The sequence below is a fragment of the Alteromonas halophila genome (genome assembly GCF_014651815.1).
Taxonomy (GTDB): Bacteria; Pseudomonadota; Gammaproteobacteria; order Enterobacterales; family Alteromonadaceae; genus Alteromonas; species Alteromonas halophila.
Window position 1 is genome coordinate 1 of sequence record NZ_BMXP01000002.1, and the last position, 57671, is coordinate 57671.

The 57671-nt window shown below is 52.4% G+C and carries 51 protein-coding genes and 3 pseudogenes (1 of these 54 running past the window's edge); 26 read left to right on the forward strand and 28 right to left on the reverse strand.

The genetic code is table 11. The features are described 5' to 3' along the window. Together IE054_RS04015 and IE054_RS04020 are read right to left on the reverse strand one after the other, a co-directional pair. Window positions 1-114, reverse strand: a 114-nt coding sequence (locus tag IE054_RS04015) for a transposase (RefSeq protein ID WP_189403804.1), incomplete at its 3' end; no start/stop codon positions are given. Window positions 115-577: 463 nt separating this feature from the next. Continuing rightward, window positions 578-832: pseudogene (locus IE054_RS04020) on the reverse strand (DDE-type integrase/transposase/recombinase); the annotation flags it as partial. Between the two features lie 145 nt (window positions 833-977). On the opposite strand from IE054_RS04020, the gene IE054_RS04025 reads away from it, so the two are divergent. From IE054_RS04025 to IE054_RS04040, 4 genes are all read left to right on the forward strand, one after another. Next, window positions 978-1307 carry a type II toxin-antitoxin system PrlF family antitoxin gene (locus tag IE054_RS04025; protein ID WP_189403805.1) on the forward strand — a complete coding sequence of 110 codons (330 nt, stop codon included), beginning with the start codon at window positions 978-980 and terminating at the stop codon, window positions 1305-1307. Between the two features lie 2 nt (window positions 1308-1309). After that, entirely contained in the window at window positions 1310-1777 is a 468-nt protein-coding gene (locus IE054_RS04030) for a type II toxin-antitoxin system YhaV family toxin (protein WP_189403806.1), read from the forward strand. 657 nt (window positions 1778-2434) lie between these two features. Continuing rightward, window positions 2435-2623 carry a hypothetical protein gene (locus IE054_RS04035; RefSeq protein ID WP_189403807.1) on the forward strand — a complete coding sequence of 63 codons (189 nt, stop codon included), beginning with the start codon at window positions 2435-2437 and terminating at the stop codon, window positions 2621-2623. Window positions 2624-2648: 25 nt separating this feature from the next. Beyond that, window positions 2649-3401, forward strand: coding sequence for a hypothetical protein (locus tag IE054_RS04040; protein ID WP_189403808.1), 753 nt, complete (start codon window positions 2649-2651; stop codon window positions 3399-3401). Between the two features lie 57 nt (window positions 3402-3458). Here IE054_RS04040 and IE054_RS04045 read toward each other — a convergent pair. Next, window positions 3459-3992 (reverse strand): annotated as a pseudogene (locus IE054_RS04045) (transposase); the annotation flags it as partial. A gap of 104 nt (window positions 3993-4096) precedes the next feature. Next, window positions 4097-4999, reverse strand: a complete 903-nt coding sequence (locus IE054_RS04050) for a LysR substrate-binding domain-containing protein (protein WP_189403809.1) — start codon at window positions 4997-4999, stop codon at window positions 4097-4099. Between the two features lie 99 nt (window positions 5000-5098). Between IE054_RS04050 and IE054_RS04055 the strand changes: the two genes are divergently transcribed. Both IE054_RS04055 and IE054_RS04060 read left to right on the forward strand, forming a co-directional pair. Continuing rightward, a complete protein-coding gene (locus IE054_RS04055; RefSeq protein WP_229805000.1) occupies window positions 5099-6223 on the forward strand; it encodes a TauD/TfdA family dioxygenase in 1125 nt (374 codons plus the stop codon). A gap of 11 nt (window positions 6224-6234) precedes the next feature. Next, a complete protein-coding gene (locus IE054_RS04060) occupies window positions 6235-6858 on the forward strand; it encodes an HD domain-containing protein (RefSeq protein WP_189403810.1) in 624 nt (207 codons plus the stop codon). 119 nt (window positions 6859-6977) lie between these two features. Here the strand turns inward: IE054_RS04060 and IE054_RS04065 are convergent, their stop codons facing one another. The 9 genes from IE054_RS04065 to IE054_RS04105 all read right to left on the reverse strand — a co-directional run bounded on the left by IE054_RS04065 (window position 6978) and on the right by IE054_RS04105 (window position 18085). Beyond that, the gene (locus IE054_RS04065; protein WP_189404721.1) at window positions 6978-7685 is read right to left on the reverse strand and encodes a DUF1499 domain-containing protein; all 708 of its coding nucleotides are present in this window, start codon (window positions 7683-7685) and stop codon (window positions 6978-6980) included. A 70-nt stretch (window positions 7686-7755) separates the two neighbouring features. Then, complete coding sequence (locus IE054_RS04070) at window positions 7756-8562, reverse strand: sterol desaturase family protein (protein ID WP_189403811.1); 807 nt, start codon at window positions 8560-8562, stop codon at window positions 7756-7758. Next, window positions 8555-9181: a CDP-alcohol phosphatidyltransferase family protein gene (locus tag IE054_RS04075; RefSeq protein WP_189403812.1), complete on the reverse strand. Its 627-nt coding sequence runs from the start codon at window positions 9179-9181 to the stop codon at window positions 8555-8557. The genes IE054_RS04070 and IE054_RS04075 overlap by 8 nt, the downstream gene beginning before the upstream one ends. A 1-nt stretch (window position 9182) precedes the next feature. Next, a complete protein-coding gene (locus IE054_RS04080) occupies window positions 9183-9818 on the reverse strand; it encodes an ATP-binding cassette domain-containing protein (protein WP_189403813.1) in 636 nt (211 codons plus the stop codon). Beyond that, the gene (locus IE054_RS04085) at window positions 9815-11560 is read right to left on the reverse strand and encodes an ABC transporter permease (protein WP_229805001.1); all 1746 of its coding nucleotides are present in this window, start codon (window positions 11558-11560) and stop codon (window positions 9815-9817) included. Before IE054_RS04085 ends, IE054_RS04080 begins: the two co-directional genes overlap by 4 nt. After that, window positions 11557-12696, reverse strand: coding sequence for an ABC transporter substrate-binding protein (locus IE054_RS04090; RefSeq protein ID WP_229805029.1), 1140 nt, complete (start codon window positions 12694-12696; stop codon window positions 11557-11559). The genes IE054_RS04085 and IE054_RS04090 overlap by 4 nt, the downstream gene beginning before the upstream one ends. Window positions 12697-12763: 67 nt before the next feature. After that, window positions 12764-13588 carry a DUF547 domain-containing protein gene (locus tag IE054_RS04095; protein WP_189403815.1) on the reverse strand — a complete coding sequence of 275 codons (825 nt, stop codon included), beginning with the start codon at window positions 13586-13588 and terminating at the stop codon, window positions 12764-12766. Further along, complete coding sequence (locus IE054_RS04100) at window positions 13572-15722, reverse strand: dihydrolipoyl dehydrogenase family protein (RefSeq protein ID WP_189403816.1); 2151 nt, start codon at window positions 15720-15722, stop codon at window positions 13572-13574. Before IE054_RS04100 ends, IE054_RS04095 begins: the two co-directional genes overlap by 17 nt. A 23-nt stretch (window positions 15723-15745) precedes the next feature. Continuing rightward, window positions 15746-18085, reverse strand: a complete 2340-nt coding sequence (locus IE054_RS04105) for a TonB-dependent receptor (protein WP_189403817.1) — start codon at window positions 18083-18085, stop codon at window positions 15746-15748. 167 nt (window positions 18086-18252) lie between these two features. Here IE054_RS04105 and IE054_RS04110 point away from each other — a divergent pair, with 167 nt between their 5' ends. Next, a complete protein-coding gene (locus IE054_RS04110) occupies window positions 18253-18678 on the forward strand; it encodes a hypothetical protein (protein ID WP_189403818.1) in 426 nt (141 codons plus the stop codon). A 106-nt stretch (window positions 18679-18784) separates the two neighbouring features. Here IE054_RS04110 and soxR read toward each other — a convergent pair whose 3' ends face one another. Continuing rightward, on the reverse strand, window positions 18785-19246 hold the full coding sequence (gene soxR, locus IE054_RS04115) for a redox-sensitive transcriptional activator SoxR (RefSeq protein ID WP_189403819.1): 462 nt from the start codon (window positions 19244-19246) through the stop codon (window positions 18785-18787). Between the two features lie 198 nt (window positions 19247-19444). Between soxR and IE054_RS04120 the strand changes: the two genes are divergently transcribed. Together IE054_RS04120 and IE054_RS04125 are read left to right on the forward strand one after the other, a co-directional pair. Next, window positions 19445-19864 (forward strand): VOC family protein, encoded by a 420-nt coding sequence (locus tag IE054_RS04120; protein ID WP_189403820.1) that lies wholly within the window; start codon window positions 19445-19447, stop codon window positions 19862-19864. Window positions 19865-20056: 192 nt separating this feature from the next. Then, complete coding sequence (locus IE054_RS04125; RefSeq protein ID WP_189403821.1) at window positions 20057-21064, forward strand: TauD/TfdA dioxygenase family protein; 1008 nt, start codon at window positions 20057-20059, stop codon at window positions 21062-21064. 295 nt (window positions 21065-21359) lie between these two features. Here IE054_RS04125 and IE054_RS04130 read toward each other — a convergent pair whose 3' ends face one another. Next, on the reverse strand, window positions 21360-22775 hold the full coding sequence (locus tag IE054_RS04130; RefSeq protein WP_189403822.1) for a 5-methyltetrahydrofolate--homocysteine methyltransferase: 1416 nt from the start codon (window positions 22773-22775) through the stop codon (window positions 21360-21362). Window positions 22776-22819: 44 nt separating this feature from the next. Then, a complete protein-coding gene (locus IE054_RS04135) occupies window positions 22820-25294 on the reverse strand; it encodes a TonB-dependent receptor (protein WP_189403823.1) in 2475 nt (824 codons plus the stop codon). Window positions 25295-25484: 190 nt separating this feature from the next. On the opposite strand from IE054_RS04135, the gene IE054_RS04140 reads away from it, so the two are divergent. Further along, complete coding sequence (locus tag IE054_RS04140; protein WP_189403824.1) at window positions 25485-26102, forward strand: ZrgA family zinc uptake protein; 618 nt, start codon at window positions 25485-25487, stop codon at window positions 26100-26102. Window positions 26103-26341: 239 nt separating this feature from the next. Continuing rightward, window positions 26342-26629 (forward strand): annotated as a pseudogene (locus IE054_RS04145) (alkaline phosphatase PhoX); the annotation flags it as partial. A gap of 64 nt (window positions 26630-26693) precedes the next feature. Here the strand turns inward: IE054_RS04145 and IE054_RS04150 are convergent. Both IE054_RS04150 and IE054_RS04155 read right to left on the reverse strand, forming a co-directional pair. Beyond that, a complete protein-coding gene (locus IE054_RS04150; protein WP_189403826.1) occupies window positions 26694-27794 on the reverse strand; it encodes a threonine aldolase family protein in 1101 nt (366 codons plus the stop codon). 5 nt (window positions 27795-27799) lie between these two features. Further along, entirely contained in the window at window positions 27800-28051 is a 252-nt protein-coding gene (locus IE054_RS04155) for a hypothetical protein (protein ID WP_189403827.1), read from the reverse strand. A 179-nt stretch (window positions 28052-28230) separates the two neighbouring features. On the opposite strand from IE054_RS04155, the gene IE054_RS04160 reads away from it, so the two are divergent. Continuing rightward, entirely contained in the window at window positions 28231-29886 is a 1656-nt protein-coding gene (locus tag IE054_RS04160) for an acyl-CoA dehydrogenase family protein (RefSeq protein WP_189403828.1), read from the forward strand. A 127-nt stretch (window positions 29887-30013) separates the two neighbouring features. On the opposite strand, the gene IE054_RS04165 is transcribed toward IE054_RS04160, so the two are convergent. Beyond that, complete coding sequence (locus IE054_RS04165) at window positions 30014-30595, reverse strand: flavodoxin family protein (RefSeq protein WP_189403829.1); 582 nt, start codon at window positions 30593-30595, stop codon at window positions 30014-30016. 161 nt (window positions 30596-30756) lie between these two features. On the opposite strand from IE054_RS04165, the gene IE054_RS04170 reads away from it, so the two are divergent. The 3 genes from IE054_RS04170 to IE054_RS04180 all read left to right on the forward strand — a co-directional run bounded on the left by IE054_RS04170 (window position 30757) and on the right by IE054_RS04180 (window position 34818). Continuing rightward, window positions 30757-31860, forward strand: coding sequence for a GGDEF domain-containing protein (locus IE054_RS04170; RefSeq protein WP_189403830.1), 1104 nt, complete (start codon window positions 30757-30759; stop codon window positions 31858-31860). 234 nt (window positions 31861-32094) lie between these two features. Then, entirely contained in the window at window positions 32095-33378 is a 1284-nt protein-coding gene (locus IE054_RS04175) for an OmpP1/FadL family transporter (RefSeq protein ID WP_189403831.1), read from the forward strand. Window positions 33379-33738: 360 nt separating this feature from the next. After that, entirely contained in the window at window positions 33739-34818 is a 1080-nt protein-coding gene (locus tag IE054_RS04180; RefSeq protein WP_189403832.1) for a Gfo/Idh/MocA family protein, read from the forward strand. A 95-nt stretch (window positions 34819-34913) separates the two neighbouring features. Here the strand turns inward: IE054_RS04180 and IE054_RS04185 are convergent, their stop codons facing one another. Further along, window positions 34914-35798, reverse strand: coding sequence for a LysR family transcriptional regulator (locus IE054_RS04185; protein WP_189403833.1), 885 nt, complete (start codon window positions 35796-35798; stop codon window positions 34914-34916). 149 nt (window positions 35799-35947) lie between these two features. After that, on the reverse strand, window positions 35948-36391 hold the full coding sequence (locus IE054_RS04190) for a DUF2721 domain-containing protein (protein WP_189403834.1): 444 nt from the start codon (window positions 36389-36391) through the stop codon (window positions 35948-35950). 122 nt (window positions 36392-36513) lie between these two features. On the opposite strand from IE054_RS04190, the gene IE054_RS04195 reads away from it, so the two are divergent. Then, a complete protein-coding gene (locus IE054_RS04195; protein WP_189403835.1) occupies window positions 36514-38589 on the forward strand; it encodes a TonB-dependent receptor in 2076 nt (691 codons plus the stop codon). Window positions 38590-38697: 108 nt separating this feature from the next. After that, window positions 38698-39990, forward strand: a complete 1293-nt coding sequence (locus IE054_RS04200; protein WP_189403836.1) for an NAD(P)/FAD-dependent oxidoreductase — start codon at window positions 38698-38700, stop codon at window positions 39988-39990. Window positions 39991-40062: 72 nt separating this feature from the next. On the opposite strand, the gene IE054_RS04205 is transcribed toward IE054_RS04200, so the two are convergent. Both IE054_RS04205 and IE054_RS04210 read right to left on the reverse strand, forming a co-directional pair. Then, window positions 40063-40629 carry a YceI family protein gene (locus IE054_RS04205; protein ID WP_189403837.1) on the reverse strand — a complete coding sequence of 189 codons (567 nt, stop codon included), beginning with the start codon at window positions 40627-40629 and terminating at the stop codon, window positions 40063-40065. Between the two features lie 9 nt (window positions 40630-40638). Then, entirely contained in the window at window positions 40639-41184 is a 546-nt protein-coding gene (locus IE054_RS04210) for a cytochrome b (protein WP_189403838.1), read from the reverse strand. Between the two features lie 242 nt (window positions 41185-41426). On the opposite strand from IE054_RS04210, the gene IE054_RS04215 reads away from it, so the two are divergent. The 3 genes from IE054_RS04215 to IE054_RS04225 all read left to right on the forward strand — a co-directional run bounded on the left by IE054_RS04215 (window position 41427) and on the right by IE054_RS04225 (window position 42957). Then, window positions 41427-41717 carry a hypothetical protein gene (locus IE054_RS04215; protein WP_189403839.1) on the forward strand — a complete coding sequence of 97 codons (291 nt, stop codon included), beginning with the start codon at window positions 41427-41429 and terminating at the stop codon, window positions 41715-41717. A 61-nt stretch (window positions 41718-41778) separates the two neighbouring features. Beyond that, complete coding sequence (locus IE054_RS04220; RefSeq protein WP_189403840.1) at window positions 41779-42339, forward strand: CBS domain-containing protein; 561 nt, start codon at window positions 41779-41781, stop codon at window positions 42337-42339. 210 nt (window positions 42340-42549) lie between these two features. Further along, window positions 42550-42957 carry a hypothetical protein gene (locus IE054_RS04225; protein ID WP_189403841.1) on the forward strand — a complete coding sequence of 136 codons (408 nt, stop codon included), beginning with the start codon at window positions 42550-42552 and terminating at the stop codon, window positions 42955-42957. Between the two features lie 28 nt (window positions 42958-42985). On the opposite strand, the gene IE054_RS04230 is transcribed toward IE054_RS04225, so the two are convergent. Further along, window positions 42986-43948, reverse strand: coding sequence for an alpha/beta fold hydrolase (locus IE054_RS04230; protein ID WP_189403842.1), 963 nt, complete (start codon window positions 43946-43948; stop codon window positions 42986-42988). 113 nt (window positions 43949-44061) lie between these two features. On the opposite strand from IE054_RS04230, the gene arfB reads away from it, so the two are divergent. Continuing rightward, on the forward strand, window positions 44062-44475 hold the full coding sequence (arfB, locus tag IE054_RS04235) for an alternative ribosome rescue aminoacyl-tRNA hydrolase ArfB (RefSeq protein ID WP_189403843.1): 414 nt from the start codon (window positions 44062-44064) through the stop codon (window positions 44473-44475). 354 nt (window positions 44476-44829) lie between these two features. Here the strand turns inward: arfB and IE054_RS04240 are convergent, their stop codons facing one another. After that, the gene (locus tag IE054_RS04240; RefSeq protein WP_189403844.1) at window positions 44830-46041 is read right to left on the reverse strand and encodes an MFS transporter; all 1212 of its coding nucleotides are present in this window, start codon (window positions 46039-46041) and stop codon (window positions 44830-44832) included. Window positions 46042-46637: 596 nt separating this feature from the next. Between IE054_RS04240 and IE054_RS04245 the strand changes: the two genes are divergently transcribed. The 3 genes from IE054_RS04245 (at window position 46638) to IE054_RS04255 (ending at window position 48762) form a co-directional block, all read left to right on the forward strand. Next, window positions 46638-46817 carry a hypothetical protein gene (locus IE054_RS04245; RefSeq protein WP_189403845.1) on the forward strand — a complete coding sequence of 60 codons (180 nt, stop codon included), beginning with the start codon at window positions 46638-46640 and terminating at the stop codon, window positions 46815-46817. A 155-nt stretch (window positions 46818-46972) separates the two neighbouring features. After that, entirely contained in the window at window positions 46973-47743 is a 771-nt protein-coding gene (locus tag IE054_RS04250; protein ID WP_189404725.1) for a TSUP family transporter, read from the forward strand. Between the two features lie 86 nt (window positions 47744-47829). Next, window positions 47830-48762, forward strand: a complete 933-nt coding sequence (locus tag IE054_RS04255) for a cation diffusion facilitator family transporter (protein ID WP_189403846.1) — start codon at window positions 47830-47832, stop codon at window positions 48760-48762. Here the strand turns inward: IE054_RS04255 and IE054_RS04260 are convergent. From IE054_RS04260 to IE054_RS04270, 3 genes are all read right to left on the reverse strand, one after another. After that, window positions 48737-49483, reverse strand: a complete 747-nt coding sequence (locus IE054_RS04260) for a sulfite exporter TauE/SafE family protein (protein WP_189403847.1) — start codon at window positions 49481-49483, stop codon at window positions 48737-48739. The two genes, IE054_RS04255 and IE054_RS04260, sit on opposite strands and share 26 nt — an antisense overlap. A gap of 139 nt (window positions 49484-49622) precedes the next feature. Beyond that, window positions 49623-52154, reverse strand: a complete 2532-nt coding sequence (locus IE054_RS04265; protein ID WP_189403848.1) for a glycoside hydrolase family 3 protein — start codon at window positions 52152-52154, stop codon at window positions 49623-49625. Next, window positions 52151-53398: a sugar MFS transporter gene (locus IE054_RS04270; protein WP_189403849.1), complete on the reverse strand. Its 1248-nt coding sequence runs from the start codon at window positions 53396-53398 to the stop codon at window positions 52151-52153. The genes IE054_RS04265 and IE054_RS04270 overlap by 4 nt, the downstream gene beginning before the upstream one ends. 624 nt (window positions 53399-54022) lie before the next feature. Here IE054_RS04270 and IE054_RS04275 point away from each other — a divergent pair. Next, a complete protein-coding gene (locus IE054_RS04275) occupies window positions 54023-57001 on the forward strand; it encodes a TonB-dependent receptor (protein ID WP_189403850.1) in 2979 nt (992 codons plus the stop codon). A gap of 213 nt (window positions 57002-57214) precedes the next feature. Next, window positions 57215-57671: the start of a tryptophan halogenase family protein gene (locus IE054_RS04280; protein WP_189403851.1), read on the forward strand. It continues 1118 nt past the right edge of the window; the window shows 457 of its 1575 coding nt (coding positions 1-457); it begins with the start codon at window positions 57215-57217; its stop codon lies off the right edge, out of view.

The window sequence follows — 57671 nt, forward strand, 5'->3', positions numbered from 1 at the left end:
GCTGTGCGTCGTGACATCGAGACGTTTGGCAACATCTGCGACAGAATGACCACGGTCAACAACCTGCTTAACTGCTTCTTGCTTAAATTCTTCGGGGTAGCGTTTTCCGCTCATGAGCACCTCTCTGTTTGAAGTTAGTTTATCTAACTAAGAGGTGTCTAGGAAATCAGTGGCAATTCAGACATGCTCTGAATGGATATGAAACTTCCCCCATTTTTATTGCGTAGATGAGTTTTTGCAAATGGGCGCAGTGAAGGAGACGAAGTTGTTTTTATAGGAGACATTGGTTTACCTACTGCGTGCGTGTTAGATCCAGAACTCTGGATTTGGGAGTCTAAAACAATTAGTAATGAGGAGAAGTTTTACTTTAACTACAGCGAGGACAACCAAGGAGGGCCATGGCTATATATTTCAATGGACTCAGGCTTTGAAGGTGTAACGGAAGTTTACTACACAGGACTACGAGTAATTTTCAAAAAATTATAGTGAAACTGCACGAGCCGCGCTCCCATGACGAATATGGATTGGCGAAGTAAATATCCGTTTTCAACTTCTCTGCAACAAGATCATGATCACAGAATTCACTGCCATTATCCATGCGTAGTTTGGCGGGGTAACCCCGCCACGCGACAACGCGTTCCAGCACACGTAGACCCGCTGCGACGGCAGGTTTAAATCAATCTCAATGGCTAACGCTTCACGGTTGAAGTCATCCACCAGATTAAACGTTCTGACGCGCCTGCCGTATTGCAGGCTTTCACACATAAAGTCCATCGACCAGCCGGTAATGGTTGACCTGAGCCGGAACCGCCAGAGGCTTCGGGGTTCGTGATGTGTACAACAAGACACAGCCGTCAGCGTTGAGCGATAAAAGACTGTTTTGATAAAGGTAATGCATTTGCATTGTCATGCATGTCGTATTATATTTATGCATAACGCGTAGTGAAATTACTATCCTTATTATTCGGAGGTAGCTTATGGCTAATCTGGCATTAGAGACTGAATCAACGCTAACAAATCGTTTTCAAACAACGGTGCCAAGCCCTGTGCGCAAAGCTTTGCACCTTGGAAAAAAAGATAAAATAAAGTATTCAATTCAAGCTGATGGTAGTGTCTTACTTTCTAAACTCACCGAAGATGAAGCTGATCCTGTATTAGGTGACTTTTTGGCTTTTTTGGAAAATGATATGAAGAAAAATCCAGCAAAATTGCAGCCATTGGGTGAAGAGCTTAGAAGTAGCGTAAGCAACCTAATAGCTGGTGTTGAATTTGACTTGGATGCGCCTTTGTCAGACGAGGATGAATAAATTTGCCAGGAAGTATTCCTATTGTAGTCAATGGATGGACGTTGTACACACATCCGTTGTTTGCCGAGCAGGTCCGGTCTCTTAGCGAGAAAGTAGAGGCACTTAAAGCAAAAGACCCACAAGGATATAAGACTAAGAATGTGACAAAGCGGTTGGCAGCGATTTACAAGCTCACATTTGAAACTATACCGCAAGATCCAACAATTCCTGAGTATAGGCAGGGTAAGACGTTAGGCGCGCATAACAAGCACTGGTTCAGGGCGAAATTTTTTCAGCAGTACCGACTGTTTTTTAGGTATCACGCTAAATCCAAAGTGATTGTTTATGCTTGGGTGAATGATGAAAAAAGTAAACGCGCATATGAAAGCAAAAGTGATGCTTATAAGATCTTCGCTCAAATGATTGAAACAGGTAATCCTCCTAATGATTGGAATGCCATGCTCAACGAGGCGAAAAAGACTGAGATGTAGCGTAAAAGCTAGTTGATAGTTTTACGTTAACTGCTTTGATATCCCCTTATCGCCCCCGAGGATCGCGTACAGGGACCGATATAGCCGAATGAATAACACCTGTATCTCATGCTCTTTGCTGCTTGCACTAAAGCCTTGAGAACGTACCAGCGTTGCACGAGCCTTACTAATAATCGCCGCAGCCTCAGCATCGATGAATCCGAAATATTTGTAGGCATTTTTTATAGGCCTTGGAAACTACCATCTGCCTGTCTACGCATTTTGTATATTTTTATACATCCTGATCGGTTTTCAACGGTTGAACATTTGATCACGCCATGCCAAATCAGGTCATTCTGACTCAGCGCCGGCGATGGTTTCCTTGTGTCGCAATCTCCATAGTGTGCCATTATCCCGCACAACAAAGTGCATTTAGGCCAACGGCACACCATAAAGATTGACGCCTTTTTTACCACGGATGTTGACGCTGTAGCCCTCATTTTAATTTTACTTTGCTACGTAACCAGTCGTTTAGTTCCTTTGGCAAACGAAGACAGTGAAGATTTCTATTTTACTTCTCTGTTTGAAAAACTGATCTCATAGCCGGTATCTCTTGCCGACCAAAAGCCTGAAAATGCGTGGGTGCAACATCGCACAGCACAAATAGGATGGGTACAAATGGATATGTTAACCGAACTGACAGATAAGGATATTGAAGATGTAACAGGCGCAGCGCTGACACTCAGTTGTTGTTCGTTTGATATTGGTATGATGACGCTAAGCTGGGATGCCTTTAATATCGAAATCGGCGGCGCATTTAATGCGGATTACGGCATGGTTCGCAGTTCAGCCTACAATCGCCTGTAGCCCACACTCTACAATGACTGCGCTAATGGCAATGCTAGTATTGTTGACAGTATGGCTGTTGAATTTTGTCCTTTGCCTAAGCGCAGTTATTTCTCAGTGGCGTCGGAATGGCGGTGAGGTGTTTCTCAGTCTGGTGTTGTTTTTCACCTTGTCGTTCATCATCAGCATGTTTACGCCAATCACTCAGGTGTGGGTAGATACGCACAATTACGCGGTTATATTCCTGCTCGGCTTTGCTGAAGAGTGTCTTAAAGCCTTTTGTTTACTCTTTTTTTGCGCAGCTGCGCTGCGGCCGTCAACGTTAATGATGACGCCGATGCTAGCAAGTCCGGTGTGGGCGTTTGCGCTAGTAGTCGGGCTTATTGAAAACACAAGAATGTTTGCTGAACCACTCATTGCGACATTCGCCGAATTGCTCTATTTGTCATTGTCTGTCACCGATCTTGGTGGTGCATCTGCCGTTACTTTTTACACGCCGATGGGTATTGTCATGCTGGCTGTGACGGCGCTGCCGCGCATCATGCTGCATTATGGTTTCGCCTGGTTATTTATTTTTTGTTGGCAAACCCGGCGACCGCTCTGGTTGCTATTAGTCGCAGGTCTGCATGGCAGCTTCAATATGGCACTGCTATACCTAAACAGTCTCGCAGAAACCCCAACGACGCAAGTGGCGCTCATCGCAGCAGCCTTTGTCGCTGCCTGTTGCCTGCTCTATCCGACGCTGCGTTATATAAGAAAGCCGCACCTTGGGCGACGCCAGATAGGCCTTAGTCGATAACTGCTGAATGCGAAACCGCTCTACGTGTTTGTCCTGTCGTGGTACCTGACCTGCTCATTGCTTTACTGTGCCGAAGGGATGCTCGACGGTTTGTTGCCTTAAAGTCATTGCGTTTGGCATATTTTTATAAGCTTGGGCAACCCGCTCAACATGGTCCTCATCATCGAGCCTACGGATCCTTCTCCCTGCTGTTGAAGTTGTGCACCGTGATTTTATAGCACAACTTTTGCAGGCCATGGCCGACATGTAAGCGCGTAGCGGTTTACCTTTGTCAGTTGAAACAAAGCTAAACGGGATGTCTTTGCCAGCAGGACATTCATAGACATCTTTCTCTTTGTTATAAACAAAGTCTTCTTTGGTAAATAGTCCCTTGCTTCGATTGGCCGAAGTACGAATTTTCGGAACAATTGCCGTAACACCTGATTCGTGAACAGTCTTAAAACTCGAGCTGTCGTCGTAACCTCTGTCTGCAAGAATGGTAATGTCTTGTTTACCTACTACTTGTTGCACATGTTGGCTCATGAGGACAAGCTGATGCCTGTCACTTGGGTTGTTCGTCACATAATGTGCAAGTATCAGGTGGTGCTTGGTGTGACCCTCGCGTGCGGAGGGTGACGAACTGGTTCCGGCACGAACGAGGCCGCTTTTGCTATTTCAGTATTGAGTAATGCCGTGTCGGCGATAGCCTTTAATGCTTACACCTCATTCACCAACCACTTAATCACATTGCCAATAGCGTACGTTGAGTGGTAGTTGGAACACAGGGTATAGCCACGATCTGGCGATTTAAGAACCGGTCCTAAAGGAATGAGTTTTCCATCTTCAATAAACGACGTAATTAAGCCTTTCCATCCCAGGCATAAGCCCTGGCCCGCTACGGCCGCCTCAACAATTAAGGGGAAATTGTTATAGCGAAATCCAATGGGATTCGTTGGCGGTTTAATGTTTACGCCCTTCGACCAGCTTTTCCAGTTTGGCCAGCGCGGATCATCAACGTCCTTGTGCAGTAACGGAAGGCCGTTTAAATCGGAAAGCTGTTGTCCCGCTTTCAGGCCTAATTTATTGGCAAGAGCAGGCGAGCAAACAGGGAACACTTCTTCCTCAATCATCATGTGCTCAAATTCGTACTTACCGGCCACGCTGGAATAATGAAAAACAATATCGGCCTGCGAAGCAATAAGGTCAGACAAGCTGTTTGTTGGCTGTATTTCAAATAAATAATCGGGAAAAGCCTGTTGTAAGCGCTGCAACCTGGGCATCAGCCAGTGAAAGGCAAAACCAAAATAGGCACTGATCGATATCTTGGTTCTGAAGTCGTTGAAATCATGCCTGGCGCGATCTGTTGCCCGTAAAATAGTCGCCAGTGAGCGTTCAATTTCATTATGATATTTTGTGCCTTCCAGCGTGGGGGTTGTTGGCTTGTTTTCCCGGTTAATCAATACCCCACCCAATACCTCTTCTAACGCCCTTATCCTCTGTGATACAAGGGGTTGGCTAATACCCAGCTCTTCAGCTGCAAGCGTCATAGAACCATGTTTAACGGTGGCATCAAAGGCAATAAGGCTGTGCAGTGTGGGTGACTCGTTGCGTTGCTTCATAATGAATTTGCATGTTTTCCATAAGCCTTAGCGGGTGTTGTGCTAATGCGAATTGCTAGATACTCGCAGCCTGACACTTCACAGAGGTAAAATCAAAAGGTGCAACAGATTCAAACACTCAATTACCGCATAGATGAGCAACACGCGCGCGTTCTGGCTTTTATCGATGGTCAGGAGATTGCGTTACCTGCACTGTGGCTGCGGGAGCGTTGCCAGGACAGTGAAAATGTTGATGAGACCACCAGGCACCGCCTGTTTGATCCGCATCAGTTAGAGGCTGATCTGGCACTCACGCACGTGGAAAAGAAAGGTGAGATGCAGGCAAGTTTAACCTTTAGCGACGGTTACAGCGGCGATTACGATCTGAGTCGGTTTAATGCCGATTTCGATTACCTTGACGGTGCGCCAGTGCCCAGGCCCTGGAAAAGCGATATTGATAAAGCCGTTTTTCACGTGGATTATCACGCACTGCACACCGATAAAGGTCTTATTAAGGGCATCGAAAAATTTCTGACCTACGGGGTTATCATTGTTGATAATGTGCCGCAAAACCTTGATGCGACGATTGAGGTAGCAGAAATTTTTGGTCATGTAAGAGAAACCAATTTCGGTAAGTCTTTTGAAGTGTACTCGCGCCCAAATTCAAGCGACTTAGCCTATCGGTCTGTGCCGCTTGGCCCTCACACCGACAACCCCTACCGCGATCCTATGCCCGGCATTCAGTTATTACACTGTTTGCAAAACCAGGCGGGAGAAGGGTTATCAACGCTGGTCGATAGCCTGTCGGTATTGAAGCAGCTAAAACACGAGTTACCCGACGGTTACAAAATGCTTTGCGAAATCCCCGTGCGCTTCAGACATTTCGACAGCGACGTCGATTTAGTGGAACGTCGAACCATTATTGAGTCTGATGCATCGGGGAATGTCACGGGTATTGCCTACAGCCCCCGGCTGGATCATTTACCGCTGCTTAATGATGATGACCTCATCACCTTTCATACAGCGCGTAAGCGATTAGGACAATTGCTGAGTTCGCCAGAGTTTGAGTGGAAGTTTTGTTTACAGCCTGGCCAACTGCAAATGTTTCACAACACGCGTGTTTTACATGGCAGAACAGGCTTCGATCCCAACAAAGGGCTGCGGCACTTACACGGTGCGTATATTGATTACGATGCACCGAAAGGCCGCTACAAGCTGTTAAAACAAAAAATGCGTGCGCAGTAATGGGAGGTAATATGGAAACGGTATCATTTACGCAAATGAAAGACGGTACCAAAGAAGAGTACCTATTTCTGAATAAGCACGAGGAAGCCTTTGCGAAAGGTCTGCCAGACCGAATTCTGCACGCCCTCAAGCAACTGGAAAACACGCTGTCTGGTTATCAGGTCTCGCGTCTGGAGCATTCATTACAGTCGGCGACGCGGGCTGAAGCAGATGGCGCTGATGATGAACTGGTGGTGGCGGCGCTGGTGCATGACTTAGGCGACGATTTAGCACCCCATAATCATGCGCAATTTGCGGCGGCCATTTTACGCCCTTATGTCAGGCCAGAGGTCACCTGGATCATCAATCAGCATGGGCTATTTCAGAATGTCTACTATGCTCACCATCTCGACGGCGATCCGAACGAGCGTGACTACTTAAAAGACCACCCCTGGTATCAGTCGTGTGTGGATTTTTGTGAAAAATGGGATCAGGCATCGTTTGACCCTGATTATCCCACCAAGCCTCTGTCTCACTTCGAGCCATTGGTGCGCCGCATTTTCACGCGCCCTGCGTTTGATCCCAAATATGTGGGTAACCAAACCATGGGAAAAAGCGCTGTCGACATTGCGATGTCCGGGCAGGAAAACGCATAACCCAGCAGGCCACGGTTCGCGCTTCAGGACACCACCGCCTGCGCGGTGGTGTCAACCCGCCTGCCTGAGCATCGTCAGCAAGTCAGTCAGTTACTATTGATTAGGCGGCGTTATACGCATTACAGTTCGTCTCTGAGCGTTTCCATGAAGGTATTGATGCGTTCAGCGTTTTTACCCAGATCACTTTTACCAACCCGGGACTTACTGCGCACATCAACCAGGGTGTTGTCGCCTTCAGGCGTTAAGCGGATCACGACATCGTCTTTAAAGCCAAACCACAGTGTGGTGTCTGTGGCTTCAATTGTATTCTCCCGGGCGCCGTCAGTGACCCGCTTCCAGCCAAGCGTCGCCACCGCAGCTTCGGCTGCCTGATAGACCTCATCCACCGGCTGAGCCAGTTTGACGGTTTTCAGCTCCGGATACGCTTCCAGCTGCTGCTTGGTGACCTCGCCGCCTTCGTAATTCACAGGGTTAGGCGCATCTTTGCGCAGCGGTGCCACGGCCACAAACTCAGGCGGGTTGGTCACGTCGGTGGTGATATCGTGAATGGGGGGGACGGCCGACGCTTTACCCATCATATTCAGTGGCATGTATACGGCGATGAGCGCCAGAATGGCAAACACTGACAGGTTGGCCCAGTCCACCGATTTACGGTTAATCAGGATCTGCAGGATCATCACAATCAATGCTGCACCGGCCACAAACAAACCGTAGCGAATTAAGGTAAAGGCGGTACCCAGCCCTAAGCCGGCAAACTGATACAGTGGTCCGGGCAACACCACCATCAAAAAACCAACGAGGCTGAGTAAACTGCTAATTTTTTTCATCATTGTTTTTTCTTCTCGTGTTAAGTAGTTGAAATACAGTACCGTTATCATGTTGTCACGGCAATGCGGATTAATCTGATTTGGTTTTACCGGGCTTAAATGGCATTGACAGCAACGCCAGTATACCGGCAGACGACGAGGACGGCGGATATTCCTTCAGGCCAATATCCAGCATTTCGTCGGACTGCGCAGCGCGTGGCGTGTAGCTGCCAAACAGCCTGTCCCACCAGGTCACGCTGAAGCCAAAATTGCGGTTGGTTTCTCGGCTGTGCTGACTGTGATGGATGCGGTGTAAGCGCTGCGTAATAAGCACCAGTGCCAGCCGATCATCCCAGCGTTGTGGCAGGCGGATATTGGCATGGTTAAATATCGAAAAGGCGTTCAGGGCAATTTCAAAGATCAGTACCGCCATCACAGGGGCGCCAAGTAGAATGATGACCGCCGCTTTCACAAACAGACTCAGCACAATTTCAAGCGGATGAAAACGCAGGCCGGTCGTTGTATCAGTGTGGCTGTCGGCATGGTGTACTTTGTGCAGGCGCCACAGCAGGGGTACAGCATGAAACAACCGGTGCTGCCAGTAAATCGCCACATCTAACAGCAACATACTCAGGGCTACGGCAACAAACGGATGCACGCTTATCTGGTTAAACAGCCCAACTGACTGATCACCGGCCCACATGGCCACCCCTGCCAGCGTGGCTGGCAGTACTACCCGCGCGGCCAGTGCACCCAGTACTACCATGGCCAGGTTGCCCTGCCAGCGCGTGCGTTTGCGCAGCGCTGCGCGACGCGCGGGCAACCAGGCTTCCAGCGCTGCCATTGTTACAAATACACCGGCAAACACCCCAAGCCGGATAAAGCTGGTGTCATCCATGCGTTTGCACCGCTTTCAGTGTCCGGTAGCCACCCGCAATCCGGGTTACAATGGTAATGGCACACGCGCCGGCAAATATATAGGCGAGCATCGCAAAGTGCTGCGGCCATAAACAAAACACCACAAAGGCAATAATGGTTTCGGTGCCTTCGGTCAGCCCCTGCATGTAGTAAAAACTTTTGTGCGCAAATTGCGGCCGGTCAATCTGGTATTTCTCCGCGGCCACCGCAAAAGCCAGAAAGCTGCTACCGGTACCAATAAATGCCGTCAGCAATACCAGCGCAGGCACGCCCCAGTTTACCGGGTCGGCAATTCCAAACGCGAGGGGAATGGATGCGTAGAATAAAAAGTCCAGGCAAATATCCAGGTAACCACCGGCACTGCTACTGGTGTGCTGGTAGCGCGCCAGTTCGCCGTCAATGCCGTCACAAAGTCGGTTGAGGGCGATACATACCAGCGCCGCAGTCCACCAGGTGGCAATGATCATTGGCATGGCCAGCAGGCCGATGAAAAAACCCGCCAGCGTGACCTGATCCGGCGTTATACCAAGTTTGTCCAGCCGCGTGACCACTGGTCTGAACAAGGGTTTAATGAATGGGGTGATTGTCGCATCTAACATGCTATACCTCGATTATCCTGCCACCGGCAGCGCGAACGTCATCATTGTCATGGGTTACCAGCAGCGCTGGCAGTTGCTGTTCACGCAGTGTTGCAAACACCCAGTCACGGATCTGCGCACGACGAGTGGTATCCAGCTTGCTGAACGGTTCGTCCAGCAATACCGCCTGCGGCTTCGAAGCCAGCGTTCGTAGCAGCGCCACGCGGGCCTGCTGGCCTCCTGACAGTGTTTGTACGGGCCGGGTGTAGAGATCGCCCAGTCCGACCTTATCCAGTTGTGCGGTAATGGAATCGCGCAGTGCGGTCTTCGTCTGCCCGCGACGTGCCGCCGGCGGCACGGCAAACGCAATGTTTTCGCCTGCGGTTAAATGTTCAAACAAAAGCGGATCCTGATACAGCATACCCAGGTTTCTTTTATGGGGCGCAACGGCATCAAGCGGCTTGCCGTTAAGCATAATTTCACCGTCATACCTAAATGGTAACTCCTGCAACCCCATCACGACATTGAGCAAGGTTGACTTGCCGCTGCCCGATGGCCCCGTCACCGACACGACCTCGCCGGGCGCAATGCAACAATCCAGACTGAGCATGCAGGTATCATGGCGGTAGATACGCAATTGCTGTAATGCCAGACTCATAATTTTGACTCCTTGACTGTGTGGCGCGCCGCCGGGTTGAATATGCGCCCAGGCAGCCACCAGGCCAGAACAAAGGCAAGCAGCGGCAGAGCGGTCTGCACCAGTACATACACAGCGCTCAACCGCCGGCTGCTGCCACTGGCCATAGCAACCGCTTCTGTAGTGACGGTTGGCAGGCGGCCACCGCCGGGCAGTAGGGTAGGTAAGTACTGACTAAAGCTTATCGCCAGCCCCAGCGCCAGTGCCACCAGAACCGGTGCAAACAGTAACGGCAACTTAACGTGCAGGAACACAGCCAGCGGTGACTTGCCCAGCCCGTACGCCACCTGCACATAGCGCTGATCAAACCGCTGATAGGGCACCGCCAGCGCGATGTACGCGTAAGGAAGAACATAGAGTAAGTGGCTGATGTAAACCGGCAGCCATACGACATCGGCAAAGTAAACCTGCTGAAACCACACCAGACCAAACAGAAAGGCCACGCCGGGGACCAGCAGCGGTAAGTACAGGGTGGCTGGCAGTATCACCGCGTCGATGTGCAGCCACCGATGCCGGGCGTGCCAGCGCAGTGCCTGCTGGCCTTCCAGTGCAAGCAGCACCACACTGACGGCGGTGACACTCACCGCCAGGCCCAGCGCGAGGGTATTGCGCAGCGGCGCGGCCATCTCTGGTAGACCGGTTTGCCAGTGCTGCAGCGTCAGGGCGTCGGGGAGCAGTGCCGGAAACGGCCAGTAGGTCGCCAGTGACCACGATACGGTACTGCCCAGCATTGTTATGCCGGCCAGGATAACACTGAGCAGTGTAAGCCAGGCCATGGCGGTTATACTGATAACGCCGGAGTGCCGCCTGCCCTGCATGGACCGGCGGCGCCAGAGTAACGCAATCAGTCGCTCAGCGACCAGCCAAAGTATTACGGCAGTAAGGGTAACCCCCACCTGGACAATGGCTGCGGCGGCAGCCTGAAAACGCAGGGACAAGTCGACGTGATTAAACCAGTGCACCACTGCCACGGCCAGAGTGGGGGGATTGTTTGGCCCCAGGATCAGCGGCACCTCGACATTGGCGGTGGCATACGCCAGCACGGCCAGTACCGGCAGGCGCAAATGCGGGTAAAGTATTGGCAGTATAATCGTTATAAAGCCCGTTACCGGGGCATAGCCGAGTGATTGGGTGACTTTGCGGTAGCCCGCAACCCGGGCAGCCATCTGCGGCTGTGACAGCACGCTTAGCACCATTAAAAACAAAAACGGCAGCTCTTTTAGTGCCAGCGCAAGAATAATCGAAATACCGTGGGCATCATAGGGCACCCCCCACTGCGGCGGCAGCGCGCCGGACTCTCCCGCATAGACAAGCCGCGCCAGAAGCCCCGAGGGTGAGAGCACGAACAACAGGGCAATGGCCGCGGCGGCATGAGGCAACACCAGTAATGGGCTTAGCCAGCGCTGGATCTGCTGTAACCAGCGCTGCTGATGAAACACGGCGACCAGTGCCAGTGCGCCGCAAAGTGCAATACAGGTGGCGGCTAATCCGGTACTCAGTGACAGCCACATCATGGTAGTTACCCCTGCATAATCAAACAGGGCACGAAATGCCGACAATGACCATGCAGACTGACCAAGGGCGGGCAGGTAGCCCAGCGCCGGCAGCAACACGCCCACCAGCCCGGCTGTGACAGGCAGTGCCAGTAGCACCAGCAAACCAGCCCGCAGTCCAATAGTAAGGCGTTCAAAACGGGTCATCATAACCGCTGCCCGTAGCGCGCAAACCAGGCCTCGCGCAGGGCATCGGTCCAGCTCGCATGGGGTTCGGGCAGGATGGCGGAAAAGGCATCTGCGGGCAAAGCTGCGGGCGAGGGGGACTCAGGCTGGAAGGCAGCACGCTCGGCCTCGGACAATAACTGCAGATCCAGTACAGTCTGATCGCCCCACACCGCGGTTTTCTGTTTTTCGGCCTGAGCGCGGGGTGACAGCAGAAAATTGACCACGGTTTTTGCTGCGTCAGGCACCGACGTGTTATACGGGATCCCAATAAAGTGTACATTACCCAGACTGCCATCCTGCATGGCGTAGGTGCGGATGGTCGGGGGTAAATCGAAGCGGGCCACGGCACTGGGGATTTCCGCGGCGGTAAACGAAAACGCCAGCAGCAAATCGCCGCCGCTCATCAGACGCTGCAGCTCAGACGCCTGGCGTACCGCGTAATCGCCCTGTCGCCACATCAGCGGATGCAGCGCGTCTAAAAATGCCCAGAGCGGCGCGGTGAGGCGGTCAAAATTAATCTGGCTGACTGGCTGGTTGAACACAGCATGGTCGCCCTGATGTAGCGACATCAGGGCATATTTGAGAAAACTCACCCCAAGGTAGTCGGTGGGAAGCGGATAGGTAAACCTGCCCGGATAGCGCCGGGCGAAGGTCAGTAATTCAGGCAGTGATTGCGGTGGGCTGTCTACATAGCGGGCGTTGTAGTAAAACACCAGCGCCGCTTTGCCCCACGGTGCCTCCTGACCCCGGGTAGGCAAACCAAAATCGGTGACCATGGCCGGGTTGGCTGACGGGTTGGTCAGAGCAAAGTTCGGCAGTGATGCGACCCAGTCTGACAGCAGCAGATCATGTCTGTCCATGGCAGCGAAGTTCTCGCCGTTGATCCAGATAAGATCGACACTGCCACGGGTGTGATTGCCAGCCGCTTTCTCGGCCAGTACACGGGATACTGCGTCACTGGTGTCGGCCAGCTTAACGTGTTTCAGTGTAATGCCATGCCGGGCGGCAACCTGTTCACTGACCCATGACAGGTAACTGTTCACCTGCGCGCTGCCACCCCAGGCATGAAAATGCACCGTGGGGCCGGTTTGCGCCCAGACAGAAAAGGGGGCCAGCATAACCACGGCCAAGATGACGCTAAGCCACTGATGCGCAGTTCCCCGCGTCGAGCAACGCTGTACCTGTCTACCGCGTGTCATTGAGTGCCCAGTCGTAGGGTAAAAAGCCAATGTCCAGTTCACCACTGCGCAGCGCCTGCGTTTGTGCATCGGTCAGCCCCAGTGCGTCGCGGTAGCGAGCCAGGAATGCCGACAGGCTGTCGATACCGCGCCAGCCGGTGGTAAAGTCGTCGCCATACCAGTTGAAAATTTTTGATACTCGCAGGGTGTTGCCCTCAATCCGGTTTCGGCTGCGATCACGCAGAAACTGCCGGGTCTGATCGCTTAGTTGCTGCTCTAACGCATCGCCGGTATAGGCTTCACGGCGCAGCGCCGGGCAGCCAATGCTTGCACAGTTCACCGCAAAGTGAATACGTGGTTCATGGTAGTGCTCACGGATCATTTCGTGCTCAATGTCATCCAGGGTGCGGGTCTTGCCAAGCAGCGGTGCAATGGCCTGTTCCCAGGGGGAGGAAAACCAGCCGCCCAATTCGCGAATGGAATCCAGATCCGGGTAGGCGGTAAGAATCAGCGCGACGGTGTGGGCATTGTAGGCATTGATTAAAAAGGCCAGCTGCGCCGGCTCGGACCAGCGCTCAAAGTCGGCTTTGGAGACCTGTGCTAACGCGGATAAATAGCGGTCAAGCTGGTCGCGGCTGGCGCGCATACCGGCGTAGTCTACCGCGGTGCTGTTGCCATCACTCACCGGTTTCACGTGCGCCTGCAACAGGCGGTGCCAGATTGCATGGTGGTCATCTGCCGCTTTAGCCGGTGCGATCAGGATGCCGATGAATAACGCAAACAGCGCGCCTGTGCGCGCTGCCCTCATTCCCAGACTAGCGGCGCCAGGCATGGTATTTCTCTACCAGTTGCAGGAGCTTTTCTGGCTGGTTGGCGCGTTTCCAGTTCCCTGCCGTATACTTCGCGCCTTCCGCCCAGGTCGGGTAGGCATGAATGGTGCCGAGAATTTTGTTGAGGCCGAGTCCGTGTTTCATGGCCAGAACAAACTCTGACAGCAGATCGCCGGCGTGCTCCGCCACTACGGTGACGCCTAAAATGGTATCCTTACCGGGTGGGGTCAGCACCTTAATAAAGCCCTTGCGCGCACTATCGGTCACTGCCCTGTCCAGCTCGGCAAATTCATAACGGGTTATCTCGACATCAATATTCTGGTTGCTGGCGTCGGTTTCGCTAATCCCAACCCGGGCGACTTCCGGATCAATAAACGTGGTCCAGGGGATCACCCGATAGTCCACTTTAAAGGATTTAAATGTGCCAAACAGCGCATTCACTGACGCATACCATGCCTGATGTGCGGCCACATGCGTAAACTGATACGGGCCTACCACATCGCCGGCGGCGTAAATATTGGGAAAGCGGGTTTGTAGCAGTTCGTTGGTCTCGATGGTGCGTTCACACTTTATGCCAAGCTCTTCCAGCCCAAAACCTTCCAGACGTGCCTGCCGGCCAACCGCCACAATCACCTCGTCGTACCCAATAACCGATTCGTTGCCGTTGTGGCTTACCACCAGCTGACGATCCTGGTCATTGCGCTCAAACCGCTCGGCATTGTGGTCGGTCAGTACGGTTACTCCGCTCTGCTCAAGCTCGGTGAGCACAAAGCTGGCGACATCGCTATCTTCGCGCCCCATTAACTGCGTTTCCCGTTCCACCAGCGTCACCTGGCTGCCCAGACGCGCAAAGGCCTGTGCCAGCTCACAGCCAATCGGTCCGCCGCCCAGCACAATAAGGCGCTGCGGCGTGGTGTCGCGTTCGGCAAACGCTGACCACAGGGTGTCGGAGGTCACATATCCGCTGTCATCAATGCCCGGCAGTGAGGGGACGAATGGGCGCGCGCCGGTAGCTACCACAATGCTGCGGGTGGTCAGGGTTTCCACATCGCCGTTGTCGTGGGTTACTTCCACCCGCCAGGGATCAAGAATACGCGCATAGCCTTTTTTAACATCAACCCCAAGCTCGGTGTAGCGCTCAACGCTGTCGTTAGGCGCAATCGTGGCAATGATGTCGTGAATGCGCTGCATCACACGTTTGAACGGCACAGCGGGCTCAGCGGTGTTCAGGCCGTAGTGGTCAGCATGGCGCATGTCATGCGCTACCCTGGCCGATTTAATCAGTGCTTTGCTGGGCACGCAGCCGTAGTTCAGGCAGTCACCGCCCATTTCTCCGGCTTCAACCAGCGTGACTTTGGCTTTTACTGCGGCGGCAATGTAGCTGGTCACCAGACCGCCGGCACCGGCGCCAATCACTACCAGGTTGCGGTCAAATGACTTAGGACGGGTGTACCCCTTATACACACGACGCCGGTTAACCAGCGCCACAATGCCTTTGGCAATCCACGGAAACAAACCAAGCAGGACAAAAGAGAGGATAAGATCAAACGACAGGATCCCTGAGACGCTGTCGATTTGCGCCAGCTGGGTGCCGGCATTCACATACACAAAGGTGCCAGCCAGCATACCCACCTGGCTGACCCAGTAAAACGTCCAGGTGCGGATACTGGTGAGTCCCATCAGCAGGTTGATAAGGAAAAACGGGAAAACCGGGACCAGGCGCAGGGTAAACAGATAAAACGCGCCTTGTTTTTCCACGCCCTCGTCGATTTTCCTGAGCTTGTCGCCAAACTTGCTTTTCACGGTGTCGCGCAAAATAAAGCGCGATACAATAAAGGCCAGCGTAGCGCCGATGCTCGATGCAAATGAGGCGAGCAACAGGCCCATTCCCAGCCCGAACAGCGCACCGGCTCCCAGCGTCAGGATCGCCGCGCCGGGCAGCGAAAGCGCCGTGATGACAACGTATGCCACAAAGAAAATGGCGGCACTGATCAGCGGGTTGTTGTCGATTTCGGTACGAAATTCGCCTAGCTGGGACTTCATTCCCTCCAGGCTGAGATATGTGTTGAGGTCAAAGTAAAAATAACCGCCAACCGTAACGGCAATTAACGCTATCAGCGCGAGTTTTTTTATCATCGTGGGGGCTCCGTTACATTAAGCTAAAACGCGTAGCGAACTGTCAGCCGCGCGTGGCGAGGCAGCTTAGGCATGGCCAGGGTAGCGCCAAAATACCCGCCCTCAAACACAGGCTGCCAGTTTTCTTCGTCGGTTACATTGACAACATCCAGCCGTGCGCGCAGCGCCTCACTGAGGCGGTAATCGGCAAATACATCCAGGTTTATCTGGTCGCGTATCTTTACAGTGGCCAGAAAATCCAGTGGAAACGACTTGGTATACAGCGCTGACGCGCCGACCTGCAGGGCATCGGTCACAGTCCAGCCACCATTGACTGACACAATTTGCGGTGGGATCCCCTGGATTTGGGTGTCTGACGGCGAAAATACCGTAAACGACGGCGAACCGACACCGGTGCCGTTTATGATATCGGGTCGGCTGCTGTCAAAGGCGTCGCGCACCTGACGGGTGCCCTGAAACGCGGCCGAATTGTCAAACCGCGCATCGAGGTAGCTGTAGCCGGCATTAAGGTAAAAGGCGTCGCCCTGATAAAACAACTGCAACTCCACACCACGGGTGGCAACGCCACTGTTACTGCCATCGCGGTTGCGCAGGCTGCGGGTCTGGTCAAAGGCCGACACCTCGGCATACCAGTTTTCCTGTGGCGCGTATTTCAGTCCCACTTCATATAACGTATTTTCGGTCGCAAAGTTCAGCGGGTTAATCTTGCCATCAGCGGTGAGGGCCGTGCCACCGCCCATGCTGTTTGAGGTGGCATCGTTATCGGCTACCGCGGCATACAGGTTTAGCGCCGGGGTCAGCGCATAGGTGGCACTAAGCTGGTAGGTGGTCAGCGTGTCGGAGTGAGAATCAGACGCCGCCACAACACCCTCTGGCGCGAGGGGATCGTGCGCGGTCACGTCGTAGTAGTCTACGCGCGCACCGGCAATGGTGGAAAACGCCTGTGTCCACTGCGAGCGTTGCTGCACAATCAGGCCGGTCTGCCAGCTGGTGGAGTCGGTGGTATCCGACAGGTTAAAGTCGCCACTGCCGTCGCCGTCCAGGTCATACTGGCTACCAGGCGACACAAATACACCCGGGCGCAGCTCAATCAGCCGGGCTTGTTGCGCGTCGCTTAGCGGTATTTCGCGGTTGCTGAGCGGGCCGGTCAGATCCACCGGGTTATCGGCTTCGGTGGTAAACTGGCTATAGCCCAGCACTGAATTGTAGCGCACCGCCAGACCGACCGTGGTCAGCTGCGTATCGCTAAGCTGGATATCCAGTTCGGTGCGGTTTTCAAAGGTCACCGCGTCGTCAATAATTTCAACAAAGCTGTTACGGGCGATTTCCTCGCGGCTGAGCTGCTGTAAATAACTGGTATTGCGCACTAGCAAAGACTCACTCACCTCACGTGAAAAGTCACTGCGTACTATCAGGGTGTCCGCGCCGTTGATGTCATCCGGGTGAGTGAAGACACGGTTGCGCGGAATGACTACCTCACCGGTGGGCGAAATAATTGCACCGGCACCTGGAACCATACTGCCGTTTGGTTGCACACCCTGACCGGTAATGTACACCCCCTTGTCGATCAAATCCTGAGTCGGTCGGTTAATTCCGGCAATGTCAGGATACTCGGCATCATAGTATTCGGCGCTGACATCCCACTCGGTCTGTGCATCTGGTGCATAACGATACGCAATAAACAGGTTTTCGCTTTGCTGGTGGGCAAAGTCAAAATAACTGCCGTGATCGAGCCATTCGGCACTGACGCGAATGCCATGATGGCCTTCGTCGATAGCCCTGCCATAATCGACCTGCATCGAATACTGATCCCAGCGGCCCGCGCGCAGGGTAATATCACCGCCGCTGCCTGTCAGCGGGGCACGCTTGGTTTGCAGGTTAACAAACCCACCGTTTCTTTGCGTACTGCCAAACAGAACCGGCGAAGGGCCTTTCACCACATCGATCTGTGTGACACTGTTAAATGACAGCGGCAGCCCAAAGCCGTTATTGCCCGCCTGACGGCGCACGCCGTCCTGAAACAGCTCACCGAGCTGACCGCGAACACTTGGCAGACTGGGTGTGCCGAACCCGCTTGATGCGTAGGTATTGGGGGCAGCCTTGACAATATCATGCAGCGTATTCACATTCAGCGCGTCCATCAGCTCTTCGGAAAAGGATGTGACCGAGCGCGGGGTATCCGATGCTGACAGACCGGCACCAAAAACCCCGTCCAGAATATTGTCGCCTGGGTTCAGCGTATCGGCCGACTGCTTGCTGCCTTTTACTTCAACAACCTCGATGTCTTCTGGCTGCTGAGCGGCCACGGTCGCGGCGGCGAATAGCTGTGCACACAAGACAATAGAGGCGGATCGTGGTTTCATTACTTCTTACCTGCGGGTTTCTGTGCCGACTATGACCGGAACACCGCGCTATTTATTTCAACGTATCAGTTATTTGTATCTTCCTTAACTCTTTGAAATAAAAAGCACGCTTGTCCGTTCTTCTCTTACACTTATTTTAATAGCATACGTAATAGCGAGGCATTTATATGCAAAAACAACCCGACACGCTTTCTGACAACATTACCGGACGGCTATCCTGGGCGCTACTGGTGCTGCGCCTGACAGTATTCATCGTGATGTTTGTCTGGACGCTGGATAAATTTGTCAATCCGGCGCACGGCGCCAAAATATTTGAAGCGTTTTACGGCATTGGCGGCGTGCCTGAAACGGCCATATTCGTCCTGGGTGCGGTGCAGCTGCTGCTGGTACTGGCGTTTGTTGCTGGGCTGTTTAAGCGCGTGACCTACGGGTTAGTGTTTGTACTGCATGGCCTGTCGACGCTGTCATCATTCCCGCAGTATATAGATGCCTTCAACAATCTGCTGTTTTTTGCTGCCTGGCCGATGTGGGGCGCATGTTTTGCGCTGTACCTGCTGCGCGATGCCGACACCCGGTTTGCTTTAGGTAAGTGACGCTGACGGCGTCCTTCCCTGGTTTCGCAGTACAAGGTGTTGCAGTGGCGAGTAGTCCCGCATCGGCGAGATGTTATGGCGGCTCGCCCCTGGCATGACTGGCCGCTCAGGATTTTTGGGAAGCATTAATGGGTCGATCCAGCAGGACCGGCCCCGGTCCCTGCGCGGCCAGCTTATCATCTGCATTGTACATTGGGCATTTGTGCATTGATAAACACCCGCAACCAATACAGCCAGTGAGTGAGTCCCTTAGCCGTTGCAAATAATCAATACGCTCACTGAGCTGCTGATGCCATGCGGAGGACAGTTGCTGCCAGTCCTTTTTATCCGGTGCACGGTGTCTGGGCAGCGCGGAAAAGGCCTGCTGAATTTCAGAGAGCGTGATCCCCATTTTTTGCGCAGCTTTAATCACAGCCACACGCCGTAATACATCAGCCCCATAGCGGCGCCGGTTGCCTGCATTTCGACCGGCAGTAATCAGACCTTTTCTTTCATAAAAATGCAGCGCAGATACCGCCACACCACTGCGTGCAGCTACCTGCCCCACGCTGAATTCCTGTGATTTCATAATAGTAAAAAAGTCCTTTATCTCAACTTAGGTTGAGGTTTTAGTCTACTACTGAGACTAGCAAAAGGAGAAATAAAAAATGAAACGTAGCTATCTGCACAATTCGGCATACCAGGCCCGCTTCACCGTGAGAGCGTTCCTGAAGTGCTATTTCCGTCTGACCAATCAGACGATGTACTTTAAGTAAGGAGATTTGCCATGATGCACCTTGAACATCTGAATTTGGTCGTACGCGATATTGAGCGCAGCCTGCGGTTTTATCGCGCCGCGTTTCCGCACTGGAATATCCGTGGTGAAGGTAAAGCCGACTGGTACGGCCCCCCCCGCAACTGGCTGCACTTTGGTGATGCTTACCAGTACCTGACACTCAACGATGGCGGCATCGGTGAAAACCGTGACCTAACGTCAAACCGCCTTGGTCTGGCGCATTTTGCTTTTGTCACCAGTAACCTTCAGGCGGTCATCGAAAGACTTGAGCAAGCTGGGTTTGTGCCCGCGAAACAAGGCAGTGACGACCCCCATCGCAGCAATATCTATTTTCTGGACCCTGACGGGTTTGAAGTAGAATTTGTCGAATATCACAGCGATATACCGGCGCAGCGGAATCTGTATGGATAAGGTGTGTGAAGCCAGTCCTGAGGATCGCAATGGCTTGGTAGGCGCCAACAGAAGTAGGCTGTTGCGACGGTCTGATAAGACTCTTCACGACGCTTGTCCTGTTTTGATGTCACGGAGTGGCATCAAAGCTATTTTTCGACCAGACTGAAATGATACGGTGCGCGTACATTCATCTGTTTGGGGGAGGATACGATGCCTTCATCACAACTACCACCCTTAACCGACTCGAACGTTAGCCTTATTCAAGAGGCGGGTGCCCGGATTGCGCCACTTGATCCTGTGGGCGCCGAAGTGTCCGGCCTCGATCTTAGCGCCACTCGCCCTGCACCGGCGGTCATTGCCGCGCTGGAACAAGAGATGGCGCGTCGGGGATTTATTGTGTTCAAACAGCAGCAGGATCTGACGCCCGAGCAGTTTATCACCGCCAGTTGCTGGTGGGGCGGTAAACAAATTCACAGTACCCATGGTGTGCACCCGGCAACGCCGAACATGAACCGCGATATTTTCAGGCTTTCTAACGATCCGAAAATAGGTATTCCCGGTGTCGGGCCGCAGTGGCATAACGACGGCAGTTTTATTCCTGAGACGTTTTCGCATTCGGGCTACCACATTATCCGCCCGGCGGAGCGCGGCGGTGGTACCTGTTTTGCCCATCAGGGCGCGGCCTTTAATGCGTTGCCAGAGCCGACAAAGCAATACTGGCGGCGGCTGGCCTCGGTAAATTCCAACAGTGGTGTCATACACCCGCTGGTACACACCCATCCAGTAACCGGGCAGGAGTGCGTATGGCTGCATCTGGGAATGACTGGTGCGGTGCTGGAAAAGCAGGACGCAGAGGATGGGTTTCGGTTACTCGAGGCCGAGGAGCTCACCGAGTTATGCCGGCAATACAATGCGCTGCTGGATGACGGGTTTGAGCAGGGGTATGCGATAAATTATGAGTATCAGGAAGGCGACTGCGTGTTTATCGATAACCTCACCATGGCCCACCGCGCCGCGCCTCAGGCGCATCTGCCCGTCGAGCAGCAAGGCTTAAGAATTATGCATCGCAGTACCGTGTGCGGCACCGATTTGCTCAGGCCGCGCAATGATTTACCGGTGCATGTGGATATTCACGGACCGAATCCGTCTGCCAATGGCGTATGGCATGGCGGCGGGGTGGGCTTTCGCTGGCAAAAAGACATTCCTATGCAAAATTAAGTGCCAGTTTCGCGTGACCGCGCCGCGTTTATATCACAAGCGTATGCTGTTAAGACACGCTGTATAAGACACACCTGTTCCTTTTACGGCAAGCAGCGCTTCAACGTCTGCTATTTTTCAAAAGGTAGAAAGTGACGTAATGCGTCAGGTGAAATATCACGCGTTATCTGAAAGTGAGCTTAGTGATTATACGCTACGTCCTGCAAGCGAGATAAAAAAGCCCGGCGCTACCGGGCTATAAAGTATAACGAACCTGCGTAAACCTTTCGGGAAAGCACAAGTCCAGGGACTAACCTTAGTCGTGGTCGTGATCGTGTTCTGCTTCTTCGGCAATACCTAACCAGGTAATGCTGTCAGGGGCAAAGTCCAGTTCCATATCGGATGTGATCTCCATGTCTTCCACGTCGATTTGCAGTACATGCTGCGCAATCGGATCGGCAACGTACACGTAGTGGCCGTTTTGCGCCACGGTCATGCTGAAGCTCATGCCTTCTGGCATCGCAGACACGTCCTGCTCGGTAATCTCAAGCTGGCCTTCAAGTTCCCAGTGCATGTGGCCGTCGTGCTCGTGGGCACTGAGCACATTTAAGTGACCGGCGCTGTCCAGTACCAGAAAGTGATCACCTTCATGAGAGAACGCATATGAGACAGGGTCAGCCCCTTCTTCTGGTTGCCATTCCAGCGCTTCCATTTCGTTTTCTTCCGGATTCACGCTGACCAGTACTGCCGCGCCGCCGCCATGACCAGACGCTACGCCAATAAAGGTTTCACTGCCTTCATGCCCATACAGCGTACCAATGCGCATATCACCTACTGCATCAATATTGGCAATCTTTTCTGCTTCGTACTCATCGTCGTGCTCGTGCGCTACCAGCACACCATCGCTGCAGCCAAACGCCACAAATTCATGGTTTTGCGCGGCGCCGTGTAAGTCCGGGCAAGCTACTTCCAGAACCTGTTCCTGTTCGTATTCGCCGTCGTGCAGGTGATACACGCCTATCTGGTCTGGCAGGACTTTATTGGTTGATGTGCTTTCGGCATCATCACGACGCACCGTTGCCAGCAGATGTTCGCCGCGCGGCTTCGCCACGCCGTGCATGTTCACGGTGTAGTTCACCGTGGGAACAGCGTCTGACTCACTGGTAATGTCATTATCCGTTACTACCTGTACTTCTGCAGGCAGACCGGCATCCGCATTACCGTCGAAGAACACCGCCATATGGCCTTCATGGCTGTCCACGTGTGTAGGACGGCTACCGGTCAGTGTATAGTCGCTCATCATCGGCGCTTCTTCGTAATCATGCAGGTGTTCAACATGATCTTCACGCCATAAACCGCCATCAACAAAGCTTACGCTGTCCTGGCTACGGCTGGTGATAACTGCGTAACGAAAGCCTGGTGAGGCCGACAGTGCATTTGACTCGTTAGTCAGTGAGAAGGCATCCAGCGCTTCGCCATCATCCAGGTCGATGACAGACAGGCTTGGGCTGTCACCTGAAAGCACTGCTAGGCGACCCAAAGACTCAATAATGAAGTCACCGTCATCATGGTCATCGTCGTCATGATCATGATCATCATCGTGGTCATGGTCATCATCTGGTGTCTCAATCGGATCCTGTTCAACAATAGTGGTTTCGGCATCGCCACAGCCAGTCAGAAGCAGGGTACCGATTGCCGCCGCAAGCAGTTTCAGCTGAAATGAATTGGTCATAGTGTGTTCCTTATTAACTCTTAGCAATTATTTATTTACTTAACTTAGAAATAACCCCTGATACCCACAGCGAAGCTGCGGCCCGGGCGTGGCGCAATGTCTTTTAAAAACGAGGTATGAACCCGCGCTTCGGTGTCGGTCAGGTTGCTGCCTTTCAGGTATAGCGCGATATCCTGGTTCAGTGCGGTCAGGTTGTAGGACACGCTGGCATCGACCATGGTGTAACCGTCAGTGGCGGTTTCTTCAGGCGCAATACGGTCCTGTTCCTGGTAGCGGGTAATATCCAGGTGGGCGCTGATATGGGTGCTCTGATAACTCAGCTGCGTACCAAATCGCAGTGGCGGCGTTCTGGGCAGATCGCCACCGTCTTTCAGACGGGCGCGCACATAGTCAGAAAATACCGTGGTTTTAAAGGTGTCGGTCATCTGCCAGGCAACCTGCGCCTCAAAGCCGTGCAGAATCACCTCTTCAGTCTGAAAAAGGTACACCGGTAACTCACCGGAATGATCTTCCGTTCCTTCGTCGCTGTGTGCGCTGCCGTGATCATGTTCATCACCATGATTGTGGCCATCACCGGCAAACAAACCGGTCGCCGTCTGGTAGTAGTAATTGTCGACCTGGTTGTAGAACGCGTTGAGCACAAAACTCACGTCGCCCTGCGTTTTTCGGAATGTCAGGTCAATGTTGTTGGCGGTTTCCAGATCGATGGTCTCTTCGGTCAGCTCAAAATGAGTTTCGCCACCTTCCTGATGTTGCGCAAACAGCGCACCAACTTCAAAAGTGCCGGTGCCGATATGCGGCCCAAAAGAGAAAAGTTCAGAGGCAGACGGTGCACGCTCAGACCGCGACACTGACAGGCCAATGTTGTAGCCAGGCGTGAAATCCCACACCAGGCCGGCTGACAGTGTAACGGGGGTAAACTCATGATCGGCAGTGAACACGCGAGTTACACCACTGTCTTCATGGCCGTGATCATGGTCATGTGCTTCTTCATCGTGCTCTTCTTCACCATGGGCGTGCGCGTCAATCGACGGCAGCTGTACATTGTTCGCTTCCATGGTGACACGCTCAACCCGTGCGCCAAGCTGCACCAGCACATCACCGAAGTGCTTTTCTTCAATCAGCGCAACCGCAAGCGTCTCTGACTTAGACGGTGGCGTGAAGGCTTCCGAGCCCTGAGCCTCTACATCACTGTTTTTATAATGAAAGCTAACTGCCCCATTCCAGTCGGCTATCGGGGCGTGAATAAAGTCCAGGCGCAGTTCCTGAGTTTCGTTTTCAAACATAGTACCCACTGCACCATGTTCAATTTCCGCGTGTTCATACTCGGTAAAACCACCACGAAGCTGAATCTGATTCAGCCAGCCATTGTTCACATTAAATTGTCCCTGAATCTGTACCCGGGTTTGATCCAGATCGGCATAGACATCCTCTTCGTGCGCCTCTTCCTCATGTTCGCCTTCGTGATCATGACCGTCATCATGATCTTCTTCGTCACCGTGCGAGTGGCCCGGAATGCCGTATTCACGGTTAAACTGTTCGACCGCCACACCAATGTAGCCTTTATCGAACAGGTAACTTGCGCCAACGGTCAGGCCGTTAGATTCTTCCGCGCTGTTTGCTACGGTGTTTTCGTGATCACCGTCATGTTCATCGTGATCAACCTCTGGGGCGACGGGAACGTCATAATCATCGGACTCACGCCAGTAGCCGTCGGCATAAAAGGCAAAAGATTCGGTGCCGGTGGTCGCATTGAACGAGCCGAGCTTCTGGTTATCCACGGAATTGGTTTCCAGCAGCCATTCACCGCGCGTTGTACTGTCGGTTGGCACGCGTCCGTCGACCACGTTCACGACACCGCCAACTGCGCCACTGCCATAAAAAAGGGTCGCTGGTCCACGTAATACTTCGATTTGCTGCGCGGTTGAGGCTTCAGACGCCACCGAGTGGTCAGGCCCTACACGGGAGACATCACTCACATCCAGGCCATTCTGGGCGATCAGCACCCGCGGTCCGCTTAAGCCCCGGATAATGGGCGTACTGGCCACTTTGCCATGGAAATTGGTATGCACACCGGTCACTGATTCGAGGCTATCACCGAGCGACGCAGACTGTTCCCGGCGCAGCGATTCACCACCAAGCACGCTTACCGGTGACGCCGACTCCATCGAAGACATGTGTACGGGCGTGGCCAGTACGTCAATGACTTCAATCGGGGTACGCTCAAGCGTGAGTGTCATTTGGCGGGTATCACCTTCGGCAATGGTGATGTCTTTATGCAGGTGAGCAAAGCCGGATGCTGATATATGCAGTTCCGCTTTACCTGCGGACAGATCGTTAAATGCAAAGCGTCCCTGTTCGTCTGTTTTGGTCTGGCGGCCTACACCTTCCACTTCGACCTTGGCACCAACAACGGCCTTACCTTTATTGTTCAGTACCACCCCTTCAATATGTTGCGCCATGACACTGGCAGGTAACAGCGCGCCTACCAGGGCGGCGACTTTCGTTATTTTGTGCATCCAAGACTCCACGAAATGTTATACTGTTTCATTTTGTTGGAGAGATGTTATATTGTATCAAAAGCAAAATCAACGAAATGCGGCCATAAGTTTGGGGTGCGTTTAGGTGGTGCGATAGCAATGATGCAGTGGTATCAGGCTTTGTCACTGCGGTGCTATGTACATCTTGCTCAAAGGCCTGGTAACTGACATGAAAATATTCTTCACAACAGCGTTAATCGTATCTGCGGTGACTCTCTCCTGGCAGTTGCGCGCACAGGCCCATGTGCACGGACAGGCTAAGCTACTGATTGCACAGGAGGGCAACGTATTGCACCTCGAGCTGAGTATCCCCGTAGCAGATGCACTGGGCTTTGAGCACACGGCGCAAACCACAGCTGAAAAAAAGGTGTTGAAAGACCTCGCCATGCGCCTTGAGCGCAATGCGAACATTGTCGAAATAGACGGACAATGTGCTTTGCAAAATGTTTCTCACTCGTTAGCGGCTGAAGTGAACGATAGTCACGTAGATCACGGTGATAGTCATCACCATGAACACGAGGCTGATAAGCATGGGCACGATGAGCGGCATCATCATGCGCAGGAAAATGAAGACCACCACATCCATGAATCGCACGGTCATCGCGATGTGAACGCGCACTACCAGTTTCACTGTGATGATGAGGTGTCAGCCATCAGGGCCGTGCTGTTCGAGTCTATGCCATCGCTAAACGTTATTCAGGCACAATGGGTAACCGATAAAGCTCAGGGCGCACGTGACCTGCGCCCTGCAGTGACTGGCTGGCCTCGCATTATGGCCTCTTTTTAAATGCGAATCTGCTGACGCAGGAAACCTGGGTCGTGGTGGCCGTGATAATCTTTAGTGCAATTGTCACCTCGGCGATTCCGGCATTTGAAGCTTACAAAAGTGCGCTGCATTCGTCGTTATCGTCAAAACACAGAGTGCTACCGGACTGACAGCGTCGCTTAATATCAACTCATTTTATAATTAGGCAGGACAGTATGATCACACGCAGACAGTTTAATCATGGCCTGGTGGTATCGGCATTGAGTCTGTTTCTGGAAAGTGAGGAGCCAGCCACGTTTAACTACGGTGATAACCTGTGTATCGCCCCCAATGGCCACCTGGTGGTGTGTGAAGATCAGTACACGGACGCAGTAAACAACCATCTGAAAGGGGTTACGCCCGAAGGGGCAACCTATGATCTTGCGCGGGTGTATCTGCAGACCGAGCCGGCGGGCGTGTTTTTTTCTCCGGACGGTTCGACGATGTTCGTCAATCTCTACTCGCCAGCAATGACACTGGCGGTTACTGGGCCTTGGTCTGGTGCGTAACGCTTTGCATGATGAAACGCTGTAGCACTATTCACAACATCGGCCGGGACCGGCTCACGGGCGCTTATTTCATGGTCAGGCAGGCCGTGATATGCGCTGCCCAGAATGCCGGAGGCCGGGTTAAGGCCTGATCGCCCACACTGATTTCACACATGCTGTGTGCGCTGTCACCGCTTCTCGGCAGAGGCAGCGGGATCACCTGCGATTGCGCTGCATAAGCCACAATGTGTTCAGCCAGTGATTGGGGGTCCATGTCGATACGTACATGGAACATGGCCGCCTGCGGGCTGGCCGGCAACAGGGTCACCGGGGCGTGAACCAGTGCCTGAGCCAGTGCCATGCTATATCTGACAAACCTGTCTGTTTGCGGCAGAAACGTTGCCAGACCGCGTCGTGCCGCCAGTACCTCGGGATACAGGGTAATGGGGTTACCGCCTGCACGGCGTGACCATATGCGGGCTTGCTCGATGGCGGTGGTGTCGGCTAGCAGGCCAGCCCCGAAAATGCCGCCCAGATCTTTGTAAAAACTCACATAGACACTGTCAAACAGTGCCGCAATGTTTGCCAGAGAACGCTGATAAAAATGCCTGGCCTGCCAGATCCGGGCACCATCAAGGTGGAGCTTCACATTGTGTTGGTCACACCAGGTGCGAATATCGCACAGTGCCTGCCAGGTCGGCATCGCGCCACCAATTTCGCGCATAGGCGTTTCAATCACCACCGCGCCAAGCCCATCGGCGTCCAGCGCTGTTACATCTACTGCGCTGAGTACCTGACTGCCAGAGCCCATTGGTGTTGCGGTCAGCCCCCATAGTGTTTCAACGGCCATATGCTCATGCAGCAAAAGGTGTGAGGTCGGATGCAGCGCAACGCCCTGCTTACCGGTTGTACTACTGTGATGCTTTAAGGCTGCACATTGTGCCAGCGTGCCTGTAGGTAAAAAGGCACTGGCAGGCTTGGCAAAAAGGTCGGCAAGCTGCGCCTCGAAGTCGGCGATGATGCCGCCTTTGCCATAACTGTCACGGCATTCATCGGCTGACACTGACTGACTGAGAAGCTTAAGCTCCGTCGCCATATCAGGCTGCGCATGGCGGTGAATAATCGCGTTTGCGATCTGTTGCAACTGCGCAAAGCGGGTCTGCAGGTCGGGTGAAATCAGGCTCATTGGCGTTACTTCATGTGTACTTTTCCGCCTATCATCTTATAGGCGGGTGTGCCGCGGATCATTGTTTGCCGGGCAAATTCCTGCCCGCATCCCGGACAATGGCAGGGCGTCGAGGTGTAGTCTTCTACAATACGCTCGATAAAGCATTTTACCAGCGCGCCTTTGCCGCCTTTGCGATACTTGAAGATAGGCGTTTTGCATTGCTGACAGGAAATCTGCACGGTGCGCACCGGTCCTTTCTTATTTGGCTTGGCCATAACTCCCAGTGATTCATAGCGTTTGCACTATAGTAATAAAAAAAGACTACGCATTCAGCCTTTGCAGTGCCAGGCCTCTAAGCTGACAGGTGCCGACGCCTTCCGTTAGCGCTGCTGGTCCGATGTGAAAAGCATGTTACAGTGATAAAGACAAGACAACGCAATATGGTGATACTGCTATGAGCCCGGATACCCCCGCCGACACCCATGAGGTTGTTAATCAGCCCGCACCGCTGGAAAATTATAACGCGTATGACGCCGATACGATTTTGCAGTACTGGGTGAACAAGTTTGGTGGTGGCTGGGGCGATGAACAGCTAAGCCGTTTTGGCGAAAGTGTCGGCGGACCATTACTGGCGGCCGGGTTCGAGGCCAATAAACACCTGCCCGAATTTCAGTCACACGACCGCTTCGGTCACCGCATCGATCAGGTAAATTATCATCCTGACTATCATGCACTGATGAAGCACGCGATTAAATTTCAGCACACCAGCCTGCCATGGCGGGAAGAATTCCCCGGTACGCATGTGGTGCGCGGTGCGCTGGCATATCTTCATACTCACGCTGATCCAGGCTCAGGCTGCCCGCTAACCATGACCTTTGCCAGCGTGCCTGCTATTTCTGTGCAGCCTGACGTGGCAGAAAAGTGGCTGCCCAAGGTGCTCAGCAGCGAGTATGACGGGCGCAATATTCCCTGGTTTGAAAAAGCCGGCGTAACTATTGGTATGGCCATGACCGAGAAGCAGGGCGGCAGCGATGTGCGCGCCAACGCCACCACGGCAACGCCGGTTGATGAGGCCGGCCCTGGCAAGCTGTACAGCCTGGTCGGCCATAAGTGGTTCTGCAGTGCACCCATGTGTGACGGTTTTCTGGTACTGGCGCAGACGAATGGGCAGCTATCCTGCTTTTTGGTGCCGCGCTGGCGTGATGATGGCAGCAAAAATCCCATTCATATTCAGCGACTGAAAAATAAGCTGGGGAACAAGTCGAATGCCAGTTCGGAAATTGAATTTCGCGGTGCGCATGGCTGGCTGCTGGGTGAAGAAGGCCGGGGTGTCGCCACCATTATTCAAATGGTGGCGCTGACCCGCTATGACTGCATGCTGGGTTCATCGGCACTAATGGCACAGGCTGCCAAAGAGGCTATCTGGCATACAGCAGGGCGTAATGTGTTTGGCAAAAACTTGCATGAGCAGCCGTTGATGGTCAATGTGCTGGCCGACCTGGCACTGGAGGCGGAAGCGGCGCTGGCCATCAGCCTGCGTATGTCGCATGCACTGGATAACAAAGCCAATCCTGATGAAGCGGCGCTGGTGCGAAGCGCCACCGCCATTGGCAAGTACTGGATCTGTAAGCGGGCCATACAGCACACTTACGAGGCTATGGAGTGCATTGGCGGAGTGGGGTATGTTGAGGAAAACGTGGTTTGCCGCTTATACCGGGAAGCCCCGGTCAATGCCATATGGGAAGGTTCGGGTAACGTGCAGTGTCTGGATTTGCTGCGGGTACTGCAAAAAGAGCCGGACACGCTGGACGCGCTTATTGCGGAGCTGTCCTCAGCTAAAGACAAACATGCACAGTATGCCCGTGCGCTTAGCCACGTGCTGGAGATGATGGAAGATACCGCCTCACTACCGGTGCGCGCCCGACAAGTCATGGAACAGCTTGCGCTTTGCTGGCAGGCCGCAACCCTGCTGAATTATGGTGAAGAGTGGATAGCCGATGCGTTTATCCGCACCCGGTTAGGGAAACAACAGTTTCATCAGTATGGCACCTTGCCGCAGGACATCGATGCGCTGGCCATTGTTCAGCGCGCCATGCCAAAGGCAGAGTAGTGTGGCCGGAATGCGGCCTGATACGTATTTACGGCCCTGACGAAAATGGCGCACGTCTCAGGTCACGGCGGTCGCTGTTCAGAGCGGGCGGTAACAGCGACCGCAAATAGTCAGGTGTTTCGGGTTATTATTTGACGTTTTTCCAGCGGCTAGCAACCTCGATCAAACGGTAAGTAAATGCCGTTGCGGTATCCAGATCCCCTTTCGGTGGCGCTTCTTCGGGATCTGCATCGACGGGCGATTGCGCCATCAGGCCGGCAAACGCGCCCAGGTAGTTGGTGTCATTGCGCTCTGCATCCTTTTCGTTGGCGGCCTTCATACCAAGACCCGTCCACAGCATGCCGTGTTGCATGGCCAGTGTAATGAAGTAGTGAAGTGTGGAATGCTTGTCGCCATTCATTGACCCGGAGTTAGTAAAACCCGCGGCAAGCTTGTCTTTCCATTTATCTTCAAACCAGCGCTTACTGGAGGCGTCGGCGAACTTTTTAAACTGCCACGAGGCCATGCCCATGTAAGTAGGCGAGCCAAACAGGATAAGATCGGCATCATCCAGTGTTGCCCAGGCAGTTTCCGATATCTCACCCTCGTCGTTGATTTCGATGAGGTTGGCATGTACGCCGTCCTCTGCAACGGCTGTTTCATAAATGGTCCTGGCCAGCCGTTTGGTGTGGCCGTAACCGCTGTGAAAAAGTACCGCAAAATTAATCATGGTGAACTCCGAAAAGTTATAAGCGTATGTCCTTATACGTACCTGCATGCATTGACGCTCACATGATTAATGGTTATACCCGTTAACAGGGTGATTAATTTTTCAGTGGAAAATAGTGAAAGTGCATCAGAACTCCAGTGTAGGAAGGAGTGAATACCAGTATGCGTGATAAGCCCTACGTAGGCACACCAAAACGGGAATTAACCAGACTGAGATATGCGCTGTTGATTGGCGCGGCGCTGGTTTGCCTGTTTGTCTGGGCCGATCTCATCCTGCTGCCGCACCAGATGCACAGCTTTTATCTGGTGAACCGGCTACTGGTGCAGCTGCCCGTTGTGCTTGTCACGCTGCTGCTGTCGTTCCATCCCCGTTTTCACGCATTCAAACACTGGATCTTTACTGCGTTGCTGATTGCACTGACGTATTCCAATTACTGGCTTATTCACACCAGCTGGAGTATGCACGGCTACAGCTTTCCCTATGAAGGCACCATTCTTTATGCGTTTTACTGTATTTTTGCCCTTGGCATCCCCTATCGCTATGCGCTGGTGGCTGCACTGATAAACATGGTGGGCTTTCTGGCGCTGATGGTGTTTGCACCGGCTTACGGTGACAGGGTCCTGATTTCTGCTGCCTTTGTGGTCGGCTCGTTGTTTATTGGGGTGTATGCCAAGTACCGACTCGACTCGATGATGCATTTGCTTCGTGAGGTTAATGCCAAGCTTATCGTGCTCAGCAGCCGGGATGAACTGACTGGTTTGCTAAACCGGCGGGCGCTGATGGAAGAGAGTGAGCAGCTTATGTCATTGTGTCAGCGTGAAAAACTTAAAATCGCTGTATTGATGGCAGATATGGATGATTTTAAAAAGTACAATGATGAGTTCGGTCACCAGGAAGGCGACAATGCGCTCACACTGCAGGCCACGATCCTCAACGATGTGTTTCAGCGCAAAACGGACATCGTTGGGCGCTACGGCGGCGAAGAGTTTATGGTGGTCGTTAGCGGCCTTTCTGAGAAGGAAATGGCGGCCAGATGTGATGATCTCCTCGCGATATGGAAATCGAAAAATCTGACCCATGCAAAAGGCGCCAGTTCATCGTATGTGCAATGTTCAATCGGTGTCACGGTGTGTGATTCAGCCAACGATCACACACTCAGCGAATTGATAAAATATGCCGACGAAAATCTGTATCATGCCAAAGATGCTGGCAAAGGACAGTATGTTATAAGTTGTATAAATTCTGACAAGATGCAGGAAAATTAACCAATCTTGCCGCTATAGTTGTAAAAATAGCGATAAAAAGGCGTAAATGTCGTTTACCTGCATTGAACAACCCTTAACCCTTCCCGTAGAATGCGCGCCCGTCGGGTAAACAACGCGTTTCTTTTTGGTTTGCCCTGTGAAGGAGACAACGTGCATGCGTAGTCGCAGGCCAGTTTGTTTCTTTACTGACATTCGTTTTTTTCAGATTTCAACGAACACAATGGCAGAATTTTTATGAAGCAGTTTTCGATTCTTCGGGCTTCGGTGTGCATCGCACTGGCATCAGCCACATCTTCTCAGGCAATCGCCGCCGGTTTTCAGGTCAATGAACACAGTGCTAACGGACTGGGCCGGGCATTTGCAGGTCAGGCTGCCAAGCCTGAAAACGCCTCTGTACTGGCAACTAACCCAGCCGCAATTTCAGTATTTGACACGTCTCAGGTCAGTGTTTCTGCAAATTACATTAACCCCAATATCGATATTGACGGTGAGGTAGACGCAAACCTGGGTGGTCAGACCGCTACCCTGGATGCCAGCGAAGATGACATCGCCGACGCGGCACTTATCCCATCGGCGTTTTATACCACACCTGTGAACGACAAATTATCACTGGGCGTGGGGCTGTTCGCCAACTACGGCCTGTCGACAGACTACAGCGATGACTACAACGCGCTGCATTTTGCCGATACAGCAGAAGTTGTGACAATGAGTGTGAACCCGGCCCTGGCCTACAAAGTGACCGACACACTGAGTCTTGGATTTGGCCTGAGTGCGACTTACGCAGAAGCGGAAATCAGCACGTCTACACCACAGGCGATTGGTCCATTATCCGGCAACCTGATCCCCGGTAACGCGACTATTCTGAAACTGGAAGGGGACGACTGGGGCTATGGCTGGAATGTCGGCGCGTTCTGGCAGGCTACTGCTGATACTACCCTGGCGCTGAGCTATCGTGCTGAAACGGAACTGGATCTGTCGGGCGACATCGAGTCACAACTGTCTCCGGCATTAAACCAGGGCGGCGAGCTGGCCCTTGATCTGGCGGCCATCACTGAACTTGCCGTCGATCACCGTATAAACCAGACCTGGTCTGTGCAGGCAAGTGCGGTTCACACGCAATGGAGCGCTTTTGAGAAACTGGAAGCCACGCTTGATGACGGTAGTGTGCTGCCAATTAAACGTGAAGACTTCGAAAATACCTGGCGACTAAGCCTGGGTGCAACTTATCTGTACAGTGACACGCTCACTCTGCGTGCCGGGTATGCCTATGATGAAGGTGCTGTATCGTATGCCCACCGTTCACTGAGTATTCCCGATACTGACCGCCACTGGCTGACGGTAGGCGCAACCTACACGCTTAACGACAGTTCCTCAGTTGACATGGCGTATGGTTATATTAAAGGCCGCGAAGCGAATGTGAATCAGCAGCGCGCAGTAGGCCCTGTGGTAAGCACACTTACCGCCACCGAACACGCGAATGCACACCTGCTGAGCGTGCAGTATAACGTCAGTTTCTAAGCTGGCAGTGGTGCCTGCCTCAGTCGGGGCAGGCGCTATAACCGTACACGCTGCGATCACACATCTCCTGCGTTTTTCTCCCTTCTCCGTTCTCCCGCTTCACCACTAATCAATACTGGACACCCATACTTTTTATACTCACTGAAAATGTGAATGCGACTTTGCTGTTTTCAGTTCTCACAGCGCCTCCTGGACAGCCACAATCATGACAGACATATTTTCGCGATAGTGCGTTGCCGATAAGGGCGGGTCCACCAGACTGAAAGAAAGTAAAAAGGTAAGTGTGCATTTTTGACGCGATCCTGTTGTGCATGACTGCGTAAAAACCAAACAATCCATCCCGACATGGCGTGACAGACAATGAACACAATTACCCGGCGAAGGCTGCTAAAAGGACTGGCGGCGTCAATGGCGCTGCCTGCCCTGCCACTGGCGGCGCGTAATGATAAAAAGCTGGGTGTGGCACTGCTGGGCCTGGGCAATTATGCGTCTAACCTGCTGGCACCCGCATTAACCCATACCCGACACTGTGAATTACGCGGCATCATTACTGGCAGCCCTGAGAAGATCCCCCGCTGGCAGAAGAAGTACGGTATTGCAGATGCGAATGTGTATACCTATGACAGCATGTCGTCGCTGGCAGATAATCCGGATATCGATGTGGTCTATGTGGTTACGCCGACGGCCACGCACAGGCGGTTTGCTGTCAATGCGGCGCAAACGGGTAAACATGTGTGGTGTGAAAAGCCCATGGCCATGGATACCGGCGAATGCCAGCAAATTATTGATGCATGCGAGGCGAACCGGGTTAGGCTGTCCATTGGCTACCGTATGTTGCACGAACCCAATACGCGTCGTTTTGCAGGCTACGCGTCAACGCGACCCTACGGGCCTATGCAGTCACTTCAGAGCTTCGCTGGCTACGCAGGTAACGGATTACCGGCCGACAACTGGCGGATGCGTCCGGAAATGGGGGGCGGCGCACTCTATGATATGGGCGTCTATGCAATTAATGGCGCACGCTTCGTCACACAGCGGGAACCGGTGTCGGTTACCGCAACGTTCGAGAAATCGCACCCCGATATCTTCCGGCATGTTGATGAGACCACCCTGTTCTCGCTGGATTTTGGTGATGGCCTCATCGCGGACTGCGGTACCAGTGTGGTACGCGGCTTTAACCGGCTTAAAGTCACCTGCGACGATGGCTGGTATGCGCTAAAGCCTATGCAGTCTTACTCTGGTGTGGCCGGGCGCACCAGTGATGATCGACGCTTCCCGGCCATAAGAGGCATGCAGCAAACCCTGCAAATGGACAATGATGCACTGGCGATTATGGGCCGTGGACCGTCACTGGTGAGTCCTGAAGAAGGTCTGCGAGACATTCATCTGGTATCGAAAATTTTTGCAGCGGCCAAAAGCGGGAAACAGGTCGCCGTGTAGAGACGGTATGAACAATGACGCATCGGCGATTTTAACGTTACCCGTGCGTCTGGCACGACGGTGTATACGTGAATACCGACGTACCATACTGAGGACTAAAAAGTAGCAAACCAGTCCTTGAGGCAATCGACGGCGGAGCGTATTTTCACCGGGGTTTCGTTATGGCGCGGGGTAATCGCAAACACGGTGTAATCAGGCAGTTGCCAGTCTTCCAGTAATTGCACCATCTCGCCTGACTCAATGACATGGCGGATTTCCGGCTCCGGCAATACGGCGTAACCCACACCATCCCGGGTAAGCTGTATCAGTGTTTGCATGGAGTTGACGTCGACCCGGGCAGAGTGCAGAGGCTGATCTTCGTTGTCTGGTTTTGTCAGGGTGTAGTCGTCGATTTTGTTGTGGGCAATGTGGCAGTATTCTGCCAGCTCTGATGGGTCCTGTGGCGGGTGCTTTGCCAGTGCGTGACTCGCCGGCACACATAAAATACGCTTCCAGGTAGCCAGATGAAGCGACACAAAGTGATTGTCTGACATGGGTTTAAAGCCCAGCACCACATCGGCGCCAGAGTCGATAATATTAACCGGCTCATCGGTCAGCGTCAGCGATAAGGATAACTTAGGAAAATCCGTCGTTAGCTTCTGCAAAGGCTTACTCAGCAAGCCGCCACCAAACCCTTCCGGGGCGACAATATTGAGTTTCCCGGTCGGCGACAGTTGCATTTGTTCAATACGATGCTGGGCTTTTTGTGCTTCCGACAGCAAATTTTTACTGGTCTGGTAATAGATACGACCGGCTTCAGTCAGGCTCAGACTTCGGGTATTCCGGTTAAACAGACTCAGGCCAATGTCCTGTTCCAGCTTGCGCAGCTGCTGGCTAATAGCGGATACCGTCATGCCCAGTGAACGGGCTGTGACACTCATGCTACCTGTATCTGCCACGTTTACAAAAACCTGCAGTGAGCGGAAAAGCTTCATATTCATTGGCGTGGGAAATCCTTCCTTGTTCGAATCTTCCCTATCATTGCCGCATAGCAGCATAATTGAAAGCACGTTTGTCTCAAATCGGCGACAAACCGCCTTCTCTGGCAAAAATCAGAACAGTATTGACCGCAAGGAAGGTATAAGACGAGCTAACGGATTGTGCGAACGATCCTGATCGCCTGTGTGGCCAGTTTTATTTCGACTAAGAACATCAGCAACGCACTGATAAGAAAACACATGGCCAGAATAAACAGAACGATCACCGGTACTTTCAAATCAATGGCCCATAACGACCCGGCAAACAGGGCCATGATGACGGTACAAACCATCAGTCCGGCCGCGACACACAGAGCAATTGCCCGGTTGATCACTTTTACCCGCCGCCACAACACCAGAATCTCACGTTTTGTGCGGTCAATGAGCTGAGGGTCGGTATAGGTCTGAATACATTCCTCAGATTCTCGTACCCGGTCAGTGATACGCCCCAGTCTGACTGACATAACATTCAGAAAACCCGCAATTCCGGCCAGTAAAAAGACCGGCGCGACGGCAAATTCAATAAGCTGTGACAGGCTGGGGATAAGCGTGTCCACTGTGGCAATACCCTAAATAGTTGTGTCGTTGCAATCTATGTCTGACGCGCGTCAGTAACTAATGTATTGTATCTTCTCACAATATATACGCATCAACACCAATAATCGATGAAGTGGAATTAATGCTATCACCAAAGAGTCTACTGCCCGCAATATTGCTTAGCTGCACGCATGGAACAGCAAGCGCTCAAGACGAACCTGCCAGCGAGCCGGTTGAACGTATCGTCACCACCGCCACCCGGCAACCCGATCCTACTTCCAGCCTGCCCTTTGTGGTGGCCAGTGTGGACAGTGAAAGTCTGAAGATGACGTCACCTGAACATATCGAAGAAGTGCTGAAGTTTATCGCCGGGGTTGGTGTTCAGCGTGGCAACGGGCAGGAATATCTGCCAGCCATCCGATCTCAGGTATTCACCGGCGCTGGCGCCTGTGGCGGGCTGCTCACTGCTGAAGACGGGATACCGCTGCGTGCCGCCGGATTTTGTAATATCAACGAATTGTTTGAAGCGCATGCAGAAATGGCGCAGCGTATTGAGGTGCTGAAAGGACCAGGATCGGCGCTGTATGGCTCTAATGCCGTGCATGGTGTGATCAATGTGATTACACCGGATACCACGCAAGGCCCTGGCCTACTGGGTATGGATTATGGTTCATATGGTTATACCCGCTTCAAACTGCGTAACGGTGTCGACTGGGGCGACGGTGGCTTAGGCGTTAATGCCAGTATAACCCGGGACAGCGGCTACCGTGACGGTGAGCGGGTCGATCAGGAAAAGGTCAATGTGCGCCATCGCCTCGACGCCGGGCAGGTGCAGGTTACCAGTGGTTTAACCTATACCAATCTGGATCAGCAGACAGCGGGCTACATTACCGGTCAGGATGCATATAAAGATGACGACCGGGCGCAGCAAAACGAAAATCCTGACGCCTTTCGCCGTGCCAGAGCGCTTCGCGTATGGTCAAAGTTGCGTATCGATCTGGGCCAGGAGCGGGTGCTGACGCTGACACCTTATGCCCGCGATCAGGAAATGGACTTTTTTATGCACTTTCTACCCGGCACACCACTGGAAACCAATGCACAACAGGGCGTTGGATTTCAAAGCCTGTATACGGCACCACTGGGTGATAACTGGCTGTTACGCACCGGCGTAGATGCAGAGTATACACAGGGCAGTCTGACACAGTTTCAGGAGGATCCTACCGAAGGTTCAGCGTTTTTGCAGGAAACCATTCCGGCAGGCGATCACTATGATTATGACGTAGATGCCAGGTTACTGGCGCCTTTTGTATCGCTGGTATGGCAGCAGCAAAAGTGGCGGGTCAGTATTGGCGCGCGCTATGAAGATATGCGCTACGACTACACCAACAATATGCTGACCGGTCGTACCCGCGACGACGGTACGCCTTGCGGTATGGGCGGCTGTCGTTATGCCCGCCCGGGTGACCGGGTGGATAACTTTACTAATGTAAGCCCGAAGCTGGGGGTTACCTACCAGTGGTCACCGGATGTACAGCTTTACGCGAACCTGTCTGCCGGGTACCGCGCGCCACAGGCCACCGAGCTTTACCGGCTGCAGCGTGAACAGCAGGTAGCAGAGCTGGACGAAGTCACTATTCGCAGTGCCGAAACCGGACTTCGTGCCGCAGTGCCGGCGGGTCGTGTGGTCCTGTCGCTGTATCGCATGGACAAAGACAACTTCATTTACCGTGACGCTAATTTTTTTAACGTCAGTAACGGTGAATCCCGCCACGAGGGCGTAGAATTAACCTGGCAGTATCAGTTCAGTCCTGCGTTTGATATTCGTATGGCGGCGTCCTACGCCAGACATACCTACAGACATACGCCTGCTGAGGGTGAAACATCACTGCAAGGAAACGATATTGATTCAGCGCCTCGCACCCTGACTAACACGCGTCTGGGCTGGAATCTCAGTGATCAAAGCCGGCTGGAACTGGAATGGCAGCATGTCGGCTCTTACTACACTGATCCGGAAAATCTGCATGAGTATGAAGGGCATGATGTTTTGCATTTGCGTGGTAAAACGCAGCTCACGCCAGCACTGGAATTAAGCGCCCGGATCCTTAATATTGCAGACATCAATTACGCGGAACGGGCTGACTTTACGCAGTTTGGCGGGGCGCGCTATTTTCCTGGCATGCCCCGGCATGTGATGATGAGCCTGAATTATCAGTGGTAGAATAGCAGTGGCGGGCAGTACGCTGCCCGCGTCCTGATTAGGTAAGCAGAGATAAGTCATGGGCCCGAGGCTTATGACTTATCTGTACTTATTTAAACGGACCCTTGTATGAAACGTATTATTGTTGTCGGAGGCGGTGCCGGCGGGCTGGAGCTGGTTTCTCATTTGAGTCGGCACTTTGGAAAATCAGACGCTGTGCAGGTTACGCTGGTGGATCGCTGCCGCACCCATATCTGGAAGCCCCTGTTGCATGAAGTGGCAGCAGGCGTTATTGATAAGCACTCAGATGGTGTCGAATACGGCATGCATGCCAGCATGAATGGCTATGAGTTCCAGTTGGGCAATATGAGCGATATCGACACCGAGCGTCGCCAGATAACACTGGATGCACTGATTGATGATAATGGTGAGGTTATTCTGCCAAGCCGTCAGCTTGATTACGACTACCTGGTACTGGCGGTAGGCAGTGTCAGCAATGATTTTGGCACGCCCGGCGTTAGCGACTATTGCTATATGCTTGACTCGCTTGCCGAAGCAGAAAAGTTTCACCGGGCACTCATCAATCAGCTGCTGAAGGTTAATGCGTCAGAAAATGACAAAGCAGAGTTGCATGTGGCAATTGTGGGTGGCGGCGCAACCGGAACGGAGCTTGCGGCACAACTGCACCATATTGCCAACCTTGCGCGCGCCTATGGCATGCCAAAAATGTCGGCACAGCGACTTAAGGTGACGATTCTGGAAGCTGGCGAACGTATCCTGCCTGCTCTTCCTGAACGTATTGCAGCCTCTGCCAGGCAGGCACTGTCAAAGCTGTCGATTGATGTAAAAGAAGGCTGTAAGGTTGTTGAAGCAGACGAACAGGGCTTTGTCACCGGCGAAGACAGCCGCCTTGATGCTGATTTGATGGTGTGGGCAGCCGGGGTGAAAGCGCCGCCGATGCTTGCAGATATGGGCGCATTTGAAACCAACAGGGTTAATCAAATCCTGGTGCGCGATACACTGCAAAGCACCCGCAACGACGAAATTTTCGTTATTGGCGACTGTTGTGGCGTGCAGCGTGACGATGGCTCATGGGTTCCGCCGCGGGCGCAGTCTGCGCATCAGATGGCAGAGACCGTCAATGACAACCTGCGCAGGGCGCTGAATGACAAGCCGTTAAAAGCCTTCACTTATCGCGATTACGGCTCACTGGTGCACTTAAGTAAATACAGCACAGTTGGAAGTCTGATGGGATCTCTGGCTAACTCCAGCATGTTTGTTGAAGGGCGTCTGGCACGTCTGGTATATAAATCACTGTATAACATGCATCAGTTTGCTGTGCATGGTTACATTCGTGGCATGTTTAAAATTTTAAGCCGCAAAGTGGGAAATGCGGTCAGCCTTAAACTTAAACTTCATTAATTTGGGCAGAATGTGACCCGGGGCGATAGTGCGCCCCGGACCGTCACACTCTTACTTTTTACTTCTTACTTTTTATTGTTTCACGCCTTCAATATGCAGCGACAGCATGACGTGTTGTGAGGCAGGCCCCAAATCATAGTCAATGCCAAAGTCTTTCAGTGCCAGCTTAGTAGTGCCGGAGAAACCCGCACGATAGCCACCCCAGGGATCTTCACCTTCGCCGATTTTTTTCGCTTCAATGGTGATAGGCTTGGTGACGCCGTGCAGAGTAAAGTCACCCATTACTTTCATGTTGCCATCTGCCATCGTTTTAATGTCGGTGCTGACGAATTTCGCTTCCGGGTATTTCTCTACATCCAGAAAATCATCGCCACGCAGATGCTTATCACGCTCCGCATGGTTGGTGTCGACACTCGCCGTATCAATACTGACACGGATATCCGAGGCGCCCGGATTATTTTCGTCGTAGCTGAAGGTGCCGCTGAAATCATTGAAGCGGCCAGTCAGCCAGGAATACCCAAGATGCTGGATTTTGAAGTTGATCGACGCATGTGCGCCTTTGGTGTCGATCTTGTAATCTGCAGCATTGGCGCCAGAGAAAACAAGTGCAGCCGTAAGGCCCAGTAACAGCTTTTTCATGGAAACTCCTCAGTTTTTCGAACTAGTGAACCCCAACATCTGCTTCAGGGTTTGGTCATGGTTAAAAAAGTGGTGTTTAAACGCGGCCAGCGCATGCAGCGAGGCCAGAATGATCAAAGACCAGGCAACATAAAAATGCACCTCGCCAGCGATATCTTCCTGCTGTTCAATAAATGCGCCTGCACCCGGCACGGTAACCCAGTTAAATATCTCTATACCCCGCCCATCGGCAGTTGAGATCAGGTAACCGGACGCAAACAGCGTAAACAGCAACCCATACAATGCCAGATGCCCCAGCCGGCCGAGCCATATTTCCCAGGTTGCCCCGTGTTCAGGCGGTCGTGAACTCCCAACTCGCACGGACACGCGCAGCAAGGTAACCGCAGCCAGCAACAGTCCCACACTCTTATGCCAGTGCGGCGCAGTTTTGTACCAGTCACTGTAATAGGTCAAATCGACCATCCACAGCCCTGACGCAAACATGCCAATAACGACGAATGCGCTCAGCCAGTGAATGACAATAATATTCAGGTTCCAGCGTAACGGTGCTTTCATGATGCTTTCCTGTTTAAGCTGACCGGCCATGGGACACGTATTTATAGGTAGCGTAGAGGAATGGTGTCCGGCATGACAGAACAACTATTCGAGTAAGTTATTCGATTTTAACGAATGTTAGTCGCCAGATCAGGCTGACTTGGGTGAAGAGCGTTAAAACACGGTCAATGCCACAATTTGATCGTCCAGCTGATGTTTAATTCCTGCGTTTGCATCTTATAGTCAGGTAAGAGGTAGTAAAAATGAATTGGCTATTACTGGTACTGACATTCGTATTGCTCTCGCCGCTTCCGGCTGCGAGCTGGGAGTCTAGTGCCTTATCCGATCAGTGGGCTGATACCACACTGGTTGTGGCGAGTGACGGTTTCGAGCGTGATTGTGCAGATAGAGACAGTGACAGCGATGATGCGCTCATCGCGGCGGATCTGTCCAGGTACACTGGCTATGCACTGCGCGCTGCCTCGCCGATAGTAGCGTGTACGCACAGCCAGCACGCCGGACAATATGCTATCAGAGCACCTCCATACGCCTGATTAATCTCAAAAAAACTGCGCTTATGCGCGCTGAATATGATTAATCAACGGAGGCATTTCTATGCATTCTTTACCCCTGTATAAAACTGAAACCATCGACAAGCTGGCGTGGCCGGTAGTGTCACGTACTGTCAGTCTGCTTTCTCCGGCAATGTCAGTATTTACTGACTTTAAACACCATATGCCTCATGTTATTGACGAGCAGGCCCCGGCGACCAAACTGGAAAAAATCATGATGCAGGCCCATGTCAAAATGATGCTGGTGATGGATCATCAGGGCCGGTTTATCGGTATTGTGAGCAAAGATGATATTGACGATCAGAAAATCATGCAAAAGGTCTCGGCCGGACTTGATCGCGACAGCCTCAAAGTCAGTGACTTTATGCGTACCAAGACCTCGCTGATGGCATTCGACTTTGACGAACTCACCCGCTCGACGGTGGGTGACGTTGTGGAAACCCTTAAAGATAACCAGCGCCATCACTGTCTGGTACTGGACCGGCATAACCATGAGGTCAGAGGGGTGATGAGTGTCAGTGATATTGCCAGGCAGCTACAGCTGCCTATTGATATCTCGCAACGACCCTCATTTTCCCGTCTGAGTAAAGTGATTGCGGTGTAAATCAAGCGGGTGCGCAAGCGCCCGCATGCTCCCCAAACTGCACTCAGCGTAATGTTGGTAGACTGTGTTGTTGATATAAATACCTCAACGGCATTCCGGTTGTGTCACGCGCAACGGCTAATTCATGCAAAAATAACAGTTTTAGCCATTATGGAACGAATTTCGCTTTGTACTCTCTAACGGTTACTGACTAATTATGCAGGGCGAAACATGCAATCTGCCACCTACCCTCCGGCAGTCCTGACCAAAGCCTTCACATGGGCGTATGAGGAACTGGGACTAAATACAGCAGAAGCAGCACATATGCTGGGCCTCAGTGATACTGCATTGCAACAGACGGCGCTGGTTGGCTTTCCTGGCGACAGTCCGCAAACGTCGGTGCAACTCGCCTTTATTCGCTTTTATTATCAATTGATTACCGTTTTTTCCGGCGACTCAGACCGGATGCGGAGTTGGTTTCATAATCACCATGATGCGATCAATACAACACCCAAAGCAATCTGTGATAGTCAGGAAGGCATTGCCCGTTTATATGCAATTCTTACCGGCGCTGACGTGGTGCCGATAAATGACCGGCAGGACACTGCGTCACGAGTGCAACGACAGGAAGTCAGCTAAGTATCGCACAATAATAGTGCTGATCCTCTCAGGCTTTCTGTGCAGCCTCGTCGCTCACCCGCGCGATTAAAGATGTGCACTCATCCACAGCGGTAATCGGAAGCATATGCCCCTTGCCTTCCAGCAATACATAATGTGCCTCTGGCAACAACTTCTGCATATGGCCCATATGAAGGCGGTGCGATAATATTCGATCGCCATCTCCGTAAATTACCCCCACCGGACAGGTAATGGCATGATAGTGCTGGTACTGGCTGTAAAGACTTCGCTGGGCACTGGCAAGATCGCTACTGGCCGCGAAGAAGGACGCCGAGTGCATCGATAACGCGCCACCGTAGTCACTGGCAAATCCCGTATGAGGTAGTTCGGGGGCAAATATGGCGCTGACCTGTTGCTGTGAATAGCGTTTTCTAAAGGTAGAGAGCAAAAACTTAGCGGCAAACAGTCTTACCCAGGCGCGCTTTAACGCCCATCTGGTAAAGCCTGATACACGAATATTAAGCGGCGCCGCCAGCGGGCAGAGTAGTGCCAGACCGGCAACATAGTGAGGAAACTGCAGCGCCATGTTCAGTGCGATCCCCCCTCCCATCGAATGACCAACAATTATGGCGGGCGGAATATTTTCCTTATCCATCCATTCAACCAGCATGCGTGACTGCTCTTCAAAACTGGAATCGGTATCAAAAAGGCGTTGAGCATGCCCGCTGCCGGGCCTGTCGACACAGTAGACCGTGTATGTGGCACTGAGCCTTTTTTCCAGCGCCGCAAAATTGTGCAGATTACCAGCCAGACCATGGATGAGAATAAGGGGTGGCTTGGCATTCTCTGTGGTGTCGGGTTGCACGCAGGACCAGTGGATAGCGCCGCCAGCAACCGGCGTTAACTGACCCCTGGCCGGGTAACTGCGAATTAACTGGCGATCGACAAAACGGGTATAAAGGAACCCGACACAAAAAATAGCAGTAACAAGAATAATCAGGGCGGCGACCATGCTAAGGATCCACAGCGTTTTTTGTTACGCTACGGGCGTTGGGAGCGATAGTCAATGAACTGATTTACGGTCATTGCCATAGTACATTTTAGAAAAGGACAATTAGGATAAGTATGATTACCATTACCCGGTCTGTTCATATTGCAGATGCCGAGGTAGAGATGCACGCGGTCAGAGCACAAGGGGCAGGCGGACAAAATGTTAATAAGGTGAACTCTGCCATTCACCTTCGCTTTGACGTGCACGCCTCATCACTGCCTGAGCACTTAAAAGAACGCCTGCTGGCGCGCCAGGATAACCGTCTGACAGATGACGGAACCTTTGTTCTTAAAGCACAGCGCTTCAGAACCCAGGAGCAGAATCGCATAGATGCAATCGAGCGCTTACAGGCATGGTTAGCAGGTGCCACGCGAACACAGAAAAAGCGCAAACCTACCCGAGTTCCGAAAGGTGCCAGGCGGCGCCGAAAGGAGGCAAAGAAAAAACAAAGTCAGACAAAAGCGCTCAGAAAGAAAGTGGATTTTTAAGTATCACTCCAGTAGGATCCACCGCGCTTACGCACGCGTAGACGCGTACCAGGGTACCCAACAATGGATTGTTGATATCGTGTTTAACGTCAAATTAAAGTGGAATTCAGCCTTGTCTCATCAAAACCTCATCCCCTGCCTGCTATTCTGTGGGATCCTGTTGGTCATCGCGACAAACATGCCGGCCTCACCAGGCATTCAACAGCCAGTTGAAACCATCACCCAGACCACCGCCTCTGGGCAACGAACGGAATCGTCTGTATCCGGGAAGCTCTCGCATGCTGAGTGGGAATCCGGTCCATATCCAGCGCAGCCTACATTTGATGCGGTAATGCCCTGATAACGGACAGGGAGTTAGTCTGGCCGGTCAGATCGCTGGGCCACTGATGCCTGACGCAAAGCGCCCAGCACCAACAATGAAAAGCCAATCAGTAAGCCACTGGCACATAAAAACGGCAAACGCTCTGTCTGGCCATACAGCAGTGCCGCTATTGGCGGTCCGACGATATAGCCCATTGCCGGTGAGGCGGTGATCATACCTGTTACCGTCGCCTGACGCTTCGGGTCACAGTAACTGGTCGCGACGGCGGCAATTGACGGATAAGCCATGCCCATGCCGGTTCCGAGTATTGCCATGGCGATGTATAGTACTGTAAGCGTCTGATGTATATACATTAACAGGTAGCCCGCAGCAATCAGTGGCAAAGACAGATAAATAAGGCTTTGCGGCCTGAAAATACTACGCTGAACGACGCCAAACTGCACAGTAAGTGACGCAATGGCCATACTCATCATGGCAAATCCCACATGCTGCGCGGCGGCGACCGTAGAGTAGCCATACTCGTCGATAAAGAAAAAGCCCAGGGTCTGCTGCATCATAGCCATGGCACAAAACAGGCTGGCACAGGCACCAATCATCACCGGTGTAATACGACGTACTGCCCCCGCCCGACCACTCGGTTTCTCCGAAGTGTCCGGAACGGCTGCCTGACCAGGCAAGGGGGGGAGCTTTGCCCAAATCAATAACAATGCCGCAAAGGTAAGCAGGACAATGGAATAAAGCGGCGTCAGCAATCCAAAGCTGGCCAGTGCTCCAGCATAGGCCGGACCCACCACCTGACCAAGGTTATTGGCCGAGGTTACTTTACTTATCGCCTTGACCCGCTCAGTCGGTGAGCTCACAGCAATGGCATAGCCCACTGCGGCAGGCGGCGTTGCTGACATGATTGTTGACTGCAGACTTCGCGCTGTAAGTAAAGCTACGAACAATACAGTGCCCGACAGGATGTTGAGATAACCAAGCGACCACATGCCAGCAAACAACAAGGTACCCAGCGTGTAGCCGGTCAGCCCCATCATTAGTGTGCGTTTAAAGCCGTGTCGGCGCGCAAACCGACTCCAGAAGGTCGTGCCCAGCGCAAAGATACAGGCTGAACTGGACATAATGACAGCGACCTGAAACTCGCTCAGACTGGCATCTCTGCCGAGAGAGGGCAGCGTTGTCAGCATGACACTCTGACCAATAGCCGTAGCCAGCAGAGCGCAGAATAAGAGTCGGAATGCCATGATAAAGAAAACCTGAAGATTCAAAAGACAACGTATTTTGGCGGCTTGAGGCCAGAATACGGCCGAAAGTGTAACATAGCCTGATAAAAAAAAGCCCGCCAATAAGGCGGGCAAAATATCAGAGGTTTGTGAAGACCGTTTGAGGGTCTTCGAAGGGAGAGGCTGTTAGCATATTGCTAACCATTGCATTCAGGTCAGGCCCGGATGCGCCTCGAATGGCTACCGCGTCGGATAGCCCACACATGAATCAGGGGAAACACACATGAAGTTCCTGATTACTACTCATTTGCAATTAATAGGTTGCGAAACCTGTGCCAGCCCGGTCTGAAATTGAAGTTTCTAATTTAAGTAATTGTAAAATAAGAAAAAAATATAAGTGTTTGGGGTGGTGTGGTATGCGCGCAGGTCGGTAGGATATTGAGGACTGAGAACATTTTTCACATTGGTGTGTCGTATTTTTCAGACACCCTGAAAAGAAAGGCCAGCCTGTGTATCCTTCGCTTGTCTGGATACGATTAGTTACGTTTATTTATTTTTACTTTTTGCGCTCAGCAACCATACTTAACGATCTCTGATGTTTATATGTGGAGGTGCGTATGTTGTACCGAATCATTGCCATTATGTTTTGTCTGGTCGCGTCCGTTGCATGCTACGCGATGGGGCAGCATGCAGGTATCGTGATTTTTGTGCTCCTGGGTGTGATGTTTGAAATGATATTTTGGATCGCACTGACGCGCCGCTCTCAGCCTGTGGTGAAAACACCGAAAACCTATTGAAACGTAACGACCCGGGCACGATCGCTAATGTGGTGCCGGCCGCCGTATACACGATAGTGAAAGGCTGACGAACTTCTGCACAGCCATGCGGCTTTTCTGGACATACAAAGTAACGTACGCTTTATCTCAGGCGTATTTTGAGTGCACGTTTCACCATGGACCCCCTGCTGACAATTCTGACCGCTGGAGGCGAAATATCAGCGTCTACCGCGATACTGCTGATAGGGCTTTCGGCGCTGACCTCGCTGTTAACGGCGACTCTTGGCGCCGGGGGCGGCATGCTGCTACTGGCTGTGATGGCGTCTGTCGTTCCACTGTCGGCACTGATCCCCGTGCATGGTCTGGTGCAACTTGGCTCTAATGCAAACCGGGCACTGATGACCTGGTCGCACATTGATGTGAAACTGCTGTGTTACTTTTCCATTGGTGCGCTGCTCGGCGCGATCCTGGCCAGTTTTATTGTCGTGCAGTTACCGCTCCTATTTATTCAGGTGGCTGTTGCAGGCTTTATCCTGTTTCTGGTGTGGGGCGGCAAGCCGAAAGCACAGAATACGGGTACGTCTGGCAGAATTCTGGCAGGCTTAACTACCACTGTGATCACTATGTTTGTTGGCGCGACGGGACCGCTGGTGGCAGCATTTGTGCATCGCAGCCAGAATACAAAGCTGCGGCTTACCGCAACGTTTGCCAGTTGTATGACCGTTCAGAATGTCCTCAAAGCCTTTGTATTTACCTTTATCGGTTTCTCATTCTGGCAATGGGCCGGACTGATTGGCGCAATGATTGTAAGCGGCGCGCTGGGTACCTGGCTTGGCCTGCATGTTCTGCAAAAAATTCCGCTGCAGCGATTCGTGCTGTTATTCAAACTGGTGATTACGCTGCTTGCGCTGCGGTTACTTGTCGATGCGCTGCTGTCCTTAACTTAAATCTGACAACTGGCCACTACGTCCGCGTATATCTCACACCTGTGCTAAGGTGAAAGACAACATAAAAGTGATAAGTGAGGGGCGACGTGCACGCACACCATCACGGGCACAATGATGACACAGACAGCGAACGAATCGGCTGGGCATTCTGGCTGAATTTTGTATTTACTATCATTGAATTTATTGGTGGCTGGCTGACAAACAGTGTGGCCATTATGGCTGATGCCGTGCATGACTTGGGGGATTCGCTGTCTATTGGACTGGCCTGGATCTTAAGTAAACTGGGTCATCGCCGGGCAAATGACCGTTACTCGTACGGGTTTAAGCGACTGAGTCTGATGGGCGCGCTGATCAACGGCGTTATTCTGATTTTCGGCTCAGTCTGGATCATGACCGAAGCGATCCCCCGTCTGTTCGATCCGCAGATGCCCGTCACTGAAGGAATGATTGGCCTGGCGCTGCTTGGTATTGTGGTAAACGGCGTGGCGGCCTATAAGCTTCATGGCGGCCACACCATGAACGAAAAAGTACTGAACTGGCACCTGCTGGAAGACGCGTTGGGCTGGGTAGCGGTGCTTATTGTTGCCATTGTGCTGCAGTTTTATTCCTGGCCTGTATTGGATCCCCTGTTGTCGATAGGGTTCACGGCGTTCATTCTTATCAATGTGATTCGCTACGCGCTGCAAACCATTAAGCTGTTTTTACAGGGTGCGCCGGACCCCGCCTTACAAACTGAAATCCGAGATACTCTGCAAAGCATTCCGGAAGTGGCTGAGCTGCACCATGTGCACTTCTGGTCGCTCGACGGGGAGCATCATGTGCTGACTGCTCATCTTGTATTGTACAAAGACGCCGACAGTAAGCAGTTAAGAGCGCTGAAATCAGCCGTCTCAGCACGTCTGGCGCCGTTTGATCTGGCTCACACCACCATAGAGTTTGAGATGCCCGGCGAGCCGTGTCGGGATGAGCCAGACGGTATAACACCAGAACAGGCTACAGCGCCTTCAGGATCAGACTGATGCCACTGGCAAACAGCATTATTATAGCCATTGTACGAATATGGCTGGCTGCAATGAAGGTTGCCAGATAACGGGCAAAGCGGGTCGACAGCATCACCAGTGGAATAGCGGCTAGTGTGTACCAGAGTGTGGCAGTATCAGGGATGGTGCCAAACGGCACCATGGCAAGACGGGCAATGGCCGAGATACTGAAAATTGCCAGCAGAGTGGCGCGAACCTGCTCTATTGTCCAGGGCTGGCGGTAACACTGGAAAATCACCGGTGGCCCGAACGTCGAAAACAGGCCGCCCAGAATGCCACCGATCGCCCCTGCGACGCCAAACTGCCAGCCACGGCTTTCGCGATTGAGGCCTTTTCGTTTGATCAGCAACAGTGCGCTGCAAACAATAATGCATACCCCAAGGATGAGCATCAGCATTTGCCGGTTTTGACCTGACAACCACTCCAGCAGCCAAAAGCCCAGACCGATAGCTGGCAGCCCCAGAGCCAGCACCCACACCACCATGCGACGGTGTATATGCTGTCGCTGGCGAATCGCCAGCTCAGCGGCATTCACCAGGCTTAGCGCACTGATTAAAAATGCAGTCGTACTGACCGGTATGGCGGTAAACAGGGTGACGCTGGCAATCACGAACAAACCAAATCCGAATCCGGTTAATGACTGGATAATGGTTGCCGCACTAAGCAGCAGTGACAGGGTAATTATTAGTTCAGCTGACATCTGACTCGCGCAAGGTGGTATTGGTAAAACAGCGCGCAGTGTACGGTATGCGTTAGTAAAAAGAAAACGCCGACCCGAATCGAGTCAGCGTTTAAGGCCTCAGGAAGAGAGAGGTGGACCGGCCATCAACACGGCAACCTTAGTTACTGCAGCTGCCCGGTGCGTCGACATCCGGTTCAATACGGACATTGGACAGACGCAGCGATGTGGCCGTGTCACTGGTCAGTTCCAGCACTGAAAATACTTCCGCAAATGCGACCCCGGCATCCTGCAGACACTGAGTGGGGATCACGACGGTCTGCCAGTCAGTGGTAGATGTAGCGTAATCACTCAGTGCCAGCGCGGCACTGCAGTTGCTGCCGCAGCCCATACCCAGCATGATCGGCGTCGAGGTGCTGGCTAGTTTCACGTCCATGACCAGTGCGCCACTACGGGTGGCATAGTCACGTAAATCTTCCGGGAACTGCGAGCCAAAGCGCACAGTCGCGGGCCCGGTGAACTGAATATCCAGAGTATCTTCCTGTACCTTGCGATCAGACGTGCGAACACGAACATGGTCGGTGGTCAGTGTACTGCTGCTCATCACCGCCGTGCCGCTGCCATCTTCTACTGACAGCTGCCAGGGTTTTTGCAGGTTACGCACGTATATATCATGACTGAGGATGAGTTCATTCCCCGCTCCGGCATCTTCTGGTAAGGGCGCAGATAACGGATCGTCATCGCCATAGCTCAGGCCGTAGCCGTAAGGAAAAAGTGCCTTCTGACCATCATCTTTGTTCACGATCTGGGTCGGCGTCGCGGGCCAGGAGAACGACAGTTTACCCTGCATAGGGTAAGTCGTGGTGCCGTCGGCGCCGGTAAACAGTACGTCAGCGACGCCCTGTCCCTCTGAGCCGGGAAGCCAGGCAACCACAAAGGCATCACTGGCATTCAGCTCGGGATTTACCCATAGCGGACGGCCGGTAATAAAGACAGAGACAACCGGGATCCCTTCTGCCTGCAATGATTCCAGCAGCGCTAAATCAGTTTTATCGCCGCGCTGGTATTCCAGGTTCGACAAATCACCATTCCCTTCTGCGTATGGGTTTTCACCAAACACAACAACAGCCACATCCGGCTTTTCTGAGAAACTGCCGTCTTCCGACAGCACGGCTGTACCGCCTGCCTCAGTAACCGCAGATTCTATGCCCTGATAAATGGAGGTTGCGCCAGGGAAGTCGCTGTTCTTATTACCGGTACCCTGCCAGGTAATGGTCCAGCCGCCCGATTGCTTACCAATGTTGTGTGCCGCGTCGCCGGCCACCAGCACCCGTGTATCCGGAGAGAGAGGTAACAAATTATTTTGGTTTTTCAGCATAACCAGTGACTTACGCACGGCTTCTCTGGCTACTTCGCGGTGTGCCGGCGCACCGATGACAGAGGTATCGGCAGAGAGTGCGCGGTTAGCTGGCGAAGGCTGCTCAAACAGTCCAACCCGTACTTTTACCCGCAGCACCCGACGCACGGCATCATCCAGCCGCGCCTGTGAAATGGTGCCGTCTTTAACCTGGGCAATAAGATTTTCGTACAGCGGTTTCCAGTCGCTGGTGGGCACCATGTATACATCCAGGCCGGCATTAATGGCCTGCGGACAGTTGGCGTTGGTACAGCCTTCAATCTGGCCATGGCCGTTCCAGTCACCGACAACAAAGCCGTCGAACCCCATTTTCTCTTTTAGCACGTCAGTCAGCAGGTACCGGCTGCCGTGAATTTTTTTGCCATGCCAGCTGTTGAACGATGCCATTACCGATTGCGCACCCGCGTTCAGGCCATGCACATAGCCCTGACCGTGGATCTCGAATAAGTCTTTTTCGCTGGCCAGGTTGTTGCCCTGATCATCACCGCCTTCCGTGCCGCCATCACCAATAAAGTGTTTAACGGTGGAAATTACATGTTCACCGTCAATCTGGCCGTCACTGATATCACCCTGCAGCCCGGTGACGATAGCCCGTGAGTAAGCACCTACGACATCCGGATCTTCAGAATAACTCTCATAGGTACGACCCCAGCGGTCATCTCGCGCCGTCGCCACTGTTGGGGCGAAAATCCAGTCGATTCCGGTAGCACGCACTTCGCGTGCTGTCACTTCGGCGATATCGGTTACCAGTTCGGCGTCGCGCATAGCGCCCAGCCCAATGTTGTGAGGAAACAGCGTGGCACCAATCACATTATTGTGCCCATGCACCGCATCGGTGCCCCACATCGTTGGAATGCTGCTGCCATCCAGAGAATCATCAACGGAGGCCTGGTAGAGTGATTCAGCCAGTGCCACCCAGTCGTCGACCGAGGCCTGCTTATCGTTGTTAGGGAAGGCGCCGCCGCCATTAAGGTACGAGCCAAAGCCGTACTTACGCATATCTTCCACTGATATTTCACGGATCTCAGGCTGAATAAGCTGCGCCACTTTTTGCTCAAGTGTCATTTCGCCAAGCAGTGCGTCAACCTGTTGTTCTACAGCCTCACGGTTGGCTGTTTCATATGTCACCTCGGGCCAGTAGTCGGGCACGTCAGTGGCCGCAGATGCTGGCTGCGCAGCGGTATTGTCAATGCTGTCTGTTGCACTTTGCTGACACGCAGTCAGCAGCAGTGCACTGGTCATCATAGTGAGCGAGTGTTTGAGACGAAACCTCATACAGATTTCTCCTTATTAGAAACCGGAACCGAGCCAACCAGACCGTAGAAGGCGATGTAGATGTAGCAAATAACGGGTAACAGGAACGAGAGCTGTAAACCGATGGTATCCGCCAGGACACCCTGAATAAGCGGCACAATGGCACCGCCGACAATAGCCAGACATAACATGCCTGAGCCCTGCGGTGTTTGTTCACCCAGCCCTTTCAGCGCAAGGCTGAAGATGGTCGGGAACATGATGGAATTACATAAGCCAACCGCCAGAATAGACCACATAGACAGACTGCCGCTGCCGGTAACCGAGACAATAATCAGGATGCAGGAGAGCATCGCATTGAAGGCCAGCAAACGGCCTGGCTTTACTTTCTGCATTAAGACAGCACCAATAAAGCGGCCAACCATGGCGCCGCCCCAGTAGTAGGCAATGTAGGTAGAGGCCTGTCCTTCGGTCATCCCCATCACGCTGTCCATACCAAAGTAGTTGACCAGAAAGCTGCCAATTGCGACTTCGGCGCCAACGTAACTGAATATACCCAGCACGCCCAGCGCTAGGTGACGATGCTTTAACACCGAACTGTCTGTGTCGGTAGGTAAGTCGACATCATCGTCTTTAGGTTTCGGTAAGCTAATCTTGACCATGATCAGGGCCATCACAATCAGTACTGCCGCCAGGCCCAGGTAAGGGGCGATCACTGCTTCGGCCTGCACCACTGATTCACCACCTTCGACGGAAGAGAATAGCAGTATGCCACCAATGATGGGCGCCACGGTGGTGCCCAGCGAGTTAAACCCCTGGGTCATGGTCAGGCGGCTCTCTGCCGTGTCTGCCGGCCCCATGACTGTGACCAGCGGGTTAGCGGCTACCTGCAAAATGGTGACCCCTGATGCAAGAACGAACAGTGATGTCAGAAACATCCAGTACTGCACAAGGAAAGCGGAAGGGATAAACATCAGGCAACCTATTGCAGCGGTAACCAGACCCACACCAATACCCCGCTGATAACCAATTTTACTGACCAGCCGGCCACCTGGGATAGAAATTAGAAAGTAGGCGCCGAAGAAGCAAAACTGTACCAGCATCGCTTTTGTATAAGTCAGCTCAAACAGGGCTTTTAAGTGAGGGATAAGAATATCGTTCATCGCTGTGATGAAGCCCCACATGAAGAACAGTGATGTCAGTGTCCACAGGGCAAAGTGAGACGTTGAAGGTCTGGACGGCGAGGACGTCTGCGCTTGGGTGTCCATATACGCTTGCCTTAATCTGATGAAGTAGTCATTCGCAGAAGCCATACAGGCACTCTGCACGTGCCACAGTTGTTAAAAAGTTGTTGGTCAGTATAGGCGGCTACGAACAAAATGCAAGCGCTTACATTTTATTTTTGAATGCGCTTACAAAATTATGGTTACATTGATGATCTGAATGTTAGAGTGATGTTGTATTGTCCTGACAGACTCGCGACGGGTTACTAAAAATTTAAAAGCTCATCTTACCTTTTGAATTTATTAACTTTAATTAATTATTGATGTGGTAAGAAATCAGATTGTCATAACTGTTTATAATCCAGAATGTTGACTAAATTGTATGTTGTGAGGTGTACATATGAACGGTTACAGGTTGCTTAACAAGTTAAAAACACTTGCATTACATTCTTGTTCTAGTATCTTGTGATGAAAGCGCTTACAGCTTTTTGTTGTGATTTTGTAAGCGCTTCCAATTTTGCCCGTGCTTTTTGTCGGCAATAACAATAATACAATTTCAAAAAGTGAAACGGATGATCGAGGCGTAAGATCGTTGCAAAGCGCTGGCAGCTAGCTCTGCATTTCCGGCCTTTGCCGCTTACCAACATTCAACCATGGCTGGGGTATCACATGAAAACAAAGACGTTTAGACGTACACGATTAGCGACCAGCCTGTCGCTGATCATGGGTGCAATGGCGACAATGCCTGCACTTGCGCAGGAAACTGAATACCAGGACGTGGAAGCCGGGAACTTTGAAGTCATCGAAGTTAGTGGTATCCGCGAAAGTCTGACCAAATCTATGCTGACAAAGAAAGCGGCGTCGGGCGTTGTCGATGCTATTTCTGCTGAGGATATCGGTAAATTCCCCGATACCAACCTGGCGGAATCTATGCAGCGTATTACGGGCGTGGCGATTGACCGCAGTAACGGCGAAGGCAGTAAAATTACTGTACGGGGTTTCGGGCCTGACTATAACCTGGTAACGCTCAACGGCCGTCAGATGCCAGCCGCCAACATAGAAGCGACCAGCGCATCGTCGTCACGTTCTTTCGATTTTGCCAATCTGGCATCAGAAGGCGTGTCGGCAGTCGAAGTCTACAAAACCAGCCTGGCGTCACAACCTACCGGTGGTATTGGTTCAACCGTGAACCTGGTAACCGCAAAGCCGCTAAGTAACCCTGGCTTTAAAGCCATCATGGGCGCGAAAGGGGTGATTGATCAGTCGACCGAAGAGGGCGATTCTGTTACTCCTGAAGTCTCGGGTATCTATAGTCAGACATTCAACGACGATACCTTTGGCATTCAAATATTTGGCGCTTACCAGGATCGCGATGCTGGCGTAAACAGTGCCGAAACAGGCAATGGCTGGATTCCGTTTTATGGTGACAGCGGTGACTGGAATTCTCTACCACGTGATGGGAGTTTTGAAAACTACCCTGGACCCAATGACCTTTATGCCATTCCACAGAACCTGGCCTACAATATTGATGAGTTTAGGCGTACCCGTGTAAATGGTCAGCTGACACTGCAATACGCGCCAACTGACGACATTACAACGACGTTAGATTATACCTACTCTGAATTAGAGACCCGAACCAGGCGCCAGCAGATTTCAACCTGGTTTAATGGTGCCGCAGCATACGGTGAATATACGCAAGGAACTAATGAGGCAGGCTCTGTCGTAGGACCGGTAATTTTTGCAGATGCGACCGGTGCCGGCGGAGCGCCCGGCGCAGCTGGCGATATTGGATTAGGCACGAGTGATTATGAAACCTTCAACGAAAATAAATCACTGGGCTTTAACGTGGAATGGCTGGCGACAGACAACCTGACGCTGGAACTTGATTACCACGATTCTCAGGCAGAAGCAGGTCCGGGAAATAATCTGGGCAGCAATAATGTCATCAGTGGTGTGCAATTCGACCGTGTACTAACTGAAGTTGACTATTCACAAGACTTTCCGGTTATGGATATTGCCTACGCCGACGGAGTAGAAGGGCTAAATCCTGCTCGTATGTCTACATCAGGAACGTCATTTCGAAACAGTTACATGAAAGCGGAAATCGAACAGCTGCAATTCCGTGGTAACTATTACTTCGACACAGGCATTGTCACCAGTATTGATTTTGGCCTGTCGGGTATAGAGGTGAAAAACCGTTCAGCGTATTCTGTTGCACAACGTGATACTTGGGGCGGCTATGGCAGCCCGGAAGACTACCCGGATGACATTTTCGTGCAGGAAGACCTGCCCGGCAAATTCGATGACACCCTGGGCAGCAATGGCGATGATTTAGAACCTTTCTACTATGCATCTTCCATGCAGGATTTCCTAAGCGCGATTTCTGCGGTTGCTGTGGCCAACGGTGATGACCTTGGTCCGTGCGGAACTGAATTATGTATGGATCCAAATTACCAGGTTGACCGGGTAATTGAAGAAACCCAATGGGCTGCATATGCGCAGGCAAATATGGAGTTTGATATAGCGACAATGCCGGTGTGGTTGTCGGTAGGGCTACGTTATGAGGACACGTCGGTAGATTCTACCGCTCAGGTTCCCAGAATCACCGGGCTAGCGTGGGCCGCTGCGAACGAGTACAGCGTACTGGATGAAGGCTATACCAACACCAGCCTGGAAGGTGGTTACGACCATTTACTGCCTTCGGTAGACTTTAAAATGGAGCTTCAGGAAGATTTGTTCTTGCGCGCATCTTACAGCAAAACAATTACACGTCCCGGTTATAGTGATATTCAGGGTGGTCTGACAGTTAACCAGCTGGCTAGACGTGACGAAGGTACAGGTACTTCGGGCAACCCTAATCTGCAACCATTCGAGTCTACAAATATCGATATTGCCACTGAATACTACTACGGGGACGGTAGTTATTTGTCGGTCGCGTATTTTGACAAAGAAGTTGAAAATTTCATTGGTACAGACTCTTACACAGATACACTGTTTGATATTGCTACACCGTTTGGTGGACCACGTTACCAGGAGGCTGCTGAAGCACTTGGGACAACTGATGATGCAGCCATACGTCAGTACTTCCTTGATCAGGGTTATGTGAATGCAGAAGGCCTGATTGTCGGTATTGATGGTGAAGATCCGTTACTGCCTATCCGCGTAAATCAGGCAGTTAACTCTGAAGATACCCGCTCGATAGATGGTTGGGAATTCGCCGTACAACATCTGTTTAACGACACTGGTTTTGGTGTGATTCTGAACTATACCATTGTCGAAGGTGACGTAGAGTACGATAACTACAGTCGTGAAACTCAGTTTGTACTAAGAGGGTTAAGTGACACTGCAAACGCGGTCCTCTTTTACGAGAATGAGCAGTGGGAAGTGCGTGCTGCCTGGAACTGGCGTGATAAGTTCCTGGTTAACACCTTTGACGGTAACGGCCTGGCGAACCCCATTTACAACGAGGCGTACGATCAGTTAGACATCAATGTGCGTTATCAGGTCAACGAAGATCTTGAGGTATTTGTCGAAGGCATTAATGTCACCGGTGAATACCAGCGTACTCATGGCCGTCATCCAAACATGCTGATTGGCGTGTACGATGTAGAGCCGCGCTACAATATTGGTGCGCGTTACAGCTTCTAGTGTCCCGGAAGCTGTAGTTTAGCCAAAAGCGCTGTTGTAGTGATACAGCAGCGCTTTTTCTTTTAATGCAAGGTACAGTTAATCGCATGCAAAACAGTATCAATAGGTAAAGGTGTTTGCACCTGCTGACCGGCGGGCGCACACTCACCCAGTGCAGCGCTTTTACCTGTTGATATTGAGCGTTGAAACAAGAATCGTAGCGGCAGCGGAATAATGACAAAGGCAGAGCCTCAGACAACTACACCTGTAAATTCGATCGTCATCGCTGGCGGCGGTGCTGCGGGCTGGCTGACCGCGGCAATCATCGCCGCTGAGCACAATGTCAAAGACAATCCTGCGCTGTCAGTCACGCTGGTGGAGTCGCCGGATGTGCGTATTCTTGGCGTGGGCGAAGGTACCTGGCCTACCATGCGCGATACGCTGCGAAAAATTGGTATCGACGAGCGCACGTTTATGCTTGAGTGCGATGCCTCGTTTAAACAGGGCACCAGTTTTAATCGCTGGCATCGCAACAATGCGGCTGATACCTACTACCATCCGTTTGATTTACCCGCAGGCTTTTTTGAAGCCGATATTGCCGCCTGGTGGCAGCATCATCGCCCGGATGCCGCCTTTGCCGATTTGTTTTCAACGCAGGTCATGCTGTGTCAGCAACACCGTGCACCTAAAC

Bases quoted from the DNA above. Each gene is read 5' to 3' on its own strand.
- IE054_RS04025 (WP_189403805.1), top strand. From the start codon at position 978: ATGGCTAATCTGGCATTAGAGACTGAATCAACGCTAACAAATCGTTTT.
- IE054_RS04035 (WP_189403807.1), top strand. From the start codon at position 2,435: ATGGATATGTTAACCGAACTGACAGATAAGGATATTGAAGATGTAACA.
- IE054_RS04040 (WP_189403808.1), top strand. From the start codon at position 2,649: ATGGCAATGCTAGTATTGTTGACAGTATGGCTGTTGAATTTTGTCCTT.
- IE054_RS04050 (WP_189403809.1), bottom strand. From the start codon at position 4,999: ATGAAGCAACGCAACGAGTCACCCACACTGCACAGCCTTATTGCCTTT.
- IE054_RS04060 (WP_189403810.1), top strand. From the start codon at position 6,235: ATGGAAACGGTATCATTTACGCAAATGAAAGACGGTACCAAAGAAGAG.
- IE054_RS04065 (WP_189404721.1), bottom strand. From the start codon at position 7,685: ATGAAAAAAATTAGCAGTTTACTCAGCCTCGTTGGTTTTTTGATGGTG.
- IE054_RS04070 (WP_189403811.1), bottom strand. From the start codon at position 8,562: ATGGATGACACCAGCTTTATCCGGCTTGGGGTGTTTGCCGGTGTATTT.
- IE054_RS04075 (WP_189403812.1), bottom strand. From the start codon at position 9,181: ATGTTAGATGCGACAATCACCCCATTCATTAAACCCTTGTTCAGACCA.
- IE054_RS04080 (WP_189403813.1), bottom strand. From the start codon at position 9,818: ATGAGTCTGGCATTACAGCAATTGCGTATCTACCGCCATGATACCTGC.
- IE054_RS04085 (WP_229805001.1), bottom strand. From the start codon at position 11,560: ATGATGACCCGTTTTGAACGCCTTACTATTGGACTGCGGGCTGGTTTG.
- IE054_RS04090 (WP_229805029.1), bottom strand. From the start codon at position 12,696: ATGCTGGCCCCCTTTTCTGTCTGGGCGCAAACCGGCCCCACGGTGCAT.
- IE054_RS04095 (WP_189403815.1), bottom strand. From the start codon at position 13,588: ATGCCTGGCGCCGCTAGTCTGGGAATGAGGGCAGCGCGCACAGGCGCG.
- IE054_RS04100 (WP_189403816.1), bottom strand. From the start codon at position 15,722: ATGATAAAAAAACTCGCGCTGATAGCGTTAATTGCCGTTACGGTTGGC.
- IE054_RS04105 (WP_189403817.1), bottom strand. From the start codon at position 18,085: ATGAAACCACGATCCGCCTCTATTGTCTTGTGTGCACAGCTATTCGCC.
- IE054_RS04110 (WP_189403818.1), top strand. From the start codon at position 18,253: ATGCAAAAACAACCCGACACGCTTTCTGACAACATTACCGGACGGCTA.
- soxR (WP_189403819.1), bottom strand. From the start codon at position 19,246: ATGAAATCACAGGAATTCAGCGTGGGGCAGGTAGCTGCACGCAGTGGT.
- IE054_RS04120 (WP_189403820.1), top strand. From the start codon at position 19,445: ATGATGCACCTTGAACATCTGAATTTGGTCGTACGCGATATTGAGCGC.
- IE054_RS04125 (WP_189403821.1), top strand. From the start codon at position 20,057: ATGCCTTCATCACAACTACCACCCTTAACCGACTCGAACGTTAGCCTT.
- IE054_RS04130 (WP_189403822.1), bottom strand. From the start codon at position 22,775: ATGACCAATTCATTTCAGCTGAAACTGCTTGCGGCGGCAATCGGTACC.
- IE054_RS04135 (WP_189403823.1), bottom strand. From the start codon at position 25,294: ATGCACAAAATAACGAAAGTCGCCGCCCTGGTAGGCGCGCTGTTACCT.
- IE054_RS04140 (WP_189403824.1), top strand. From the start codon at position 25,485: ATGAAAATATTCTTCACAACAGCGTTAATCGTATCTGCGGTGACTCTC.
- IE054_RS04150 (WP_189403826.1), bottom strand. From the start codon at position 27,794: ATGAGCCTGATTTCACCCGACCTGCAGACCCGCTTTGCGCAGTTGCAA.
- IE054_RS04155 (WP_189403827.1), bottom strand. From the start codon at position 28,051: ATGGCCAAGCCAAATAAGAAAGGACCGGTGCGCACCGTGCAGATTTCC.
- IE054_RS04160 (WP_189403828.1), top strand. From the start codon at position 28,231: ATGAGCCCGGATACCCCCGCCGACACCCATGAGGTTGTTAATCAGCCC.
- IE054_RS04165 (WP_189403829.1), bottom strand. From the start codon at position 30,595: ATGATTAATTTTGCGGTACTTTTTCACAGCGGTTACGGCCACACCAAA.
- IE054_RS04170 (WP_189403830.1), top strand. From the start codon at position 30,757: ATGCGTGATAAGCCCTACGTAGGCACACCAAAACGGGAATTAACCAGA.
- IE054_RS04175 (WP_189403831.1), top strand. From the start codon at position 32,095: ATGAAGCAGTTTTCGATTCTTCGGGCTTCGGTGTGCATCGCACTGGCA.
- IE054_RS04180 (WP_189403832.1), top strand. From the start codon at position 33,739: ATGAACACAATTACCCGGCGAAGGCTGCTAAAAGGACTGGCGGCGTCA.
- IE054_RS04185 (WP_189403833.1), bottom strand. From the start codon at position 35,798: ATGAATATGAAGCTTTTCCGCTCACTGCAGGTTTTTGTAAACGTGGCA.
- IE054_RS04195 (WP_189403835.1), top strand. From the start codon at position 36,514: ATGCTATCACCAAAGAGTCTACTGCCCGCAATATTGCTTAGCTGCACG.
- IE054_RS04200 (WP_189403836.1), top strand. From the start codon at position 38,698: ATGAAACGTATTATTGTTGTCGGAGGCGGTGCCGGCGGGCTGGAGCTG.
- IE054_RS04205 (WP_189403837.1), bottom strand. From the start codon at position 40,629: ATGAAAAAGCTGTTACTGGGCCTTACGGCTGCACTTGTTTTCTCTGGC.
- IE054_RS04210 (WP_189403838.1), bottom strand. From the start codon at position 41,184: ATGAAAGCACCGTTACGCTGGAACCTGAATATTATTGTCATTCACTGG.
- IE054_RS04215 (WP_189403839.1), top strand. From the start codon at position 41,427: ATGAATTGGCTATTACTGGTACTGACATTCGTATTGCTCTCGCCGCTT.
- IE054_RS04220 (WP_189403840.1), top strand. From the start codon at position 41,779: ATGCATTCTTTACCCCTGTATAAAACTGAAACCATCGACAAGCTGGCG.
- IE054_RS04225 (WP_189403841.1), top strand. From the start codon at position 42,550: ATGCAATCTGCCACCTACCCTCCGGCAGTCCTGACCAAAGCCTTCACA.
- IE054_RS04230 (WP_189403842.1), bottom strand. From the start codon at position 43,948: ATGGTCGCCGCCCTGATTATTCTTGTTACTGCTATTTTTTGTGTCGGG.
- arfB (WP_189403843.1), top strand. From the start codon at position 44,062: ATGATTACCATTACCCGGTCTGTTCATATTGCAGATGCCGAGGTAGAG.
- IE054_RS04240 (WP_189403844.1), bottom strand. From the start codon at position 46,041: ATGGCATTCCGACTCTTATTCTGCGCTCTGCTGGCTACGGCTATTGGT.
- IE054_RS04245 (WP_189403845.1), top strand. From the start codon at position 46,638: ATGTTGTACCGAATCATTGCCATTATGTTTTGTCTGGTCGCGTCCGTT.
- IE054_RS04250 (WP_189404725.1), top strand. From the start codon at position 46,973: ATGGACCCCCTGCTGACAATTCTGACCGCTGGAGGCGAAATATCAGCG.
- IE054_RS04260 (WP_189403847.1), bottom strand. From the start codon at position 49,483: ATGTCAGCTGAACTAATAATTACCCTGTCACTGCTGCTTAGTGCGGCA.
- IE054_RS04265 (WP_189403848.1), bottom strand. From the start codon at position 52,154: ATGAGGTTTCGTCTCAAACACTCGCTCACTATGATGACCAGTGCACTG.
- IE054_RS04270 (WP_189403849.1), bottom strand. From the start codon at position 53,398: ATGGACACCCAAGCGCAGACGTCCTCGCCGTCCAGACCTTCAACGTCT.
- IE054_RS04275 (WP_189403850.1), top strand. From the start codon at position 54,023: ATGAAAACAAAGACGTTTAGACGTACACGATTAGCGACCAGCCTGTCG.